Annotated in this window: 44 protein-coding genes and 1 pseudogene; 27 read left to right on the top strand and 18 right to left on the bottom strand. The window is 49.5% G+C overall.

Annotated elements, in window-relative coordinates:
* Positions 1 to 157: 157 nt before the first annotated feature.
* From ACXIT9_RS14180 to ACXIT9_RS14150, 7 genes and pseudogenes are all read right to left on the bottom strand, one after another.
* Positions 158 to 1,099 carry a DUF5655 domain-containing protein gene (locus tag ACXIT9_RS14180; protein ID WP_458056901.1) on the bottom strand — a complete coding sequence of 314 codons (942 nt, stop codon included), beginning with the start codon at positions 1,097 to 1,099 and terminating at the stop codon, positions 158 to 160.
* 181 nt (positions 1,100 to 1,280) lie between these two features.
* A complete protein-coding gene (locus ACXIT9_RS14175; RefSeq protein ID WP_458056900.1) occupies positions 1,281 to 1,745 on the bottom strand; it encodes a DUF3368 domain-containing protein in 465 nt (154 codons plus the stop codon).
* Positions 1,729 to 1,956: a UPF0175 family protein gene (locus ACXIT9_RS14170; protein ID WP_458056899.1), complete on the bottom strand. Its 228-nt coding sequence runs from the start codon at positions 1,954 to 1,956 to the stop codon at positions 1,729 to 1,731. Before ACXIT9_RS14170 ends, ACXIT9_RS14175 begins: the two co-directional genes overlap by 17 nt.
* A 638-nt stretch (positions 1,957 to 2,594) precedes the next feature.
* A complete protein-coding gene (locus tag ACXIT9_RS14165) occupies positions 2,595 to 3,008 on the bottom strand; it encodes a hypothetical protein (protein WP_458056898.1) in 414 nt (137 codons plus the stop codon).
* Positions 3,009 to 3,096: 88 nt separating this feature from the next.
* Complete coding sequence (locus tag ACXIT9_RS14160; RefSeq protein WP_458056897.1) at positions 3,097 to 3,441, bottom strand: helix-turn-helix domain-containing protein; 345 nt, start codon at positions 3,439 to 3,441, stop codon at positions 3,097 to 3,099.
* Positions 3,438 to 3,629 (bottom strand): annotated as a pseudogene (locus ACXIT9_RS14155) (type II toxin-antitoxin system RelE/ParE family toxin); the annotation flags it as partial. The gene ACXIT9_RS14160 and the pseudogene ACXIT9_RS14155, both read right to left, overlap by 4 nt.
* A gap of 21 nt (positions 3,630 to 3,650) precedes the next feature.
* Positions 3,651 to 3,803: a hypothetical protein gene (locus ACXIT9_RS14150; protein WP_458056896.1), complete on the bottom strand. Its 153-nt coding sequence runs from the start codon at positions 3,801 to 3,803 to the stop codon at positions 3,651 to 3,653.
* Between the two features lie 884 nt (positions 3,804 to 4,687).
* Here ACXIT9_RS14150 and ACXIT9_RS14145 point away from each other — a divergent pair.
* Both ACXIT9_RS14145 and ACXIT9_RS14140 read left to right on the top strand, forming a co-directional pair.
* Complete coding sequence (locus tag ACXIT9_RS14145; RefSeq protein ID WP_458056895.1) at positions 4,688 to 5,935, top strand: MFS transporter; 1,248 nt, start codon at positions 4,688 to 4,690, stop codon at positions 5,933 to 5,935.
* Complete coding sequence (locus tag ACXIT9_RS14140) at positions 5,925 to 7,502, top strand: trehalase family glycosidase (protein WP_458056894.1); 1,578 nt, start codon at positions 5,925 to 5,927, stop codon at positions 7,500 to 7,502. Before ACXIT9_RS14145 ends, ACXIT9_RS14140 begins: the two co-directional genes overlap by 11 nt.
* A 65-nt stretch (positions 7,503 to 7,567) precedes the next feature.
* Here ACXIT9_RS14140 and ACXIT9_RS14135 read toward each other — a convergent pair whose 3' ends face one another.
* Positions 7,568 to 8,686 carry an App1 family protein gene (locus tag ACXIT9_RS14135; RefSeq protein WP_458056893.1) on the bottom strand — a complete coding sequence of 373 codons (1,119 nt, stop codon included), beginning with the start codon at positions 8,684 to 8,686 and terminating at the stop codon, positions 7,568 to 7,570.
* Positions 8,687 to 8,825: 139 nt separating this feature from the next.
* Here ACXIT9_RS14135 and rlmN point away from each other — a divergent pair, with 139 nt between their 5' ends.
* Entirely contained in the window at positions 8,826 to 9,896 is a 1,071-nt protein-coding gene (gene rlmN, locus ACXIT9_RS14130) for a 23S rRNA (adenine(2503)-C(2))-methyltransferase RlmN (protein WP_458056892.1), read from the top strand.
* Entirely contained in the window at positions 9,893 to 10,372 is a 480-nt protein-coding gene (locus tag ACXIT9_RS14125) for a hypothetical protein (protein ID WP_458056891.1), read from the top strand. The genes rlmN and ACXIT9_RS14125 overlap by 4 nt, the downstream gene beginning before the upstream one ends.
* A 146-nt stretch (positions 10,373 to 10,518) precedes the next feature.
* Here ACXIT9_RS14125 and ACXIT9_RS14120 read toward each other — a convergent pair whose 3' ends face one another.
* The 4 genes from ACXIT9_RS14120 to ACXIT9_RS14105 are packed head-to-tail and all read right to left on the bottom strand — an operon-like array spanning position 10,519 to position 14,650.
* Positions 10,519 to 11,490: a rhomboid family intramembrane serine protease gene (locus ACXIT9_RS14120; protein ID WP_458056890.1), complete on the bottom strand. Its 972-nt coding sequence runs from the start codon at positions 11,488 to 11,490 to the stop codon at positions 10,519 to 10,521.
* Positions 11,491 to 11,507: 17 nt separating this feature from the next.
* Positions 11,508 to 12,305, bottom strand: a complete 798-nt coding sequence (locus tag ACXIT9_RS14115) for a rhomboid family intramembrane serine protease (RefSeq protein ID WP_458056889.1) — start codon at positions 12,303 to 12,305, stop codon at positions 11,508 to 11,510.
* 6 nt (positions 12,306 to 12,311) lie between these two features.
* Positions 12,312 to 14,243 (bottom strand): DNA mismatch repair endonuclease MutL, encoded by a 1,932-nt coding sequence (mutL, locus tag ACXIT9_RS14110; protein WP_458056888.1) that lies wholly within the window; start codon positions 14,241 to 14,243, stop codon positions 12,312 to 12,314.
* Entirely contained in the window at positions 14,240 to 14,650 is a 411-nt protein-coding gene (locus tag ACXIT9_RS14105; RefSeq protein WP_458056887.1) for a hypothetical protein, read from the bottom strand. The genes mutL and ACXIT9_RS14105 overlap by 4 nt, the downstream gene beginning before the upstream one ends.
* 156 nt (positions 14,651 to 14,806) lie before the next feature.
* Here ACXIT9_RS14105 and ACXIT9_RS14100 point away from each other — a divergent pair, with 156 nt between their 5' ends.
* From ACXIT9_RS14100 to ACXIT9_RS14085, 4 genes are all read left to right on the top strand, one after another.
* Complete coding sequence (locus ACXIT9_RS14100; RefSeq protein ID WP_458056886.1) at positions 14,807 to 17,770, top strand: glycoside hydrolase family 3 N-terminal domain-containing protein; 2,964 nt, start codon at positions 14,807 to 14,809, stop codon at positions 17,768 to 17,770.
* A 93-nt stretch (positions 17,771 to 17,863) separates the two neighbouring features.
* Positions 17,864 to 19,003 carry an N-acetyl-alpha-D-glucosaminyl L-malate synthase BshA gene (gene bshA / locus ACXIT9_RS14095; protein WP_458056885.1) on the top strand — a complete coding sequence of 380 codons (1,140 nt, stop codon included), beginning with the start codon at positions 17,864 to 17,866 and terminating at the stop codon, positions 19,001 to 19,003.
* Between the two features lie 138 nt (positions 19,004 to 19,141).
* Positions 19,142 to 19,765 carry a sterol desaturase family protein gene (locus tag ACXIT9_RS14090; RefSeq protein WP_458056902.1) on the top strand — a complete coding sequence of 208 codons (624 nt, stop codon included), beginning with the start codon at positions 19,142 to 19,144 and terminating at the stop codon, positions 19,763 to 19,765.
* A gap of 116 nt (positions 19,766 to 19,881) precedes the next feature.
* A complete protein-coding gene (locus ACXIT9_RS14085) occupies positions 19,882 to 20,694 on the top strand; it encodes an NAD-dependent epimerase/dehydratase family protein (RefSeq protein WP_458056884.1) in 813 nt (270 codons plus the stop codon).
* Positions 20,695 to 20,857: 163 nt separating this feature from the next.
* On the opposite strand, the gene ACXIT9_RS14080 is transcribed toward ACXIT9_RS14085, so the two are convergent.
* From ACXIT9_RS14080 to ACXIT9_RS14070, 3 genes are all read right to left on the bottom strand, one after another.
* A complete protein-coding gene (locus ACXIT9_RS14080) occupies positions 20,858 to 22,195 on the bottom strand; it encodes a RagB/SusD family nutrient uptake outer membrane protein (RefSeq protein WP_458056883.1) in 1,338 nt (445 codons plus the stop codon).
* 11 nt (positions 22,196 to 22,206) lie between these two features.
* Entirely contained in the window at positions 22,207 to 25,263 is a 3,057-nt protein-coding gene (locus ACXIT9_RS14075) for a SusC/RagA family TonB-linked outer membrane protein (RefSeq protein ID WP_458056882.1), read from the bottom strand.
* A 278-nt stretch (positions 25,264 to 25,541) separates the two neighbouring features.
* Entirely contained in the window at positions 25,542 to 26,708 is a 1,167-nt protein-coding gene (locus ACXIT9_RS14070) for a PQQ-dependent sugar dehydrogenase (protein ID WP_458056881.1), read from the bottom strand.
* Positions 26,709 to 26,847: 139 nt separating this feature from the next.
* Between ACXIT9_RS14070 and ACXIT9_RS14065 the strand changes: the two genes are divergently transcribed.
* The 4 genes from ACXIT9_RS14065 to ACXIT9_RS14050 all read left to right on the top strand — a co-directional run bounded on the left by ACXIT9_RS14065 (position 26,848) and on the right by ACXIT9_RS14050 (position 30,015).
* Positions 26,848 to 27,966 carry a sugar phosphate isomerase/epimerase family protein gene (locus ACXIT9_RS14065; RefSeq protein ID WP_458056880.1) on the top strand — a complete coding sequence of 373 codons (1,119 nt, stop codon included), beginning with the start codon at positions 26,848 to 26,850 and terminating at the stop codon, positions 27,964 to 27,966.
* Positions 27,967 to 28,069: 103 nt separating this feature from the next.
* Positions 28,070 to 28,837: an NRDE family protein gene (locus ACXIT9_RS14060; protein WP_458056879.1), complete on the top strand. Its 768-nt coding sequence runs from the start codon at positions 28,070 to 28,072 to the stop codon at positions 28,835 to 28,837.
* Positions 28,838 to 28,872: 35 nt separating this feature from the next.
* Complete coding sequence (locus tag ACXIT9_RS14055; RefSeq protein WP_458056878.1) at positions 28,873 to 29,865, top strand: YpdA family putative bacillithiol disulfide reductase; 993 nt, start codon at positions 28,873 to 28,875, stop codon at positions 29,863 to 29,865.
* On the top strand, positions 29,866 to 30,015 hold the full coding sequence (locus ACXIT9_RS14050; protein ID WP_458056877.1) for a hypothetical protein: 150 nt from the start codon (positions 29,866 to 29,868) through the stop codon (positions 30,013 to 30,015).
* A gap of 27 nt (positions 30,016 to 30,042) precedes the next feature.
* Here the strand turns inward: ACXIT9_RS14050 and ACXIT9_RS14045 are convergent, their stop codons facing one another.
* Positions 30,043 to 31,101, bottom strand: coding sequence for an NAD(P)H-dependent glycerol-3-phosphate dehydrogenase (locus ACXIT9_RS14045; protein ID WP_458056876.1), 1,059 nt, complete (start codon positions 31,099 to 31,101; stop codon positions 30,043 to 30,045).
* Positions 31,079 to 32,779 (bottom strand): 1-acyl-sn-glycerol-3-phosphate acyltransferase, encoded by a 1,701-nt coding sequence (locus ACXIT9_RS14040; protein WP_458056875.1) that lies wholly within the window; start codon positions 32,777 to 32,779, stop codon positions 31,079 to 31,081. Before ACXIT9_RS14040 ends, ACXIT9_RS14045 begins: the two co-directional genes overlap by 23 nt.
* A gap of 182 nt (positions 32,780 to 32,961) precedes the next feature.
* Here ACXIT9_RS14040 and ACXIT9_RS14035 point away from each other — a divergent pair, with 182 nt between their 5' ends.
* Positions 32,962 to 33,936, top strand: coding sequence for a polyprenyl synthetase family protein (locus ACXIT9_RS14035; protein ID WP_458056874.1), 975 nt, complete (start codon positions 32,962 to 32,964; stop codon positions 33,934 to 33,936).
* Between the two features lie 132 nt (positions 33,937 to 34,068).
* On the opposite strand, the gene ACXIT9_RS14030 is transcribed toward ACXIT9_RS14035, so the two are convergent.
* The gene (locus ACXIT9_RS14030) at positions 34,069 to 35,316 is read right to left on the bottom strand and encodes a TlpA disulfide reductase family protein (protein WP_458056873.1); all 1,248 of its coding nucleotides are present in this window, start codon (positions 35,314 to 35,316) and stop codon (positions 34,069 to 34,071) included.
* A gap of 373 nt (positions 35,317 to 35,689) precedes the next feature.
* Between ACXIT9_RS14030 and mraZ the strand changes: the two genes are divergently transcribed.
* The 14 genes from mraZ to ACXIT9_RS13960 all read left to right on the top strand — a co-directional run.
* On the top strand, positions 35,690 to 36,124 hold the full coding sequence (gene mraZ / locus ACXIT9_RS14025) for a division/cell wall cluster transcriptional repressor MraZ (protein ID WP_458056872.1): 435 nt from the start codon (positions 35,690 to 35,692) through the stop codon (positions 36,122 to 36,124).
* Between the two features lie 3 nt (positions 36,125 to 36,127).
* The gene (gene rsmH / locus ACXIT9_RS14020; RefSeq protein WP_458056871.1) at positions 36,128 to 37,042 is read left to right on the top strand and encodes a 16S rRNA (cytosine(1402)-N(4))-methyltransferase RsmH; all 915 of its coding nucleotides are present in this window, start codon (positions 36,128 to 36,130) and stop codon (positions 37,040 to 37,042) included.
* Positions 37,035 to 37,436 (top strand): FtsL-like putative cell division protein, encoded by a 402-nt coding sequence (locus ACXIT9_RS14015; protein WP_458056870.1) that lies wholly within the window; start codon positions 37,035 to 37,037, stop codon positions 37,434 to 37,436. Before rsmH ends, ACXIT9_RS14015 begins: the two co-directional genes overlap by 8 nt.
* Complete coding sequence (locus ACXIT9_RS14010) at positions 37,436 to 39,535, top strand: penicillin-binding protein (protein ID WP_458056869.1); 2,100 nt, start codon at positions 37,436 to 37,438, stop codon at positions 39,533 to 39,535. The genes ACXIT9_RS14015 and ACXIT9_RS14010 overlap by 1 nt, the downstream gene beginning before the upstream one ends.
* A gap of 1 nt (position 39,536) precedes the next feature.
* Entirely contained in the window at positions 39,537 to 41,000 is a 1,464-nt protein-coding gene (locus tag ACXIT9_RS14005; protein ID WP_458056868.1) for a UDP-N-acetylmuramoyl-L-alanyl-D-glutamate--2,6-diaminopimelate ligase, read from the top strand.
* Positions 41,000 to 42,211 carry a phospho-N-acetylmuramoyl-pentapeptide-transferase gene (gene mraY / locus ACXIT9_RS14000; RefSeq protein WP_458056867.1) on the top strand — a complete coding sequence of 404 codons (1,212 nt, stop codon included), beginning with the start codon at positions 41,000 to 41,002 and terminating at the stop codon, positions 42,209 to 42,211. The genes ACXIT9_RS14005 and mraY overlap by 1 nt, the downstream gene beginning before the upstream one ends.
* A gap of 5 nt (positions 42,212 to 42,216) precedes the next feature.
* Positions 42,217 to 43,578 carry a UDP-N-acetylmuramoyl-L-alanine--D-glutamate ligase gene (murD, locus tag ACXIT9_RS13995; RefSeq protein ID WP_458056866.1) on the top strand — a complete coding sequence of 454 codons (1,362 nt, stop codon included), beginning with the start codon at positions 42,217 to 42,219 and terminating at the stop codon, positions 43,576 to 43,578.
* The gene (locus ACXIT9_RS13990; protein WP_458056865.1) at positions 43,565 to 44,749 is read left to right on the top strand and encodes an FtsW/RodA/SpoVE family cell cycle protein; all 1,185 of its coding nucleotides are present in this window, start codon (positions 43,565 to 43,567) and stop codon (positions 44,747 to 44,749) included. Before murD ends, ACXIT9_RS13990 begins: the two co-directional genes overlap by 14 nt.
* Complete coding sequence (gene murG, locus ACXIT9_RS13985) at positions 44,746 to 45,861, top strand: undecaprenyldiphospho-muramoylpentapeptide beta-N-acetylglucosaminyltransferase (RefSeq protein WP_458056864.1); 1,116 nt, start codon at positions 44,746 to 44,748, stop codon at positions 45,859 to 45,861. Before ACXIT9_RS13990 ends, murG begins: the two co-directional genes overlap by 4 nt.
* A complete protein-coding gene (gene murC, locus ACXIT9_RS13980; protein ID WP_458056863.1) occupies positions 45,851 to 47,266 on the top strand; it encodes a UDP-N-acetylmuramate--L-alanine ligase in 1,416 nt (471 codons plus the stop codon). Before murG ends, murC begins: the two co-directional genes overlap by 11 nt.
* Positions 47,259 to 48,002, top strand: coding sequence for a cell division protein FtsQ/DivIB (locus ACXIT9_RS13975; RefSeq protein WP_458056862.1), 744 nt, complete (start codon positions 47,259 to 47,261; stop codon positions 48,000 to 48,002). The genes murC and ACXIT9_RS13975 overlap by 8 nt, the downstream gene beginning before the upstream one ends.
* A 9-nt stretch (positions 48,003 to 48,011) precedes the next feature.
* The gene (gene ftsA, locus ACXIT9_RS13970; protein WP_458056861.1) at positions 48,012 to 49,346 is read left to right on the top strand and encodes a cell division protein FtsA; all 1,335 of its coding nucleotides are present in this window, start codon (positions 48,012 to 48,014) and stop codon (positions 49,344 to 49,346) included.
* A gap of 56 nt (positions 49,347 to 49,402) precedes the next feature.
* A complete protein-coding gene (ftsZ, locus tag ACXIT9_RS13965; RefSeq protein WP_458056860.1) occupies positions 49,403 to 51,190 on the top strand; it encodes a cell division protein FtsZ in 1,788 nt (595 codons plus the stop codon).
* A gap of 981 nt (positions 51,191 to 52,171) precedes the next feature.
* The coding region (locus tag ACXIT9_RS13960; RefSeq protein ID WP_458056859.1) for a hypothetical protein at positions 52,172 to 53,313 on the top strand (1,142 nt) is incomplete at its 3' end.

Raw genomic sequence — 53,313 nt, 5'->3', positions numbered from 1 at the left:
CCCTCAAATCAGCCTACTATTCCACCTAGCAAACCCTTCACCCTGCAGATGTCAGTCAACAGCCACTAGCAAAAAGCCCTGATAGATTTTTTCTCCTATCAGGGCTTTTTTATGGGCTTTTCTCTAGTGGGCTAAATGTTATGGCTCGTTTTTCTTGTCATCCGCCTATATTTTTGTATGCTTCGTTTATTAAATATTTCGTTTCTTCAAAGTCTTTCAAGTCTTTAATTGTCAACTCAAAGTCACCCGTTCCAAAGTGTCCTATCTCTCTAACGTCTCGTCCTTGACTGGGCATTGGTTTCACTTCGTCTGGATTTAGTTTCAGATATAAAGTCAATTTTTTTCTATATGTCTGTAAACAAGCAAAATTCTGACTTGTCTTGTAAGCGATATAATTTTTCTTAGGTGTTTCTTCGATTGAACTGTCAATAGTTACTATGAAGTCACGAACAGCGTTAAACAATTCGAGAATATTGTCTTCAAGATTTTCAAAGTGTTCTTCAAGCGAGTAGGTCGCAGTTTTTCTAGTCAATGCTGCTTTTTTGCCTGCTTCAACCATTACTGGATTTTTACCAACAAGTTCTTCTGTGTCTTGATTGGAAGTTGAAGTTGTCCGCTTGTAAACTTCTTCTATGTTTAAAATTCCGTTCTCGTAAGTCTTGTATTGCCAAAGTTCAATGTTTGCTCCCATTACTTGAACTGCGTGTAAGTCGTATTTTTTGTATTCAGGGGCCAAACAAATTACTCTTATGTCTGACCAATCAACGTCAACATTTTTTCCAAAAGCCTTATTTGCTGCAATTTGAAAGTCGCCTTTGTGGTCTTTAATCCAATGCAAATAGTAAAGACTTTGGTTTATGAGGTCAGACGAAGCAACTTTTTTGTATTCAATTATTACTGGGTTGTTGTCTTCTGAAAGTGCTAACGTGTCAATTCGTCCCGAGTGAATGTTACCTGTCGAGAACTCTGTCGCAATAAAACGGCAATTAAAAATTGTTTCCAAGTTGTCTTCAACAAGTTTTTGTAAGTCCTTTTCGAGTTTAAAATCACTCAGTCGAACTCGTTTTGCTTTTCCTTTATCTATTTCAAAAATTGCCATTGTTTTCTATTGTGTCGTGTCGTTTTAAAATGAGCCATAACGTGATTTAGCTTGGAGACGGTGAGCATTCGGAGCCGTTCTCTTCCAGCCTACTCCTAACTTCTTAAAGATACTAAACTTTTAATTTACTCTGAACCGCCCGCTGTATCCAAGGTGATGTTAGGCTCTGGCATTCTTTGGGTTATTCCCCAGCTTGTTCCAACACCTTTTCAAAAAGCTTATCATTAAACCTAAAATTGGTTAACTTTATCTTTTCAAGAATAGGTTTTACCCTTTCTAAAATTCCGATTTGTTTGGCTCTAAGAATTAAACCAAATGTACCCGAATACCTTAAATTAAGCTTTTCTGCTACTTTTCTTCCCTTAAGTTCATCAAGCATAAGAATTGAGCCTTCCATTTCTAAAAATAATGCGATAGCACTTGCCTCACCTTCATCTAAATCCATTTCCAAGATCTGTTGATAATAAGAATTTTCAGGCGAAGCAACCAAAATCCAATCAGGTAGCGTTTTCCCAAACTCCTTTAAAATTATCGGAGTCACAAACACCTTCTTCCCCATCTTCCTTAATAACTCAAGCTCATCAATTTTGTCCAAAATAATTAAACAGCTGGTATCTGAAATAATGATGTTAGAATCTTGCTGCATCTTTTATGATATCCGATGGTGGATAGTTGATTAAGGAAACATCATAATCTGCCAGAATCTCTGAAAATGCTACTTTTGACAAACCAGCTAATTCAGCAGCTTGTCCGAGTGAAAGTTTCCCTGATTCATACATTTTTGCCGCAAGGAATCGTTTTGTATCCTTCTCATCTAATTCAAGATGATCTGGTATCGTTAAAGTTAGATGCTTCATATTCAAAATTTTAATTAACAATTGCTTTTGAAGGTTCTTTTGCTGGAGCCTAACATTTCTCTTCACGCCATTATGGCGCAAAGTATTCTGATTCGGCCTGATAGACGCCATAGTGGCGGCTATTTCCCAATTACAGAAAGGTACAACTACCCCCTTAAATTTCCAAGTTGTCTAACGGACTTTTTAATTGTTCAAAACCACTTGGAGCCTTCCCCTTCTTTGAACAACTTTAAATTAGACAATCGATGTCCAATTTGTACAAAACAATTCAGAAATTTAATATGGATCTATCGAAAGGGTATCCTCTTCAAGAAGCACTTTATTAGTAGGTGCGTCTTGGCCCGACTGATAAATTACAATTTCAATTTCTGGCTTCATGAACTAAACTTTGATTGCTGGTCTTCACGATACTTAATTTTGGCCTTTTTGAGTTCCTGAATCTCTTCATATTCCAAATTTAATCCTAGGTAAGTAGAAGAGAGATCCATACGGTCATGAAAAAAAAGCAAGCGCATCATTCTCCTTAGCTCAACTTTGTGTGAAGGACTTTCCAATTGGAAAAAGACTTTAACTTTCTCGCCATCAAATTTGAATTCTATGAAACTGTCTACTCCTTGAGAATAAGCTGGGCCTCCGTACTATCTAGCAATTGTATAAGTATCAGACCACAACTTTTCCCCAAGTATTGCATAAACTCCAAATTTTACTTGATCAATTTGATTCCAGGAGTAATTAGAATTATTTACATCTATCGAATCTAAACTGATTCTCAGCTCACCTTCTATCTTCCCAAATTTCTTTTCATTTTCATGGGTACCCCAATAGCTTGCAAAGAGAATTAATCCCAATAATGAAAAAAGTATGGTTCGAATTAAATAATCTACGGGTAGACTTAACTTAAACTGACTAGCAATAGAGGCAATTGTTATTAGCAGAATAAAACCCCCATACATCAGCTTAGAAGAATTTATCCTCCAATCCATTCCTTTTAAGGAAATAAAAATTTTTGCTTTGAATAAAGGAGGATTCATTTGATTCTCAGAATTGTCCATAACGTGATTCAGCTTGTAAACAGCGGACCTTCGGAGCCGTTCTCTTCCAACCTACTCCTGAGTTCTTAAAGATACTGAATTTTCCTATTTACCTTGGACCGCCCGCTGTATCCAAGGTGATGTTAGGGTGCGTATTCCCTTTTTCAAAGTTCAATCGAAATCTTGACCTTACCCCCAATCCTTTTTCTACTATTTCAAAAAGCGTTTTAAGTGTAAGGTTGCTACCATTATTCTCCACCCTTGAAATATAGGCCCTCTTTTTATCCACCAATTCCGCCAATTGCTCCTGGGTAAGATTCTTATTCTCTCTGGCTTTCTTTAAAAGCAATCCAATTTTGAATGACTCAAAACCCCTTTCCAATTCATCCCTGCGTTCGGTTCCTTTGATCCCGTATACTTCGTCTTTGATTTCTTTCCAACTCTTAGTATTCATTCCCTTTTTTTTCCTTTTTGAACTTCCTTTTCAGCGTAATATTCATCCCTCAGCTTCGACGCCTTTTGTATTTCTTTGATTGGGGTTTTTTGAGTTTTCTTTTGGCAGCCATTGAGAAGTATCACTAGCTTTCCTTCATCGAAAAAACAAAACACTCTCCAAATATTAGATGCCAACTGAACCCTTGCTTTATATAACCTTTTCTTTGTTTAGATAGGTTTCAGGTAAGTCTCCGGAACTCTTTCAAAGGTTTCAATAGCCTCGATGACCTTAAAAATCTTGTTTTGAACTTTTTCTGTTTGAGCTTTTAAAAAGTTCTCAAAATGGTCCTGATAAGCAATGACTTCTCTTACTTTTCCCATAACGTAAATGTAAACCTTAAGTTACTATTTTCAAAAATGAAAAAACTATTCGTTTCACCTTGAAGGTTCTTAATATGCACTCTAACTTATACTATCTGTCTGGAAAAACCAGTCCTAACTATCCAATGGTAGGTAATCTGTCTGGTTTTTACCAAATCTAAGCATTTCCCATCAAAAATCTAGGCTCAGATCATGGTGTTCTTAGGTTTTGTAGAATGTTAAAAATCTGTGTCTTCTGTCGTAAACCTATCGGCTGAGCTACTCTGACAATATTTTCTTGAAAGGATGGTGGTAGTGGCATGTGGAGGGTAAAGTGAAAGGTAAACGCTGGAAAAGATCAGCCGTGCCTTACCTTCGGTGTAGGAAGCCGGAGGCCGAAAGACCCAAGCACCGCTAACATAAAGAAAAACCAAGACACAGTTTAATGATCTATCCCGTGAGCACAAGCGATTTTAGGAAAATCCTAAAGCAAACGAAAGGAGCTCAGGAAAAATCGAAAGCAAACGAAAGCAAACGAAAGGGGTTTTAGTGAAAATCGAAAGCAAACGAAAGCAAACGAAAGGGATTTTGGTGAAAATCGAAAGCAAACGAAAGCAAACGAAAGGGGCTTAGGGAAAATCGAAAGCAAATGAAAGTATTTGTTTGGATCAAATGGGGGCTTCCGCCGAGACGTGTATTGGAGGTGTTCTTCCTTTCAGCGAGAGGTTGCCAAGTCTATTTTATAAAAAATAGAAAAAAATACGCATCTATCCTCAATCGGTTTAGATTTTTTGCTAAGGGCTATTTTAGCATCTACGACGGCGTAGAGCAGTTTTTCCTGTGGCAAGACGGCTTTTTTTCTTGTAAAATTTTCGCAAACTTAAAGCTCCATTATCAAGAAGCCCATGAAACCAAATGTACTTATTCGTGCAGCGCTGATCGTAAATTATATGGTCTTCGCAGTGCTACTCAACTCTGTCGGCGCGGTCATTTTACAGGTGCAGCGTAGTTTCGACGTCTCCAAGGCAGATGCTTCCGTCCTCGAAGGGTTTAAAGACCTGCCCATTGCCATTTTTTCTTTTTTAGTGGCCTCCTTTCTGCCTAAGCTGGGCATTAAAAGGGGGATGCTACTTGCCCTCCTGGCGGTCGGCAGTCTCTGCTTGCTGATACCGCTGGCGGCAGACTCCTTTTGGTATTTTAAGTTGCTCTTCGCCGTAGTAGGTCTTTCATTCGCGCTTATTAAGGTAAGTGTTTTCGCTACGATCGGCCTGATCACCAGCGATACCCAACAGCATTCCAGCCTGATGGCCACGATTGAGGGTTTTTTTATGGTGGGGGTGCTGCTGGGCAATGTCTTTTTTTCGCTTTTCGTGAACGATGCTGACCCAAGCTCGCGCGAATGGCTGCAGGTATATGGCTACCTCGGAGCTTTATGTTTTTTGGCCGCAGGCCTGCTGGCCTACGCCACCCTAGAGGAGGGGGAAGCCAAGCAAGAAAACAGCTCTGCTCGGGAGGATTTTCTGGGCATGCTGCGGCTGTCCGTGCAGCCTTTGGTGCTGGTGTTTGCGGGCTCCGCCTTCCTTTTTGTGCTCATAGAGCAGTCTTTTATGACCTGGACGCCAACCTTTTATCAGGAGGTTTTACGCGTGCCTGCTAGTATGAGCATACAGGCGGGTGCCGTGCTTGCGGGTGCTTTGGCCCTAGGCCGCCTACTGGCCGGCATCGTCCTGCGCTACGTACACTGGCTGACCTTTACGCTATGCTGTACGGTGCTGGTGGGGGCTTGCATTCTGCTGACCCTGCCGCTCAGTGCCCAGGGTGCCGATGCGGTTCTGGAGATCAGCTGGCTGCGTGCGCCTTTCGTGGTGTACCTCTTTCCGCTGCTTGGTGTTTTTCTGGCGCCTATCTATCCCACTATCAATTCGGTGGTGCTGAGCGCACTGCCTCGCTATAAGCAAAGCGCCATGTCGGGGCTTATCGTCGTCTTTAGTGCGCTAGGAGGAACGACGGGCTCCATTCTTACGGGCCATATTTTCGAGGCCTATGGTGGTGTTCAGGCCTTTTATTTTGCCTTAATTCCCGTAGTGGCACTTTGTCTGGTGCTCTACCTACTGCATGTACAAGTAAAAAAACGTGATCAACATGCCTCATAAACCCATTCATTTTCCCGAGAGTTTCCCGGGATTATTTGAGGAAGTGCAGACCTCTTCCTTGTTTGCAGATTCCAAAACTTTCGTAGACCTGATTCCACAGGCAGATGCTGAGGTGGTGATGGCCGCTTACACACAGGCCTGCCAAGCCCCTGATTGGGATTTAGCCGCCTTCGTCACTACTTTTTTTCATCCGGAGCCCGTGCTGGAGCCCGCCTTATTAAAGGAGCAAGAGCAGGAAAAGAAACCACAAGCTGAAGAGGGTGCTGGGGGGAGGGTAGCAGAAACCCCTGATGCTCTCCTTTCGAGTGGGGCCGAAGCGAAACAGGTACACTCCCTGGAAACGCACCTGCATGCGCACTGGAAGGTGCTGCGTCGTGCAGCAGATGAGCACCGGCCACCTAGCTCCCTGCTGCCGCTCCCTTACGCTTATGTGGTGCCGGGTGGGCGCTTTGGGGAGATTTATTATTGGGACAGCTATTTTACGATGCTGGGCTTGGCAGAAAGTGGTGAAAATGACCTGCTGGAGGCGATGTTAAGGAACTTTGCTTCGCTAATCGACACCATAGGCTTTATTCCGAATGGAAATCGTAGTTACTTCCTCAGTCGCTCACAGCCACCGTTTTTTGCCTTGATGCTGGAATTGGCCGTGGAGAAGTTGGGCCGACAGGCTCTTTATACGGAGTTTTATACGCAACTGGAGCGGGAGTGGGCCTTTTGGGAGGCGCATCGACGGGTGGACCTTTCGGAGGGGCAGTACCTTTTTCGCTATGATGATGCCGCGCATAGTCCACGGCCGGAGTCTTTTCGCGAGGATGTGCATTTAGCGCGGGAAGTTGCAGACCCGCAAGCTCTTTACCGGCATCTGCGTGCGGCCTGTGAGTCAGGTTGGGATTTTAGCTCCCGCTGGCTGGCGGACCCGCAGCAGTTGAGCAGCATCCGGACAGCGGCACTTTGTCCGGTGGACTTAAACAGTTTGTTGTATCAGCATGCCCGCATAGCGGCCACTGCGGCAGGCCTTTCGGGCCGAGAGGTGGAGCAGCGCATCTGGAGAGAGCGGCAGGAGCAGTTGCGGAGTGCTGTGCTGCACTACTGTCGCGATGCGGAGACAGGAGTTTTTTTAGATTACGATGTGGAGCAAGGTAGGTGTACCGAGGTTCCTTCTGCGGCCATGGCCTTCCCGATCTGGGCGGGTCTGGCAGAGGGCCACATTACGTCCGCAAGTTTGGATTTTCTGGAACGAGAGCTTTTAAAACCCGGCGGCATCGTATGTACGCCAGTGTATAGCGGGCAGCAGTGGGATGCTCCGAACGGCTGGGCACCCCTGCAGTGGATCGCCTATCAGGCATTTCAGCTTTCGGGGCGGCAGGCACAGGCTCGCCTGCTGGCAGAGCGCTGGTGTTCCTTAAACGAGGCGGTCTTTCAGCGTACGGGCAAGATGATGGAAAAGTACCATGTGGAAGATCTCAGCCTGGAAGCTGGGGGCGGAGAGTACCCCGTCCAAGATGGTTTTGGGTGGACGAATGGGGTGTACTTAGCCCTGCGTGCGGCGCTGCGCAAAGAAGCCTAGCCCTTCCCCGGAAGGCGGAAGTTACCAGTGCCTACTGGAAGAGTTTCGGTCTCCGTCTGGGCAGGCTAGGCCCGGCCGTCTCGGCAGGTTTGGCTGATTTCTGCGAGAGCTGCAGGGTCTATCCATCCTGCTTCGGCCGCATGGCGGGCGGCTGCTTCGGTGGTTTCGCTGAGCAAAAAGGGGATGCCGAGCCCTTCAAAGCGCTGCCGGAATGTTTCCATTTCTGCTGTCTTGGCTGCTTTCACGTGCCGGATGTAAACGGCTTTGATGCGTTTGGGGTCCCTTTGCGCCACGCGCCAATAGATCTCCGCGTCCTTCTGGCCGGAGTCTCCGATGAGTAAAAAGTCCAGCTCACGGTGCAGCGAAAAGATATGGTCGATCTGCTGCAACTTATGAGCCTCATGGCTGCCAGCGATAAACTGCTCGCGGGAAATTCCCAGGTCCCGGAGCATTAGGGGGCCAAGCGGCAGGCGATGAGCCTCTAGAAATTCTGTCAAAAAATCGTAGAGGTTCCAAGGGGAGCTGGAGACATAGAAAAAGGGATGCTGCGGCTCTTGGGCATGCCCCCGGCTGAGGGCCCGGTAGAAGGGGGCGACCCCTCCGAATGGTAGCCGCGTGTGGGCGTTTCCCAGAAAGGTTGTTTTAAGCATTTCCCACAGGCGTGTGGCTCCGGTCGGCACGATGGTGTCATCGATATCGGAGATGATTCCGAAGCGGCTTTCGGTGCCGGGGATGTAGCAGTAGGCGGTGGCGCTAACCTCTGGCTGGCTGGGCAGAAGCTTGTCTTCCAGCTGCACGCGCAGGCTGAGCACATGGGGGTAGGGGCTGGGGGACTGGGCATAAGGGACTCTAAAGGCGAAATAGCCTTCCTCATCGCAGCGGGTCCGGTGGGTCTTCCCTCCGATGTGGGCACTGACCGTGCCAAAGGGGATTTCCCAGCTCATGAAGCGCTTGTACATTTTTCGGAAATTTCGGAAGCGGCTGTCTTCGATAGTAGAGAGGCCGATGCCGCGATCGCGCAGGACACGGCCCATGAAATAAAGTTCTTCCGTATTTCCGAAACCCTTGTAGGGCATGACCATTAGACTTCGAATGAGTCCAAAACGTAGGCCTAGCTGCAGCTTAACTGTGGAGAATCCGCGTTTTAGTGGATAGAGCAGCTGGAGGAAAATTGTTTTCAGCATGAGAAAATGGCTTCAGGGGTGCGTTTTTATTCCGCCGCGCTAAGTCTCCGGGGGAGTTTGGCTATCGGTAGCAGCATTTCCAGAATGTCTGACTATCCTGAAGGAGGCGGAAACCACTGATAATTATTATCTTTGTACCATGCAAGTATCCACCAAAACCGATATCCGTCAGCTGTCACTGGCTGAACTGGAGGCTTTTTTCATCGCTCAAGGTGATAAAAAATTCCGCGCCAAGCAAGTGTATGACTGGTTATGGAACAAGTCCCTAAAGAATTTCGACGATATGACGAACATTTCCCTCAGCACGCGGGAGATGCTGAAGGTGCATTTTGTGATCAATCATGTGCGGGTGGATGTCATGCAGCATTCGGTGGATGGGACGATTAAGAATGCGGTGAAACTGCATGACGATAAGATCGTGGAGTCGGTCCTCATTCCTACGGAAAAGCGCATTACGGCCTGTGTCTCCTCCCAGGTGGGCTGTAGTTTGGACTGTAATTTTTGCGCGACAGCGCGCCTGAAGCGGATGCGCAACTTACAGCCGGATGAGATTTACGATCAGGTAGTGGCCATTAAGGAGGAGGCGGAGCAGTTTTTTCAGCGTCCGCTGACCAATATCGTGTTTATGGGCATGGGGGAGCCGCTGCTAAACTATGCGAACGTGCTGGCAGCCATCGAAAAGATTACTTCTCCCGATGGTTTAGGCATGGCGCCGCGCCGGATTACGCTTTCTACGGTGGGGATTCCGAAGATGATTCGGCGCATGGCAGATGAGGAGGTCAAGTTTAACCTGGCGGTTTCGCTGCATAGTGCGATTAATGAGACGCGGAGCCAGCTGATGCCGATAAACGATAAAAGCCCACTGGAGGAGTTGGCAGAGGCTCTGGTGTATTGGTATCAGAAGACCCAGCGCCGGGTCACGTATGAGTACGTGATTTGGCAGGGGATTAATGATGACGAGCGGCATGCCCGTGCACTGGTCAAATTCTGCCGCCACATTCCGTCGAAGGTAAATATTATTCAGTATAATCCTATCGACGAGGGGGATTTCCGACAGGCAGCGCAGGAGGCGGTGGACATGTATGTGCGCATTTTGGAGGAGAATGGGATCGTGGCGAAGGTGCGCCGCTCACGAGGACAAGATATCGATGCGGCCTGTGGGCAGCTGGCAAATAAAAATGAGGTGGCCACTTTAGTAGAAAAGAAATGAGAAGAGAGATTGGATTGGGCATGCTATTTTTCCTTTTTGGCTGGGGCGCTTTCGCGCAAGAAATGGGGGATGTTCGCCTCCAAGGTGGGGGTGACTACCGCATCGGTTTTATCCAAAAAGCAGGAACGCATGTAGGTGCGGAGTATTTTTTCGCGGACATGTTTTCGATAGCACCCACGTTTACGGTGTGGTTTCCAGAGGTGGGGAACTCTACGAATGTGAATGTGGACCTGCGCTACTATTTGACCAGAGGGGTTACACAGGTGTATATCATGGGGGGGTATAATAATTATTGGATCAATTTACAACCGGGAGATCCGGGGCTTCGGCAGACGCGTCCCGGGGCAAACTTTGGGCTGGGCGCTTTTATTCGGGCGACGGAACAGTTTGGTTTTACTACCCAGTTTTCTTTGCAGAGCCAAAATCAGCGTGCGCAGTACTTGCGGGTAGGTGTAGTTTACCAGTTTTCTTTGTGATTTATTAGTAGCTTTTTATTAAAAAACCCCCAATAAGTGTCTAACTTTTTGGGGGCACATTAGGGTGTAGACAGGCTTTTTCTCAGTAGAGTCTGAGGAGTTTTGATGTTTCTTTAATGCAACACTCCTTAGCATCAGCACTGCATTTAACTTTTCTTACTGAACTCAAATAGCTTGCGTTTCTCGTCTTTGCTTAGAGAGTCGTAGCCTTTTTCAGCGATTTTATCGAGGATGGCATCGATTTCCTCTTGGGTCGTTAGCGTACTTCTGCTGGAAGCGCTGCTTTTGTTGCCGAATTTTTTGCTCGTTTCTTTCTCTTTCGGGCTACCTCCTACTGTAAAGCTGGGCGATTTATCTGGGGACTCTCCCTTTTTGCGGTAGGTTACCCGGATGGCAGGTCGAGATTTGAATAGCTTTTCGAAGAACTGCCCTACCGTCTGTACGATTCTTCCCAGGTCATTCCCTTTTTTCAGTTGGAGGATATAGAAAAAGCCCATGGCTGCCCCTCCGAGGTGGGCCAGTTCGCCACCTGCATTTGCTCCTGCGCTGTTTGCAAAGGCGATGATGACATAAAAAATGGCGATATATTTAATTTTAACGGGGCCTAAGAGGAGTAGTTGGAAGGTTCTGTTCGGATCTAGGGTAGCCGCGCCGACTACCACGGCATATACTCCGGCGCTGGCTCCTAGCATGCGTGAGCTGGACACTGCCTCGGAGAACATCGGGGATATGTTGTAAATAAGCAAGTAGAGACCAGCACCTGCTAGTCCGCCGAGCACGTAAATATTCGCTAATTTTCTACTGCCGAGGTATTCATTTACCACAAGCCCGAACCAGTAGAGGAAGAGCATGTTAAACAGGATGTGGAAGATGCCTTCATGTAAAAACATGTAGGTAAAGAGCGTCCAAGGTTGAAAGAGCAGCTGCCCGAGGTCAGCGGGAAGCATGAGAAAGCCGACTAATTTGCTGTAGGCAGCACCTGCTCCACCGATGGCCATGACGACCCGAAAGAAGAGCATCACGAAGAAGACGATTAAATTGATCGCCAGCAGTTTATACAAGCTGTTATTGCTGTATTTAAATGCATTTTTTAAGTTATCCCAAAATCCACCGTACATCTTTTACTTCTTATTTTTTAGTAGCGTAAGCCGCTGTTTCTTTTCCAATATAGAATCATTATGGCTCCTATGAGGAGTCCTGCTAGGTGGGCGAAATGCGCCACGTTATCGTATGGGTTTCTGTTTAATAGGTTATAAATGGTGTATAAGCTATAAAACAACACGAGATATTTCGCACGTACTGGCATGGGAGGGATGAGCAGGAAGAGCTGCAGGTTAGGGAAGAGCATCGCGAAAGCGATCAATATCCCGAACAGGGCTCCCGAAGCCCCCACCATGGGGACGTTTACTTGATTATTTCGTGCTCCCTGCATGTCGCGAACGGCTTGCCTTTCTAGATTTTTACGTTGTTCTCCCGAAGCGCGTTCGTAGTCATCGATAAAATCATACACCGTACTTCGGTACAAGTGAGGGTAGTCGCGCACGAACGCCACGAGGCGATCTGGATCGGGATCGGCCGCGAAGGCTTCGATCTTTTGATCCATGCGATGCACTTTAAAGGAAGTATAACCGGAATAGAGTAATCCTGACCCGACGCCACATACCATCCACAATGTCAGTAACCGTTTAGGCCCCAAAGATTGTTCCAATAAGGGGCCAAAAACGAATAATCCCAGCATATTCGAAAATAAATGCCAGCCATCGGCATGCATGAACATGTAGCTGATGTACTGGGTGGGGATAAAGCGGGGGCTTTGGATGTAATAAAGTGCGAGTATGGCCTGTAGTTCGGGCAGTACAAAGCTTACCACGAGGAAAGAACCTATGGTGATCAGCAGGAGGGCTTTTACAGTGGGCGTCAGGTTGTTTAACATGCTTCGTTAGCTAAAGAAGGAGCGAAGACGGTCCGGTCCTAATTTGATAAAGGTTTTATTTCCGGCCAGGCCGTAGTTCGGTTGTTCACAAGCGAAGAGCTGTCCTACCAGCGTCTCCATTTCTAATTTATCCAGTTGCGCGCCTTTTTTCTTAGCGGCGCGTTTAGCGAGCGCGCGTGCGAGGTTTTCTCTGGTACCTAAAGATAGTTTATCCTTAAAGTGTTTAAACTGTTCGAGGAGTCCTTCGAAGAGTACTTTACCGTCACTGACAGGCACATCTGCCGGAATCCCTTGGATGAGTATGGTATCCTGTCCGAAAACATTTAGCTCGAAGCCTAGGCGTCGCAGGTCCTCCATGATGTCGATCACGAGGGCGAAGTCGGCAGGATGCAGGCTAAGGTGCTGGGGAAACAGGCACTGCTGGCTGGCTCCTTGTTGCTTTTCGTACTGGCGCATGTAACGTTCGTACAGGACGCGCTCATGTGCGGCCTGCTGGTCGATGATGACCAGGCTTCCGGAGAGCTGAGCGACGATGTAGCTGCCATCGATTTGGAACGTCATGCCGGCCTGTTCTTTTTCGAGTGGCCCACGTTTCGGAGCGGTGGCTCCTAGATGTTCCTCTTCATTTGCCCGAGAGGCAAAGGTCATTGTTTCTTCCTCTCGACTTAGCTGTCTGGGGTCTGGAGCTTGCTGGCCAGCAGGTTTTGGCGCTGGCGCCCCCCCTTCTGCTCCTGCTTCGAAGAGCTGCTCCCAGCCCCGTGCGGATGGGCGCTGAAAGCCAGGGCGAAAGTCCATGCGGTTCGTGGTGCTTGCGCTTTTATCTGGATAAAGGGTACGCTCATCCACTTCAATACGATGTTCTTCGTCTAGCGTTTCTTGCTGGCGGGCATTTTTCTGGAAATTATCAGTGAAGTTCACGTCCATATCGAAATCGATCGTGGGGACGACCAGGTGACCTCCAAGCGCCTGACGTAGGGCTGTCTTCACGACGCCGTAGATGGTGCGTTCATCGTCAAATTTTATCTCTGTTTTCGTCGGGTGGACATTAATGTCGATGTGTTTCGGGTCGATTTCCAGGAAGAGCACGTAGAAGGGGTGCAGGTCAGATGCGATAAGCCCTTCATAGGCCGTACAGACGGCATGATGCAGATAGGGGCTGCGGATGTAGCGATGGTTCACGAAGAGGTACTGTTCACCTTTTGTTTTCCGTGCGAGTTCGGGTTTACCTACAAACCCGCTAATGGTTAGGAAAGGGTTTTCCTCCTGAGTGGCGATGAGCTGGCCGCGGTACTGCTTGCCCATCAGCGCCACGATGCGCTGCTGCAGCGAGCTCACGGGCAGCTGGTAGAGCTCCATGTCCTGCTGATGGAAGCTCATTTTAATTTCGGGATGCGCCAAGGCTACGCGTTGGAATTCCTCTACGAGATGCCGCATTTCCACGGCGTTTGACTTGAGGAAATTACGCCGCGCGGGCACATTAAAGAAAAGGTTTTTCACTGCGATGGCGGTACCGTCGGGGAGGGCGTCGGGCTTCTGTTCTTTCACCTCTGAGCCTTCTATGAGCAGGCGTGTTCCCAGTTCATCACTGGCGCGCTTGGTTTTCATTTCCACCTGCGCTACTGCCGCTATGGAGGCCAGGGCCTCTCCCCGGAAGCCGAAGGTTTTAATGGCGAAAAGATCTTCTGAGGCCCGGATTTTCGAGGTAGCATGGCGCTCGAAGCTCATGCGCGCATCGGTGCCGCTCATCCCCTTTCCATTATCGATAACTTGGATGAGCTGCTTGCCGGCTTCTTTGATATGTACTTGGATGTGGGTAGCCCCTGCATCTACGGCATTTTCTAAGAGCTCCTTTAGCGCCGAAGCGGGGCGCTGAACGACTTCTCCGGCGGCTATTTGGTTAGCGATAGCGTCTGGAAGAAGTTGGATAATATCACTCATCTAGTTCGTCCCTTTCTTAAGCGATTTAAAAAGAAGAGGCCCGCGATGGAAACACCGCCATAGCCCAGTACATATAGCATAATAGGTCCAAGGTACACATAACCGAAAAAACTTCCTACTAAGAAGATAAGGATTAGCAGGCGTAAAATACCTGTCTGGCTAGCGGCACTACTTTTTCTGCCGCCGATGCTGCCTCCTTGGGCGAAGGCACCACGGATCCCACTGCCATAATCGCCCTGCAGCCGCTGCCGTTCGGAGTCCTCACTAGCGATTCTACCATCTGCCTGTAGTTCTCGGCGAATGCGCTCGGTGCGCTGCTCTATTTCCTCACGCACGGGATCGTAATAGCGTGGTTTGATATCGAAACGCATCGGCTTGGCCGTTCTAAAGATGGATGGAAATTTCATGGGCTACACTCTTCAATTTTTACTCTATTTCCTTCGTTACTGGATTGAATTTGTTACATTCGATCTGTTAGACAAATAAAATCAAGTAGCTTTGTAACGAACTGTCACTTTTACAAAGTTATCCTAATTTTCAGGTTTTTAAAATTAAACAGCGCCATGACCCGAAAAGTTTACCTCATTTACTTCGCTACTTTTTTGCTTTTTTGGCCCTTACGGGCCCAAAATAAGGATCCGCTCCTAACGCGCGATTTTGCGGAGCAGATGGCTTGGGTGGAGGCGCAGTTTCAGGCCATGAGCTTGGAAGAGCGTATCGGGCAGCTTTTTATGGTGGCGGCCTATTCGAATAAGGGGGCAGCGCATGAAGCGGCGATCGCGCGCTTGGTCGAGCAGGAAGGAGTAGGTGGATTAATCTTTTTTCAGGGTGGCCCTGGACGGCAGGCTTCGCTGACGAACCGGTATCAGGAGCTGGCTAAGGTGCCATTATTTTTAGCGATGGACGCGGAGTGGGGCATGCAGATGCGGCTGGACTCGCTCCCTGCTTTTCCGCGTGCCATGACCTTAGGTGCGCATACCCGTCCGGATCTGATCCGCACCATGGGGAATGAGATCGGCCGGCAGTTCCGTGAGATCGGCATGCATATCAATTTCGCTCCGGTGGTGGATGTGAATGCGAATCCGCGTAATCCGGTGATTGGGAATCGTTCTTTCGGCGAGGATCCTGTGCGAGTGGGTCAGCTCGCTACCGCCTACATGAAGGGGCTGCAGGAGCAAAAAGTTTTGGCGAACGCCAAGCATTTTCCCGGTCATGGAGACACGGAGGCGGATTCCCATCATACGCTGCCGATCATCCGTAATAGTCGGGCGCATCTGGAGGAGGTGGATTTAGTGCCTTTCCGCATGCTGTTTCAGGAGGGCCTTACCAGCGTGATGGTGGCACACTTGCACATTCCTGCACTAGATGCTACCCCGAATCTGGCCACTACGCTTTCTCCGAAGGTGGTGCAGGGTCTGCTTCAGGAGGAAATGGGCTTTCAGGGGCTGGCTTTTACGGATGCCCTGAACATGAAGGGGGTAAGTAATTTCAATACACCTGGCGAGGTGGACCTAAAGGCACTGCTGGCGGGGAATGATGTCTTGCTTTTTGCCGAAGATGTACCGAAAGCGAAGCGGCTTATTCTAGAGGCGCTGCGCAAAGGGGAGCTCGATGAGCGCGTCCTGAATGCGAAGGTAGTGAAGATTTTAAAGGCGAAATACTGGGCGGGCTTACATCGGCAGGGGCCTGTTTTTACGGCAGGACTTACCGAGCGCCTGCATACCCCGGCCACCGATGCGCTGCTGAAGGAGCTGTATGCGGCCTCGCTCACGGTACTGGATAATGAGGATGGGTTTTTGCCCATGAAATTTTTAGACTTGAACCGCATCGCCACGCTGACCATAGGCGGAGATGGGAGCGTTTTCCAAGAAAAATTCGATCGGTTTGCCGAGGCCAAGCATTTCAGTATCTCAAAAGGGGAGACGAGCCGTGCGCTCCGGGATAAGTTGGCGGAATTTGATGTGGTGGTCGTCAATTTGATGGGTGTAAGCGGTGGTGCTGGCAGTAATTATGGATTGAACCGGATGGATATGGTTTGGCTGAAGGACTTGGCCAAGGGGAAGACGGTGGTACCTGTGCTGTATGGCTCTCCTTATGCGCTGGCCGCGCTCAGCGGTTTAGGGAATGTGGTGGTCGCCTATGAAAACAATCGTTACGTACAAGATGTAGTGCCAGAATTGCTCTTTGGTGCCCGCGGCACCGAAGCCCGATTACCTGTTACGGCTTCTTTTAGCTGGAGAGTAGGAAGTGGTGAGGATGTCCTGCCCTCGGGGCGCCTGGGTTTTTCAACACCCTTTCAGCAGGGGATGAATCCGGATGCCTTGGCGGAAATCGATCAGATTATGGAAGAAGGCATGCGACGACGGGCTTTTCCGGGCGGCGTGGTGCTGGTGGCCAAGTCGGGGAAGGTAGTTTTCGAGCGGGCTTATGGTGGCCACATGTACGAAGGGGGCACACCGACGACTCCCCAATCCATTTATGACTTGGCTTCTCTTACGAAGGTACTGGCCACGACACAAGCGGTTATGTTCCTCGCAGACAGGGGTTTATTGGATGTGGAGCAGCCACTCGAACGCTACTTGCCTGAGCTACGCCAAACGAATAAGGGGAGGCTCAAGCTGCGCGATGTGCTGCTGCATGAGGCAGGCTTAAAGGCATATCTTCCCTACTATTCAGAGACTTTAGAAAAGCGGGCATGGAAGTCCGTTTACTATCAGCCGAAGCAGCAGGAAGGGTTTTCGCGTCCTGTCGCGGCCGGCATGTATGCGATGGATCACTTGCGTGACAGTATATGGCACTGGACGATTCAGTCAGAGCTAAACCCTCCTAAGGCTGGTGGGCGTGCGGGATATGTATATTCGGATCTTACCATGTACCTACTTCAGGAGGTGGTAGAGCGTCTGGTTCAGGAACCTTTAGACCGCTTTTTAACCCGGACGGTGTATGCGCCGATGGGGCTGCGGACGCTGGTCTTTAACCCTTTGGAAAAACTCCCTTTGGAGCGTATCGCCCCCACGGAGTATGATGTGCTCCTACGAAAAACGCTGGTGCATGGCTATGTGCACGATCCTGGGGCAGCCATGTTCGGGGGGGTAGCGGGGCATGCCGGGCTCTTTGGTCAGGCCTACGACGTGGCAGCGGTGCTGCAAATGGCCCTGAATGGAGGTTTTTATGGAGACTTAGCGCTTTATGGACCCGAAACCATCGCCACATTTACAGACTACCAGTCTTCCATCAGCAGGAGGGGCTTCGGATGGGACAAGCCAGAAAAAGAGTTGGATAAGGGCGGAAGTGCGGGCAAGTTGGCCCCTAAATCCACCTTCGGGCATACGGGCTTTACCGGGACCTGCGCCTGGGCGGATCCCGATAATGAGTTGATCTATGTGTTTCTGTCGAATAGGGTGCATCCGAATGCGGAAAACAATCTTCTGATCAAAGAAAGCTATCGGCAGCGTATCCATGATGTCATCTACAAGTCGATGCAGATAGAATTATTTCAGGAACGTTTATTAGATGCCGAGGATTAGCGGATTGATTTTTGCTTCGTAACGATAGTCACCGAATTTAATGAACATTTTCCCCCTACTTTGCTGTTTATACAGCATTAAATACAGAAGCGCATGAAAATAGGCATTGTTTGTTATCCCACCTTTGGCGGCAGTGGTGTAGTGGCTACGGAGCTAGGTAAGGCACTTGCTAAGGTGGGGCACAAGGTGCATTTTATTACGTATAGACAGCCCACCCGTTTAGATTTTTTTAGTGAAAACCTCTTTTATCATGAGGTAGATATTAAAAGCTATCCGCTCTTCGAGCATGCGCCTTATGAGCTGGCGCTGGCCAGCAAGATGGTGAATGTGGTCAAGTACGAGCAGCTGGATCTGCTTCACGTGCATTATGCGATTCCCCATGCTTCTGCAGCTTTTATGGCCAAGCAGATTTTACGCGTACAGGGCATCGAGATTCCAGTGGTTACTACGCTACATGGAACAGATATTACGCTGGTGGGGAAAGATCCGAGCTACGAACCGGTGGTGACGTTCAGCATCAATCAGTCAGATGGGGTAACGGCAGTCTCGGAAGACCTACGTCAAGCGACCTTCGCGCATTTCGATGTGCAACGTGACATTCGTGTCATTCCGAATTTTATCGACTTAGACCGTTTTAAGAAGCAGAAAAAGGAACATTTCAAGCGGGCGATTTGTCCGCATGACGAAAAACTTTTAGTACATACCTCTAACTTTCGCAAAGTAAAACGCGTAGAGGATGTTATCCGTGTCTTTTATGAGCTGCGAAAGCGTATTCCTGCCAAACTTCTTTTGGTAGGGGATGGTCCCGAAAGAGATCGTATGGAGCGGCTCTGTAGAGATTTAGGCACCTGTGACGATGTGCGGTTTCTTGGCAAGTTAGAGGCTGTGGAAGAAGTGTTGTCAGTCGCTGACTTGTTTATCATGCCTTCCGAAAAGGAGAGTTTCGGATTGGCCGCCTTAGAAGCCATGGCCTGTGAGGTTCCTGTACTTACCTCAAATGCTGGTGGAATTCCTGAGTTGAATATCGATGGTGTCACAGGCTTCGCTTGTCATGTCGGCGACGTCGCCACTATGACAGAAAAAGCAGCCTACATGCTGGCTGCCGAAAATTTACCACGCTTTAAAGAAAATGCCTTAAAGCGTGCTAAAGAATTCGATGTCAGCAATATACGCCCCATCTACGAGGCCTACTACGAAGAGACGATCGCGAAAGCCCATCGGGTTCTGACCTAAATTAGCTTATTTCCTTATAAACTTTTGGTTACAGAGGCAGTTCTATAACCGATTCGCATGCATTTTTGCATGCTTTTTGAGTACGCGTTCTTTAAAGTATTAATCAACCAACTATTTTAATAGGATATGAGTAGCACAATAAAAAAAATTGGGAGGTTGGACAGGCCTGATAATTCCGGTTCTGCTCAAATGTTCAAAAACCCGACCTTAGAGAAGTTGTCCCGGACACATATCAGCATTCCGATTGTGTTGTTTTTGGGCATCAGTTCGGTTTCCTTCTATTATGCGGTCAGCAGTACAGCCATTGCTTTACCGGTAGGTATTGGCGTCTTTCTGCTGGGAATCCTGGCCTTTACTTTTGTAGAGTACATGATGCACAAGCATTTTTTTCATATGCTTCCCGATACGAAATTTAAGGATAAGCTGCAGTACTCCATTCACGGGGTGCATCATGATTATCCTAAGGATAAGGACAGATTGGCCATGCCGCCCTTTGTGAGTGCAGCTTATGCGGCCATATTCTATGGGGTGTTTACCTTGCTTATGCAGGATTATGCACTATACTTCTTGCCTGGTTTCTTAGTGGGCTATGCGGCTTACTTGGCGGTCCACTATGCAGTACATGCCTTTCAGCCGCCGAAAAATTTCTTGAAGGTGCTTTGGGTGAACCATGCAGTGCATCATTATAAGGATCCTGATGCCGCCTTCGGGGTGAGTTCACCTCTTTGGGATTACTTGCTGGGCACGATGCCCAAGAAATAGATTACTTTATTTAGCAGCTTTCGAGCTGCTTTTTTTTGCCCGAGGGGCAAAGGCTTATCCTCAGAACCCTGCGGCTGCAGCTGCGTTAATGGAAAAAAAGTAGCTGGAAAGAAGACATGAAAAAAATAGGAATTATTGGTTTTGGCTGGCTGGGGGAGCCTCTCGGGCATCAGCTGAAGGAGGCGGGCTATATCGTGGTGGGCTCCTGCACCTCGGAGACGAAAAAGGAGCGGCTTTGGGCGGATGGCTTGCATGCTGTCAATTTTAAGTTAAGCCCTTATCCGGAGGGGGTAGCCTATCAGGCACTCTTTCAGGTGGATGTGTTAGTGGTAAATGTGCCACCGCGAAGTCGCAGCATGCCGGGGGATTTTTATCCTGAACAGATGCGTTACCTACGTGAGATGATCGAACAAGCGGGGATAAAGCATGTAATCTTCGCTTCTTCTACTTCTGTTTACCCGAATGAGCGGCAGCTTGCACGGGAGTCAGATGCCCTCCTGTTAGAAACGTCAGAGAGTCCAGGTATTTTAGCTGCTGAATACCATATGCAAGGGGGGGATTTTAACTGCACTGTCTTGCGCTTCGGTGGCTTGCTCGGGGTGAACCGAGTACCGGGAAGCTATTTTTCAGGTAAAGAGGGTGTAGCCGGGAATCCTCCTGTCAACTATATCCATCAAGAAGATGCGATCCGTTTAATTCAATGGGTGATAGAAGAAGGGAAGTGGAATGAAGTGTACAATGCGGTGAGTCCACTGCACCCCTGTCGTCGTGAGGTGTATGAAGAAAATGCGCGTCGTATGGGATTTGCACCGCCAGCTTCCTATGCGGAAACGGCTGCATGGAAAACGATAAGCGCCGATAAATTAGTGGAACATGGCTTTGAATTCGTTTTTCAGGATCCGATGAAGTTTTGGTATCAGAAGGTATAAGGTCCTCGCTTTTCTCCTGGGTAGTCGGCTGAAGTATGCAGCCAAGGTTGTTCTCACAGGCTTAGAGGGAAAGATAAAAAAAAGCTATCGGGTTACCCGATAGCTTTTCGTTTTTATTCGGCATGTCGCTTGTAATGCCTGTTATTTCTACTTAGCAACTTTATTAAAGTGTTTCATAACCCGGGTTCTGAACGAGTGCACTGGACACCTGCAACTCATCACGCGGAATCGGGAAGACCCTTCTGAAGGCAGGCATGCCCAATACAGTTCCTATTTGATTAAAGCGAACTAGGTCGAAGAATCGGTGACCTTCATAGTTGAGTTCGGCTCTACGTTCACGAAGTAAGGCGTCACGAAAATCATCTAGTGAACTAACGGTTTCCAGTGGTGCTAAACCCGCTCTTTCGCGCACTTGGTTTAAGTCCTCCAGGCCGTCAGCTGGATTTCCAGAGCCATAGGCTAAGGCTTCTGCTCGAATCAGCAAAAGTTCAGCGAAGCGAAATACCTTCGCGTTATTCGAGTTGGTATTATCTGGATACTTGTTGCTCCGGTTCGCATTACGCAAAAAGACGAATAGCTCTCCACGTGCGTCACCTTCCTCAAAGGAGTTTAAAAGAGAGGGATCCACATTATACTCATCACGACGGATGATGAAGGTATTAAAGCCACTTTGATCCTGATCGTTAAACTCCACTTCGAAGATAGACTCTGCTGTCGGCTCAGTGGCTTCATAAATGGCATTCACATCAGCTAAGAGGCTGAAATTTCCGGAATTGATTACCTCGCTCGCGTCGGTTGCTGCTGCCGCGTAGTTCTTGCGGTAGAGCTGTACGCGTGCGCGCAGGGAAAGCGCCGCCCAGAAATTAAAGCGTCCTCTGTCGTTAAAGCCTTGTAAATTAGCGATAGCTACATCTAGATCTGCTAAAATTTGATTGTACACCTCCTGAACGCTGCTACGCGCTAAATTAGGAATCAGGTTAAAATCATTATTTTCGATCGGAGCCAGTAATAGGGGTACACCGAATGCGGAACTTTCGTCATAAAATTCCCCATACACGCGTAATAAGTCGAAATAAGCCAAAGCCCGCACGCCATGTGCTTCGCCAAGCACACGATCCCTATTGCCAAAAGTCTCGTCTTCTAGTGTAGGAATACCCGTGATAAGCAAGTTGGTGATATTGACGACACGGTAAATATTTGGCCAAGCCTGGGTCACCCAAAGGTTGGTAAATGGGACAGCACGCTGATCGATTTCTAGCTGACTATCGAAGAAACCTTGGAAGGTCGCATTATCAGCGATCAGGTCATTATTCAGTACGAATTCCACTCCATAGTAAGGGTCTACCTGCATGCGGGAATAAGCTCCCAGCATGATTGCATTCGCAGAAGCGCCATCACGAAGCGCGGTATTTGCATCTAAATTCGCGAAGGGTTCGGGATTCAAAATATCACAGCCTGCGATGAAGGCCATGGAAAGACATATAGCGAGTATTTTTTTCATAGTAGGCTGCATTAAAGTCCGATATTAACACCTAAGGATAAACTTCTCGTTTGCGGGAAGGTACCGAAGTCGGAACCTGCCACTCGAGGATCACGTGCGTTTTGGCTTACCTCAGGATCGAAGCCGGTGTAACGAGTGAAGGTCAACAGGTTTTGGCCTTGTAAGAACACACGTAAAGAACGAGCTCCTACGCGCTGAACGATCTCAGGTCTAAAGTTGTAGCCTAGGGTCAGCATACGTAAGCGTAGGAAAGACCCATCTTCCAGCCAGCGGCTGCTGTACTCTCTCCAGTTGTCATTCTCTAAGGAAGCTCTTGGGATATCGGTTATGTCGCCAGGATTTCTCCATCTGTTTTCAGCTAAAGTGTGGTTGTTTCCGTCAGGTAGAGGGAAACCGGTACCAATTCTGCTCCATCCTAAATTTTCATATACCGCGCGGGAGTGATTGAAAATTTGGTTTCCTACCGTAAACTGGAAGAAGACGTTTAAGTCAAATCCTTTGTAGGAGAAGTTGTTATCAAAGCCTCCAAAGAAGTCTGGCTGAGCATTTCCTACGATTCGTCTGTCAGCGGAGTTAATCGCACCGTCACCGTTTTCATCGATCCAGCGCATATTACCTGTCTCGGGATCCACTCCTTCGTGGTCGATAAGGAAGAAGGTTCCGATAGGGTGTCCTACCGACAAAATATGGGAGTCGCTGATGATCTGATCGTTCGTCTCTAATGCTAAGATCTCATTACGGATCCAGGAGATGTTAAAGGCCGAGCTCCACTGGAACTGCGCATTGTTCACGATAGCACCTCGGATACCTAATTCCAGACCACGGTTTCGCACACTACCGATATTTTCTGTTACTGTTCGGAAGCCTGAAATACCTGGGATCAATCGGTTCAGCAAAAGATCATTCGTGGTCTTGATAAAGTAATCTGCTGTTAAGGTAATACGGTCGTTCATGACACCGAAGTCTATCCCCCAGTTCCACTGTGCTGTCGTTTCCCAGGTCAAGTTATCATTCGCTAGCTGGACGGGTAGTAAAGAAGGCACCTGACGGTACGCATTTATACCGAATAGGCCTCGGGAGGCAAAGTTTCCGATACCATCCTGATTTCCTACCACTCCATAGGAAGCACGAATTTTTAGGTCAGAAATAAAGTTTTGTTCCTGTAAAAAGGCTTCTTCTGATAGGCGATATGCTACAGAACCGGAAGGGAAGTAGCCAAAGCGGAAATTTCTACCAAAACGAGAGGAACCATCTGCACGGACCGTAAAGGTGGCCAAGAATTTATCGGCATAGCTGTAGTTTGTTCTAAAGAAATAGGAAGCGATCCCCCAGTCGGTACGGTTAGTAGACGCGCTGGTAATATTTGCTGCCGCCGCTAAAACCACGAAGTCGTCACTAGGGAATTCCTGACCGATGATGCTAGAAAAGGCTCTTCGGGAGGCTTGGAAGGAAGTACCTAAAACGGCATTCAAGTAAGACTTACCACCACCGAAATCTTCATCGTATGTCAGGTAGTTTTCCGTAATCCAAGTAAAATCCTGCGTGGAGCCGAAAGTCCCCTGTCCATTTAGCTCAGCATTTACAGACTCACGGGAAATGATGGGCGTGTAAGATTCGTCTTCCAAATAAGTAAAGTCGATGCCCGCAGAGCTTCTAAACTTCAACTTTTTGTTGATCGTCGCCTCCGCATAGGTATTCGCGATACCACGGGTAGTACGCGTAAAGCGATGGTACTCATTCGCGATAAGTACGGGGTTATCCAGCATCCACCAGCCGAAATAGTCAAATGGATCCGCGTAGCTGCCGTCTGCCTCGAAAACAGGCATTAGAGGATCGCCCGCAAGAGAGTTAATCACCACACCGTAAAGGGAGTTGTCATTAATCGTTCTATCTTGGATGGTCCGGCTTACATTAATGCTGGTTCCTACTTTTAACCAGTCACGCGCCTTGGTGTCCACATTTAAACGTGCTGAAACGCGCTCGAAGCCTGTTCCTAGCTGAACCCCTTCTTGATTAAAATAAGACAAAGAGGTGTAGTACGTGGTCTTATCATTACCGCCAGAGACAGCCACATCATGACTTTGGATCGGGGCATCGCGGAAGATTTCGTCGAACCAACGTGTATTCCTTAACTCTAAATCTGGGTCTGTGAGGTCGAAGCCCCATAAGTTAGATACAAAGCGCTCTGGGTAATTTCGGCCCAGGAAGCGATTGTCTTGCATGGCTGCCTCATCCATCAATTCTAGAAACTGGCGCGAGTCCATCATGTCGATTTTATTCGTCACACGCTGAAAACCGTAAAAAGAGTTGATGTCTATTTTAGCATCGCCAGATTTTCCTCTCTTCGTGGTAATCAAAACAACACCATTCGCGCCTCGAGAACCGTAAATGGCTGCTGCAGATGCATCCTTGAGAATTTCGATCGACTCGATATCCGCCGGATTAATATCTGCAAGCGAGTTTGTCGCCTGGCCCCCAGAGAATAGCCCCGAAAGGTCTTCTGAAATCATCGGAATACCATCGATTACATATAGAGGTTCCGAGCTTGCGGAAAGAGAAGTGTTACCTCGGATCTGCATGCTGATGCCGGCTCCTGGAGTTCCCGATGGGCTCTGCACGAAAACACCAGCTGCACGCCCTTGCATGGCTGCATCTAAACTGGCTACGGGCATACGGTTAATATCCTCTCCAGTAACACTACCCACTGAGCCCGTTAAGTCGCGGCGCGACTGAGTACCGTACCCGACCACGACGACTTCGCTTAACTGCCGCTCGTTGGTTTGTAAGCGCACATCGATCACCGACTGATTTCCGATCGTCACTTCCGTGTTATTATATCCGATAAAGGAAAAAACGAGTACCTGCTCGCTATTATCTACCCGTATGGTGTACTTTCCGTCAATATCTGTGACGGCTCCTAAGTTCGTTCCCTTCACCCGAATGTTCACCCCGGGTATAGGGTCGTTATCGTCCGCCGAAACGACCGTCCCGGTGACGACTTTTTCCTGTGCCCACGCTGCCGCTAAAAAAGCGAAGATGAACATCATACTCAGTAATTGTTTCTTCATATAAGGTTTGTTTTGATTGGTATAAAACAAGTTGTTTTAAAATTAAATGTAAGGAATAATAAGGGATCATTCCAAATTTTTCTTCACATTTAAAAATTAGGGGAATAATTAAATGCTTAAAAGCTCGGAGGTTTTATTAAATTTTGTCTTATTCCTAATAAAAACAGGCTTATTTGGGTTTATCTAAAAATCAACCGTGGGCACAATTGGGAAAACGGTCATAAAAAAAGCTGGCTTCAGAAAGCCAGCTCAAATTTAAACCAATTTTTTCTAAAAAATCAAATTTCTACAGGAAGTAGCTTGATTAATAGCCCGGTACCTTCTACTAGAGCGTACAAATAGCCATCTGGGCTCTGTGCCACCTGGCGCACCCGACCGATACCGTCTAAAAGCTTCTCTTCCCCCACATAGTCGGTTCCATTCAGCTCCACACGTGCCACCTGCATGCCGGCTAAGCCTGCTACCAGCATATTCCCTTTCCATGCAGGATAGCGGTCAGAAGTGACCATGGCCATGCCGCAGGTCGCGATGGAAGGCACCCAGTAGGTTACTGGCTGCTCCATGCCTTCACGCTCGGTTTCTTCTGTGAGAATGGTGCCGTCATAATTAATGCCGTACGAAATGGTCGGCCAACCGTAATTTTTCCCTTTTTCGATCAGGTTTAGCTCATCGCCACCTTTTGGACCATGCTCCACCGCCCAGAGACGCCGCGTTTCGCGATCGTAGACCATGCCCTGTGGATTTCGGTTTCCGTAGCTCCAGATCGAGGCTACCGCACCCTCTTGGCCCACGAAAGGATTATCCTCTGGAATACGGCCATCATCGTGGATACGATGGATTTTCCCATGGGCATTATCCAGCTCTTGCGCATTTTCTGGACGTGAGCCTTTGTCGCCATTTGCGAAATACAAGTAATTCTCTTCATCGAAGACGATGCGGCTTCCAAAGTGGCGCCCCCCTTTCCATGCGGGATAATTGACATAAATTTCTTCTAGATCCACCAAGTTCAGGCCGTCCAGCTTGGCACGAGAAATGACCAGTACACCGCCGTCTTCCTCATCACGAGCATAGGCCAGGTATACCCAGCCGTTCGTTTCGAAATCGGGATGCAGCGTGATGTCTAACAGGCCGGCCTGATTTACATGGTGTACGGCAGGCACACCACCGAGCTTTTGGCCCGTGTAGCTGTCATTTTCGAAAACCAAGATATCTCCCCTGCGTTCCGTCACTAACATTTTGCCGTCAGGCAACCAGGTCACTCCCCAGGGATGCTCGAAATCCTGATACAGCGTATCTACTTTAAACGTCATTTTATCCGATACCGTCGCGAAAGCCAGTTGTTCCGTACTTCCCTGTCCCTCCGCCTGAGGCTCTCCCGTACAGGCTGCTCCGAAAAAAATCAGTCCAGCGAGCAAGAGATTGAGGTGGTGTTTGTTTGTTTTCATGCGTTTCGTTTTATTTTTAAAAGATATTCTCGACCTTAAAGGTTTATCCGTTCACGTAATACTTGTGTTGCGCCTAGGCGCAAAGTTCGGGCCATAGCCCGCTTTCTATTTCATGTATGTACAAACAAATATAACAAAAATGAATCAAATCTGGCTCATGACCTCTGCCTTCGACCGCCTCAGCCTGCAGGAGCTCTTGCCACTGGCACAGGAAATCGGGGTGCAAGGCTTGGACTTATGTGTTTTCCGTCGAGATGGGACGCGGGATGATTTCGTGGCCACGCATCTGGACTATGGGGACTTCGGACCCGAGGAGGCAGCACGACTTATCGAGCAGTTTAATGCCCATCGGCTTCGTTTATCTTTAGGGGCTTTCGATAACCTCATCGGTGGACCGGAAGAAACGCAGCGGGCCAACCAAAACCATCTTCTTCGCCTGATTCGCCTGGCGCACCTGTTGGGAGGCGATGAGAATGATGTAAAGGTGGGCACCTTCGTCGGGTATAATCATGCGCTCGGGAATACGGAAGGAGGCTTCGAAAAGAACCTGCTCGCCTACCAGCGCATCTTCACGCCGATCATTCGCTATGCCGAGGATCTGGGCGTGACCATCCTTTATGAAAACTGCCCGATGGAGGGTTGGCGTAGTGCAGGACAGGCGCATACGTTTAATAACTTATCAGGTGTTTTGGCGGCACGCCAGCTGATGTACTACCTGATCGATAGCCCGAACCATGGGGAAATTTATGATCCCAGCCATGATGTCTGGCAGCATACAGACCCCTGCGCAGTCATTCAGGCCACAGACCCTGCGCGGCTGCATCGTATTCATGTGAAGTCGACCCGCAAGCAGTCGGACCCTTTTTGGGGTAATATGTACCCGCGTCATGCCATCCCTGCTGACTGGATCCGTGCGCTGGGATTACCAGACAGCACGAATCCCTGGGACCGTCATCATTATGAGGCTACCCTTCCCGGCTTCGGCTTAGGAGATGATATGGACTGGCGAAGTTTTCTTCAAGTGCTTCAGCAAAAAGGATTTAGCGGTCCTTTCGAAATCGAAAACGAAGCTAAGTTGTCCAAGCAGACCGGGGTTCATGCCGCCATCGTGCAGGGCTGTAAAGCCACTGTTCAGAATTTAGCCCCCTTGCTGTACCCTCTTGGTGAGGCTGGCTATCAGTATCCTGCGGAGGCCGTGGCACCTTTGCGCCAGCTGAAGCGAAAAAACATTCCGGTAGTTCAGATGAAAGACCTTTAAGCATTAGGGCCTGTTTTCCTCGAAAGGGAGGCGTGCTTTAACGAATTTTACATGTGGAAATGCTGAAAATGTCGTACTTTACGGTCGTTCTATCACTCTACCCATGTGTTTAATCGGATTTAAGTGGCGAAATCACCCGGGCCACTCCCTTGTGCTTGTAGGAAATCGGGATGAATTTTTCGATCGGCCCACGCAGGCGCTGCACCGCTGGCCTTCTGGAATGTATGCGGGTAAAGACCTGAAAGCAGGTGGAACCTGGATGGGTTTCCACCCGAATGGGCGTTTCGGTTTTTTAACGAATTACCGGGATCTGAGGCGCCCGGTTCAGGATGCGCTGACGCGCGGCGACTTGGTACGTGATTTCGTAGAAGGAACCTTAGCCCCGGAAGCCTATTTACAGCGCATCGCTCAGCGGCAGGAGCGCTATGAAGGGTTCAACTTGATCGTCGGCACACCCGAGGGGCTGTATTATTTTTCGAACTATGGCAGCGAGATTCAGCGCCTCGCTCCTGGAACCTATGGCTTGAGTAATGGGCTGTTAAACAACAGCTGGTCGAAGGTCACGCAGCTTCAACAAGACTTGGAGGCGCTCCCTGAAGAGGTTTATTTGGAAGACCTCTTGCAGCTGGCAGGGGGCCAAAACTTGGATCCCGACGCTTTACTCCCGGACACAGGGGCCAGTTTACACCAAGAGCGTCAGCTTTCGGCACAGTTTATCCGCCTCGATGATTATTATGGCACCGTGAGCACCACCGCGCTTTTATGGCGGCAGGATGGCCAGGTGGAGCTCGTAGAGCGTGCTTTTTTAGCGCAGCAGACCCGTATTCAGGAGGTTAGTATTCGCTTTCAGGTGGAGAAAAGCCCTTCTTGATCGGAACTTAGTACGCGAAAAGCTGTTGCTAAATTATGGAAAAAACCTTTGTTGAAGTCCTCATCATCGGGGGAGGGCCGATCGGGCTCGCTTGTGGAATCGCCTGTGAAGAGCATCAGCTGGAGTACCTCATACTCGAAAAAGGGGTGCTGACGAACTCTCTTTACAACTACCCGCTGAACATGACTTTTTTTTCTACCTCAGAGAAGCTGGAGATGGGCGGGGTGCCTTTTATGTCTGTCAGCCATAAGCCTACGCGTACGGAGGCGCTGGAGTATTATCGTCGTGTAACAGAAAAGTGGCGGCTGCGGGTGCGCTGCTATGAGGAGGTTTTGCGCCTGAGGCGCAATGAGACCGAAACTTTCACCGTATCCACCTCCAAAGGGGTCTATGAGGCTCGAAATCTTATTTTGGCCACGGGATTTTACGATCTCCCGAACCTGATGGAGGTCCCGGGGGAGGACTTGCCGAAAGTGACACATTATTATAAGGAGCCCTGGCCCTACATAGGGCAGCGCGTGCTCGTGGTGGGTGCAGGAAATTCTGCCGTGGATGCTGCACTGGAAACCTACCGCAAGGGGGCGCAGGTTAGCATCGTTCTCCCGGGAGAGGGCATCGATGAAAACGTGAAGTACTGGGTCAAGCCCGACATCGAAAACCGAATTAAAGAGGGGTCGATCCAGGCCTATACCCAAAGCCGCGTGAAGGAGATCCATGCCGAGGAGGTCGTGCTCAGCACCCCGGAGGGAGAGGTACGGGTGCCAAATGATTTTGTGCTGGCCATGACAGGGTATCGCCCTAATTTCGCCCTGCTGGATCAGTTAGGGGTAGAACTCTCTTTAGATGAAAAGCGTCAGCCCTGCTTCGATCCGGATAATCAGGAATCGAATGTCCCCGGAGTATATCTCGCAGGCGTGGTCTGCGGTGGCCTGGTGACACGGACGTATTTTATCGAGAATTCCATCGTGCACGCCAGCCAGATCGTGCAGCATATTCTACAGAAAAAGGGGAAAAGTGCTGCGGGCTAAATGTCACGTGTAAACGGGCAATGCCGCTTCCTACGAAAGACTCCAGGGGTGGTGAACTCTCATTCTTGCAGCATTAGGGGCTATATGGCGCTAGCGGGTTTCGTCGTGGAGGGCTTTAGAACCCGGAAGGTGGTGGTGGCTGCTCTTTAAAGCGCTAGGAGTCTTCACACAAAGAGTTTACAGGAAGTCTACATCTACGCTGAAGGGATACTTCATCAGGTACTGCAGGGCATCTTCTATGGGGAGCTCCTCGAAGAGCACTTTATAGAGGTTTTCGGTGATGGGTGCGCGCAAGCCATTCCCTTGAAGAAAAGCCTTGATGAGCCGTATCGTATTGATGCCCTCCGCCACTTCCTCCATGCTGGCGATGATGTCCGGCAGTTTTTCGCCCTTCGCTAGACGATAGCCTACCGTGTAATTTCTGGAGAGGTTCGAGCTGCAGGTTGCCACGAGATCGCCGATGCCGGCCAGCCCCATAAACGGTTTTACCCCTCCGCCGAGCGCATTTCCGAGGTAGATGAGCTCCACCATGCCTCTGGAAATTAGGAGGCCACGCGCATTTTCGCCCAGCCCCATTCCCTCTAAGGCGCCAGCCGCGATGGCGATGATATTTTTAAGCACCCCACTCAGCTCTACTCCGATGATGTCAGCATTTCCGTAGACCTGAAACTTATCGGAACGGAGCAGGCGCTGCCCCTCTAGTATGACCTCATTGTATTTACTGGCGATTACGGTGGCGGCGGGCTTTCCTGCCATCAGCTCACGCGCGAGATTAGGGCCGGCGAGGCAACCCACCCGGATCACGACGGTTTCTTCTAGGATAACCTCACTCATGGTGCGCATCTGATTGCGGCTGATTTTAGCGATTTCTTTTAAGGTTTGCCCGGGGGGCAAGTTTAATGCCAGCCCTTTTGTGCCATGGATGATGCGATGATAGGGGTGCAGAAAAGGCGCAAATGACCGTGTCACCTCTGTGAAAGCAGCTGAGGGAATCATAAAAAAAAGCGTCTCGCAGCGCTGGCAGATGGCCTCGATGTCTTGTGTGGCCCTCACCTCTGGATGAACCGGCAGGGAACCATTTAGCTGCTGGGAATTGATCTGCTCCACCACCTCGGGGCGGCGCACATAGGCGAGCACCTCCGTTCTTTCGGCTAGATTATTGGCGATAGCCGTTCCGAAACTACCCATACCGATAACGCCGATGGGTTTAGATTTAGAAGAGCTTGTGGAGTTCATATCCCTGAAGTCTGTTGTGGTAGAAATAAAGTAAAGAAAGGTCTTCGGTAACAATTTGACCGGCAGCATCTCGGATCAGTGGACGCTTAGCGTGGTACATGCCCACATTATCGAGGCCATGTGCGATGATGGCATCTAGTTCTCTGTTCAGGTGCGGAGCCATGTGGATTTTCCCTGCTGCCTTTAGCTGTTTTATTTGCGCCAGCACACGTCCCACTGCTTCTTTAAAGGCCGCATAATCGAGGCTGATGTCTTCTTCTGGCAGGCGCAGGACGCTGTAGAGGTCCATTTTTTTATTTGCTTTTCGGATCAATTGGAAAGCGGTAAACGCCACGATGTGGGAGCTGAAGACGCGATTGTTAATATGGAATTCTTCCACGATGCGGCGGCCTAGGTGGTAGGTATATTCCTCTTCTCGCTGTTCGTCTCGGTTCACCTTTCCATTCGCCATGAAGTAGTCGGAGGTTTCGATTTCCCTGCCGGTGCGGTCCAGGCTTTTGCCCTCGGCGGTCACATAATTCCCCAAGACATCCATGGCGCGGCCTACCGAGACAGAGATGTCCGACCCCTTGGTGAAGAATTTTACTAAGAACTTCGAAATCTTATAGGAGGTGCTAAACTCGTCAGCCTCTTCATAGTAGCGTTCCTGTCCGGTTCTGGAAAGGTGTTCTTTTATCAAAGAGGGTGCTTCCAGCACAAAGTGGTAGTTAATCGTGACGGGCACGATAAAAATTTTCCCGCCTACGTCGGTCTTCCCCCGTTCATAGTTGATACGCTGTGCTTCAATGGCTGTGCCCAGAAGGCCGAGCTTGAGTTTCGACTCGATTTCTCCACTTCGGGAGCGTGTACCGCCGGGGAAAAATAGGCTGTGGACGCCCTGCTGCATGGCCATCGAGGAGTAGCTTTTAAGCGTCTCGATGTAAGGTTGATTTTTTTTCCTGCGGTCTACCTTATAGGCCCCGAGCGCATTCATAAAGTAGGCGAAAATCTGAATGTTAAAGAGGTTGAGCCCTGCTCCGTAGATAAAGGGGGGCAGCCCGAGGACAGAGATGATCCAGCCGATTAAGATGCTGTCTAGGTTCGAAAAGTGTGTGGGCACCATGACGATGGTTCCTTTCCGGGCCAGCTGTCGAAGCTGGTCGGTTTCTCCGATGATTTGAATTTTATCCTGTAGCGTAAACTGATTACTGAAAAGCGAGCGGATTCCTTTAACTCGCGCCGCGTTTAGCAGTCGGGCAAAGCCGAAGGTGACGATCCGGCGTGTCAGCTTATAATGCGTATGTTTAAAGTTGGACGCTATTTCCTCGGCATAGCGCATGGTGATTTCCTCGAGGATGCTCGTACAGCGCGCCATTCTATCGGCACGGCTGAGGCTGGCACTTTCCGCGGTGAGCTGTACCAAGCGTGACTTTACCCCATTCCAGAACGCATAATCGTCCTCAGGGTCGACGACCCAGGGGTTTTGCTTGATGCGCATTTTTTCTCTGTAGAGCGTCGTTTCTAATTCTTCCTTTAATAGATCGGGATTGTTACCGGTCAGCTGGAGGAGTGCATTTTTGCTGGCTTGGGCGACAGCTAAGACAAAAGCTTTACGCTCTTTACTAAGTTTGACGACGGGCCATTCGTCTTTTTCGGGTAGAATCGGCTCGTAGCGGTGTTTGATGTACGCGTCTGTCAAGGCGGTTCGAGGTTTAAAAACAAATATAGGGAAATTTTTGTGTCCTTTTGGCAGGTACTGCCGCCCAATTCTACCAGAAAAACAAAACGATTTAGGCTAAGGGGCGTTATGCATAAGAATTAAACGATGAATGGTTTTGTCTAAGGTGGAAACCGTAGTATTATTGCAGCTGAATTACCCATATGAAACCCGACCTTAAACAAATACAAGCGCCTATCGCTGTGGAAATGGCGGAATTTGAAAAAAAATTCCGTGACTTTATGAAAAGTAAGGTCAAGCTGTTAGACCACATCACGAATTATATCGTGAAGCGGAAAGGCAAGCAGATGCGGCCCATGTTCGTATTTTTGACGGCAGGTACCAGTGGGCAGATTTCAGATGCGAGCTTTCGCGGTGCGGCGCTTATAGAGCTTTTGCATACCGCGACGCTCGTGCATGATGATGTGGTGGACGACGCGAACTACCGCAGAGGTTTTTTTTCGATAAATGCCTTATGGAAGAATAAGATAGCGGTCTTAGTGGGCGATTATTTACTTTCCAGGGGCCTTCTTCTGAGTGTAGAAAATAAAGATTTCGGTCTTTTAGAAATCGTCAGCACGGCGGTGCGTGAGATGTCGGAAGGTGAGCTCCTGCAGATCGCAAAAGCACGAAAATTAGATATCACCGAAGACGTTTATTACACGATTATTCGCCAGAAGACGGCGAGTTTGATCGCGGCTTGCTGTGCCGTGGGGGCTCAAACCTCCGGAGCCTCAGAAGAGGAGGTGGAGCGGATGCGGCATTTCGGTGAGAAAATCGGGATGGCCTTTCAGATTAAGGACGATCTTTTCGACTATGGGGACGATGAAATCGGTAAGCCGGTAGGAATTGATATTAAAGAAAAGAAAATGACGCTACCGCTAATTTATGCTTTGCAGCAGGCATCGTGGTTAGAGCGTAAAAAGATTATCCACCTCATCCGCCATCGAAATGAAGATAAGAAAGCGATTAATGAGGTGATCGGTTTTGTGAAAAATTCGGGGGGCTTGCGCTATGCCACTGAGGTGATGAATCGCTTTTATGAAGAGGCGATGGAGATGCTAAAAAGTTATCCTGAGTCTAGTTATAAGACCTCCTTAGCGGGACTGGTGGACTACACTATTTCGAGGAAAAAATAAAGGAGAAGGTCCCTTTTCCGTTGGTTTTGGCCGGCAGGCCAAAGGCGACAGCGGGTCCATCTAAAAAAAAAGAGAAGAAGCAATAGCCCCTTCAGGTGCCTATGATAGGTCTGAGGGGGCTTTTTTTATTTTTTACTCTGCGAGCAGTCGCTGTACGAAGGCCTCATGCTGCTGGGTCCATGCGGTGTAAAGCTCGCCTGTTCCCGGTCCGCTGAAGCCGGTGTGGATTTTGCGCACGCGGTGCTCCCGGTCCAGGTAAATAAGGGTGGGAAAGGCGATCACGGCGGAGAGCTGCGGCAGTTTTTCGGCTGCTTTTTGCTTGTTCGATTCCCCGGCGATCAGGAAGGGGAAGTCGGCTTGAAAACGTTCTTTACTTTTTTTCACACGTGCTGCCGCATAGTCGAAATCATCCTTTCGTTCGAAGGCTAGGGCGATAACGGCCACATCCTTTTCCTCTTGTGTTTTCAGCCAGGAGGCGAGGTAGGCAGTTTCATCCATGCAGTTTGGGCACCAAGAGCCAAAGAGAGTGACGAGCACGACCTTATTCGCAAATTCAGGGTCGGAGAGAGAGACAGGGTTCCCTTCCAGATCTGGAAACGTAAATTGCAGTTGCTCCTCACCTTCCCGAAGCTGGGTGAGGGAGTCTGCATCCGGGAGCTGGAAATCTGCATCGCGTGTGGCGGAGTAGGTTTCTTTATAAGTAGGTCCTGAGCGAAAAGTTCCGGTGAAGCTCTGGCTGTCGCGGAAATTTCCTTCGAAGTAAAACAGGTGGCTTCCATTAAAGGTGCTCAGGCGGAAGGCATCTCCTTCTACGCGTCCTTCCAAGAAGCGGTAATCGCCTAGGGCGGTCAGGAAGGTGCCGGTGAGCAAGCTGCCTTTTTGGTCCAAGAGGGCGATGGCCTCGTAGCTGCTGCCGTTTTCATGGCGAAAGGTGACTCGGTAGCGTCCGGAGAAATCGACAGAGGGGCTAAAGTTTACAGGAAAGCGTGTGTCCGCTTCCTGCTTGGCTCGAGCACGGAATGGCCAGCTGTATCCGGGGACGTCGTATTTTGTGAAGCGTCCGCGCAGCGTACCGTCAGCCTGTGGGGCCAGGTGGATGCCGGCATCGAAGACTCCCATGGTGATGACTAAGCTATCTCCTTGCTGTTCAAGGCGATCTAGGAGAAGTCTTTCCTCCGCATTGTGGGCGTACACAAGGGTGCCGTCCGCTGTGGTTTCGAATTCCAGTTCGAAGGGTAGGCTATGTTCGGGCATATCGATATGAGCCAGCCAGTGGCCAGCTAGGGATGCAGTGGCCTCCTCTTCCGTTTGATGTCCCATGGGGGAGCAGCTGAAGAGAAGGACAAAAGATCCTAAGAGTAGTGTCCAGATTTTTTTCATGTGGTTAGGAATTAGTGGGGTAAAAGTACGACAAAATTTTTTTCTAGATTTCAGACTTTTTTTTTGAGGAAAGATCCTTCTGCTAAAGGGGTGAAAATCAGGGGAGAGGTCCGGTGAAGTCTGCGGTGTGAGCGGGAAATAAGCGGGATTTGCCAAATTTTATATAGGTATTTTTAAAACGTAAAAGGTAAGTTGCTGTAAACCAAAGACCCATGATCGGGTAGAGCCCGATGTTTTCGGGGTGAAGTGTTGTAAACATTTATGAAAATGCCTACTTTTAATAAAAAGTGGAGACTTATGGCGAAGTGTGGTGGTAAGTGTCGAGGCTTTTTGTAATTTTGTAGACAGGATTCAGTTTTGATTTTAGATGGGGATGTTTAACAGCCAGTATGATTGTAAGATCGACGCGAAAGGGCGCATGGCATTGCCGGCCAAGATACGGTCGGCGATACCGGAGTCGAATGGCGCCGAGTTGTTCTTGCGTTGTGCGGTAGATGGTTGTTTGACACTTCTGACACAGCTGGAGTATAAGAAGCTCCAGAATCAAGTAAATGCGCTTTCGGATCATCATCCGGAGACGCGCAAGATTAAGCGGAGTTTTTTCGCGAATGTAAGTGAGGTGGAAATGGATTCTGCGGGACGGATTTTAGTTCCGAGGGGATTTTTAAGTTTCGCTGGACTGGAGAAAGACGCGGTGGTCGTCGGGGTGGGCAGTTATGTGGAAATTTGGAACCCTGAGCGATACAGGGAGCTAGTTTTTGAGGACCCGGCGGACTTATCTGAATTGATGCAAAAATACCTTTCATAGGCGATGAGTACATACGATTATCATGTTCCAGTAATGCTTCAGGCATGTATGGAGGGCTTGGCTATACGCCCTAGTGGCCTTTATGTGGACGTCACCTTCGGCGGCGGCGGACATTCCCGTGCCCTTTTGGAGCGCTTAGACGGAGGTCATCTGTATGCCTTCGATCAGGATCCTGATGCGGTAAAAAATAGTCCTGAGGATGGGCGCTTCACGCTAATCGAAGCGAACTTTAGAGACATTAAGAAATACTTGCGTCTATACGGTGTACGTCAGGTGGATGGCTTGCTGGCGGATTTAGGGATCTCTTCGCACCAGATCGATGAGCCGGAGCGTGGGTTTTCGACTCGCTTCGAGGGGCCGCTGGATATGCGCATGAGTCAGCAGGGCACGCTCACGGCCGCCCAGGTGCTAAATACGTATGAGGAAGGGCAGCTGCATCGCCTTTTTGGTATTTATGGAGAGGTGAAGAATGCTAAGACACTTGCCCAGGCGATCGTGGCACGGCGTGCGGATCGGCCTTTTGGAGATAGTGCTGCTTTTAAGGAATTCTTAGAGCGCTTTGCCCCCCGGGGCAAACAATTTAAATATTACGCCCAAGTGTACCAGGCGCTGCGGATAGAGGTGAACGATGAGATGGGAGCGCTAGAGGAGCTTCTGCTGGCCTGTGTGGATCTGATCAAGCCTGGGGGACGTCTCGTCGTGATGAGCTACCACTCGCTGGAAGACCGCCTGGTGAAGCACTTTATGGCAAAAGGTAAATTTCATGGAGAGGTGGAAAAGGATTTTTACGGAAATCTGCAGCGGCCTTTCGATCCGGTGCTACGTAAGGCGCAGACAGCCGATGCGGCGGAGTTAGCGGTGAATAACCGAGCACGCAGCGCCAAGCTGCGGGTAGCAGAAAGGAGGGCAGATGGCTAACACCTTTCGAAAGCCGATCCCGACGAAGTCCCAAGGGGGAAGCCAAAAGCCGAAAAAGCCGGGCAAAAGCTTATTTGGCTGGCTGGAGTCTACCTTTAATGTACGCCCGCTTTTTGGGGAAGGTATCCCGGCGGGCTTGGTAGTCCCCTTCTTGTTTTTTGCGCTGCTGGCATTCCTGTATATCTACACGAATTACCGGGCAGAAAATTTAGTGCGCGAGATCGCCCGCTTGCAGACGCAGGTGGATAATCTCCGGGTGGACGTGACCACAGAGGAGGCGAATTATCTGCTTCATCTGAAACAGTCCGAATTAGCGAAAAGGCTGGAACCGCTGGGTTTAGTAGAGATTAGTCAGCCGCCGATAAAATTAGAACGAAAACCAAAAGCCAACTAGTGAATATCAAACAAAATATCGTCATCCGTGTCCGCATCGCCTTTACGCTTATCGCCCTTGTGGCGCTGGTGGTGGTGTATGCCATGGTGAAGTTGGCGGTATTCGATGCTGAGCAGTGGGAGGAGGCGTCCATCTATCGGCAGATTCAGGAGCGTGAAATCAAGGCTACCCGCGGAAACATTTACGATGCGCAGGGGGCTCTTTTGGCTACTAGCCTACCTTTTTATCGACTGGCCATAGATCCAGTGCAGGCTTCGGATGCGCGTTTTTATGCCTCCATAGATTCCCTTTCGTTCCTGCTGGCCCGCCGCTTCGGAGACAGATCGGCACTGGGCTATAAGCAGCTCATGGAGCAGGCACGCACGAAAGGGAACCGCTTTTTATACCTCAGCTCGAAAGAAATCAGTCATCATGAGCTGCAGACCATTAAAACATGGCCCCTTTTCCGTGATGGCAAATATGGTGGGGGCTTTATTCCTACTAAGGAGGAGCGGAGGTATAAGCCCTTCGGGCAATTGGCTTCGCGCACCATCGGCAATGTTAGTGAGTCCGGTCATAGTGTCGGCCTGGAGGCCAGTTTCGATACCTTTTTAGCAGGGGTGAACGGGAAAGGCTTCTTCCAAGCGCTATCCGGCGGCGTGCTGCGCCCGGTATCCCATGCGAATGAAGTCAAGCCGGAGGATGGCTATGATATTTTCACCACCTTAGATGTGAACATTCAGGATGTGGCGGAGGCGAGTCTGCTTCGCCAGTTGAAAGACCGTAATGCACGCTTCGGGTCGGTCATCGTAATGGAGGTGCAGACGGGACATATTAAGGCGCTTGTGAATTATGAGCGCAAGTCACCGGGAGTGTATGTGGAGTCTTATAACTATGCTGTCGGCGATCAAGGGCTCACGGAGCCAGGCAGTACCTTTAAGCTTTTTTCGATGCTGGCGCTGCTAGAGGAGAAAAAGGTCTCGCTGCAGGACAAAGTGGAGACAGGAAATGGGACGCATCGCTTTTATGACCGCACGATGCGGGATGTAAAAGTGGGTGGATATGGCGAAATTACGGTTCAGGAGGCATTCGAAAAGTCTTCGAATGTAGCCATTTCGAAATTGGTGGATCAGCACTTTGGGCATCAGCCCAAACGCTTCACCGGCTACCTGGAAAAATTAGGCCTGGACCAGCCGATCGGGTTTCAAATGCAAGGGGAAGGGGTCCCTTATGTGAAGACACCTGGAACGAAAAACTGGTATGGTACCACGCTCCCTTGGATGTCGATCGGGTATGAGCTGCGCTGGAATCCGCTGCATACACTGATGCTTTATAATGCAGTGGCGAATCAGGGTGTGATGGTGAAGCCGATGATCGTGCGAGCTGTGGGGCGTGGAAATGAATTTGAAGAAATTTTCCCTACGGAGGTTTATCGTAAACGAATCGCTTCGGATAAGACGATCAGAGACTTACAAGTTCTTCTGGAGGGGGTGGTCGAAAATGGTACGGCACGGAACATCCGGCACGCGAGCTATAAAATTGCTGGAAAGACGGGAACGGCACAAATCTTGGAAAACGGGAGCTACACGCGGAAATATTACGCCTCCTTCGCGGGCTACTTTCCTGCTGATCAGCCGCGCTACAGCGCCATCGTGGTAATCGACAGTCCGGAAGGACTGCATGCCTATGGAGGAGATGTTTCTGCACCTGTTTTTAAAGATATCGCAGATAAAATTATGTCGCAGGATCTAGAGTTGAACACACGCCGCTTTCAAGGAGCCCTGGCAAATGTTGGGGATTTCCCTGTAATTCAGGGAGGCGCTTATCAGGGGATTCGCGAGGTGACGGAGCGCCTAGCCCTTCCGGCAAGACCGTTAACGGAGGAAGTGGATTTCGTACATACTGCCCTGGCGGGCAATCAGATCGTCTATCGCCGAGGTGATGACAACCTTTCCGACCTGATACCGGATGTGATAGGCTTCCCTCTCCGGGATGCCTTGTATGTATTAGAAAATAGAGGGCTTTCCGTGCAGTATACAGGTAGTGGTCGTGTAAAACGGCAGTCTATCCCTGCAGGGACTTCTTGTGCAGGGCAGACGATACAATTAATTCTAGAGTAGTATGCGGAAACTGAAGGACATATTATATAAAGTAGCCTTACGCTCCACGCAGGGAGACATGGAACTGGGCGTGACGGGGATCTACTTCGATAGTCGTCAGGTGCGTCAGGATGGGCTCTTCGTTGCGGTGCCCGGAACACAGGTCGATGGGCATGCTTTCATCGCGAAGGCCATCGAACTAGGGGCTCGTGTGATCGTGTGTGAGGTGCTTCCAGCAGAAACGCGTGCCCACGTTACCTATGTGCAGGTGGCCTCTGCGGCGGTGGCCCTAGGAGAAATGGCAGCCAATTTTTACGGAAATCCCTCTGAAAAGCTCAAGCTAGTGGGCATCACCGGCACGAATGGCAAGACCTCCACAGCCACCCTGCTCCACCGTTTGTTTCTTTCGCTAGGCTATCAGGTCGGCTTAATCAGCACGGTAGAGAATAAAATTAATGAGGAGGTGCTTCCGGCTACGCATACCACTCCCGATGCGGTGCAGCTGCAGGCCCTTTTGCAGCGGATGCTGCAAGCAGGCTGTACGCATGTCTTTATGGAGGCCAGCTCGCATGCTATCGTTCAAGAGCGTATGGCGGGTACACATGTGACAGGCGCTGTGTTCACGAATATCAGCCACGATCATCTGGATTACCACGGTGATTTTAACTCCTACATCAAGGCCAAAAAGAAGCTGTTCGACGGCCTGCCAAAAACAGCTTTTGCGCTGACGAATGCCGATGATAAGCGCGGTGCTGTCATGGTCCAAAATACGGCGGCGCAGATTCATACCTATGGCCTGAAAACCGATGCCGACTTTAAGGCAAAGGTGCTAAGCAATACCCTGGAGGGCCTGGAGCTTTCCATTCAGCAGCATGCGGTATGGTTCGGGCTCATCGGCCGCTTTAACGCCTATAACCTTTTGGCCGTGCTGGCCACCGCCCTGCTCCTCGGTGAGGAGGAGGAGGAAGTGCTGCTGCAGCTTTCCCGTCTGAAAAGTGCCACGGGTCGTTTCGAAACGGTACAAGCCCATGGGCTGACCGTAGTCATCGACTATGCGCATACACCAGATGCTCTGGAAAATGTGCTGGCTACACTAGAAGAAATCAATGATGGACGAGCCCATATCTATACCGTGGTCGGCTGTGGCGGAAATCGCGACACCGCCAAACGTCCGCTGATGGCTAAAATCGCCGCCGCTAAGAGCACGAAAGCCTATTTTACCTCAGATAATCCTCGGGACGAGGACCCTGAGCAGATTCTGGCGGATATGCAGCAGGGACTTTCTCCTGTAGATCTCCGTAAAGTGCTGAGCATCGCCGACCGTCGCTCGGCTATAAAGGCGGCCATTTTAGGGGCCCAAGAAGGCGATATGATTTTGGTGGCCGGAAAGGGGCATGAAACCTATCAGGAAATTAAAGGGGTAAAGTATCCCTTCGACGATAAAGAAGAAGTAAAGAAAATTTTAGCGCTGTTAAACCAAAAGTAATGTTGTATTCGCTTTTCGACTATTTAGATAAGGTACTGGATTTCCCGGGAGCGGGGGTGTTCCGCTACATCTCCTTTCGCGCGGGGATGGCGGCCTTACTCTCTTTAGTTATCACCATCACTTTTGGGCATCATATTATCCACTGGATTCGTCGACAGCAAATCGGAGAAACCGTGCGGGACTTAGGCCTAGCCGGCCAAACTGAAAAGAAGGGAACGCCTACGATGGGGGGCTTGATGATGATCGCTGCCATCTTGCTTCCGACCTTGCTGTTTGCGAACGTGAAGAACATCTACATCATTTTGCTGCTCATCACCACGGTTTGGTTAGGAGCCATCGGGTTTATCGATGACTATATTAAAGTCTTCCGAAAAAATAAGGAGGGCTTGGCGGGCCGCTTTAAAATCGTCGGGCAGGTAGGTATCGGCATCATCGTGGGGGCTACCCTGTTCTTCCATGAGGGGGTAGTGGTGCGGCAGTTTTCGAATCCTGTCTCTGTAGAAGAAGGGGTCGTGGATGCGCCCGCCTACCGGGATGTGAAGGTGGCAAAAACCACCATTCCTTTCTTGAAAAATAATGAGTTGAACTACGAAGAGGTGCTCGGCTTTTTAGGGGATGCGATGACGCCTTTCTTGTACATTTTCTTGGTGATCTTCATCATCACAGCCGTTTCGAATGGGGCGAACATCACCGATGGCATCGATGGGCTGGCCGCGGGCACCTCTGCGATCATCGGGCTGACGATCGCGATCTTCGCCTATCTGAGCGGAAACGTGATTTTCAGTCAGTATTTGAATATCATGTACATCCCGAATTCTGGGGAGCTGGTAATTTTCTGCGCCGCTTTCGTGGGGGCCTGTGTCGGGTTTCTCTGGTATAATGCCTACCCAGCCCAGGTGTTTATGGGCGATACGGGCAGCCTGATGTTGGGTGGTGTGATCGCTGTGTTAAGCTTGGCGCTGCGCAAAGAGCTGCTCCTGCCTGTTGTCTGCGGGATTTTTTTAGTGGAGAATTTATCGGTCATCATTCAGGTCACTTATTTTAAATATACAAAAAAGAAATACGGTGAGGGCAAAAGGGTCTTTCTTATGGCACCGCTGCATCATCACTATCAAAAGAAACAAATTCCCGAGGCGAAAATCGTCACGCGCTTTTGGATTGTCGGCATCTTGCTGGCGATCATCACATTAGCCACGCTAAAATTACGCTAGGTAAGATGGAAGCAGGAATCGGCATCATAGGAGGAGGAGAGAGCGGCGTAGGGGCAGCCTTACTGGCGGCACGCGCTGGACTTCAGGTATTTTTATCTGAGGGGGGCACGCTTTTGCCTGCGCGCAAGCAGGCGCTTTTAGCAGCTGCCATCTCTTTTGAGGAGGGCGGCCATGATCAGGAGCGCCTGCTGTCTCTTCCCCTGTGGGTGAAAAGCCCGGGAATTCCCTTTACCCATCCGCTGATGCAGGCGGGACTGGACAGGGGAATAGAAATTATCGATGAGCTGGAGCTGGCCTTCCGTTTTGCGACGCAGGAGCGCGCGCCACATATCATCGCCATCACCGGTACGAATGGTAAGACCACGACGGCTCTCCTTACACACCACCTCCTCGTGCAGGCAGGCGTGGCGGCAGGTCTGGCCGGAAATGTGGGCCAAAGCTGGGCGGGGCAGCTCGCGGCTGGGGCATCTCCAGCAGTATGGGTGCTAGAGGTCAGTAGCTTTCAGTGTGAGGGCTTGCGTCAATTTAAAGCGGACACATCCATATTGACTTCCCTAAGTCCAGATCATCTGGATCGCTATGCGGGAGAAGGCAGCACTTATGCTGCCGCTAAAGGTTGGCTGCTGGCCAATACCCGTCCTTCCGGGCGTGTACTGGTGACTGCTTCAGACGCTTGGGCCTGTAAGACGGCGGAGGCTTTCTCTTCAGCGCCTCTCCATTATGTGGGTCGCGAGGGAGATAACTGGCGGTCAGGGGAAACAGCCTACTTCCGTAGGGAAGGTGGCCAGCAAGAGGTTTCCATGGCGGGATTTCCGCTGGCAGGGTCGCATAATACCAGCAATGCACTCCATGCTTTGGCGGCGGCACTGGCAGCTGGTGCTCGGGAGGAACTTTTGGCCGAAGGCCTGGTAAGCTTTCAAAATGCCCCCCATCGTCTACAGTTTTCGGGCGAGCTGGAGGGGGTACGTTTTGTAAATGACAGCAAAGCCACTAATGTAGAGGCAGCCTTGCAAGCGGTCAAAAGTTGTACAGGAGGCATCGTCTGGATCGCTGGCGGGATTGATAAAGGGAATGATTATAGTCAGTTCGATGCTTATGTATCGAACATTAAGGCTTTAGTTGTGCTAGGGGTAGATGCAGGCAAGTTTCAAGCGGCTTTTCAGGGAAAAGTTCCACAGCTGCATCACACGCAGGATGTTTCGGAAGCAGTGGCGCTGGGTTTTCAGGCGGCGGCACCGGGGGATACCGTGCTCCTAGCCCCTGCCTGCGCGAGTTTTGATTTGTTTCGGAATTACGAAGACAGGGGTGAGCAGTTTATGCAAGCCGTTCAGGCATTTATAGAAAGGAGGAGACATGCATTCGGTTAAGGAGTTTTTAGATCGGCACTTGAAGGGGGATCCCTACATTTGGACAGTGGTGCTGCTGATGGCGGCCTTTAGCTTGATCGTGGTCTATTCGGCCACGGGTACGCTGGCGCAAAAGACCAGTGGTGGAAACACGGAGCGCTTTCTGCTTAGCCATGGCCAAAATGTGGTCTTAGGCTTAATCGCCATGTATTTTGTGCATCGCATGCCCTATCAGCTTTTGAAGGGACTGGCTATTCCGCTATACCTACTCAGTATCGGGCTGCTCATCTATGTGACCTTAAAGGGGAGCACGGTGAATGAGGCTAGCCGCTGGGTGACGCTTCCTGGCTTGGGGCAGTCTTTCCAGCCTTCTGATCTGGCCAAGCTGGCTGTGATCCTGTTACTGGCGAAGCGGCTGGCGCTGAACCAGCTAAAAGTGAAGGAGTCCGGGGCGCTTTCTATGGCCCTGGTGATCAAAGCGGGCATAGTGGTTGGCTTAATTGCTTTTGCGAATATTTCTACGGGTTTGATATTAATGAGTTCAGCGCTGCTACTGATGGTGATCGGCAGGGTGCCTATCCTGCGTTTAGCGGCTTACACCTTCTTTTTCGTGGGCTGTATCGGGGTGGCCTATCTTTTCGGGCAGCGGGGAGAAACGGCCATGAACCGCCTTTCGAATGCTTACGGCACGGAGGAGGTGAGCTTTCAGCGCCACCATTCGAATGTGGCGATCGCCTCGGGAGGGGTCTTCGGTAAAGGGCCTGGGAATTCGGAACAGCGTAATATTCTGCCGCATCCTTACTCAGATTTTATTTATTCTTTGATTATAGAGGAATATGGTCTTATAGGAGGAATCGGCGTATTGGTGGGCTACCTCGTGCTGCTCTACCGCGCCACGCGTGTGGTGGCGGCTTCGACCAAGCCTTTCGGAGGGCTGGTGGCAGCGGGTCTTAGCTTTTCACTGATCATACAGGCGATGGTGAATATGCTGGTTGCTGTAGGGGTGGTGCCGATTACGGGTCAGCCCCTTCCGCTGCTCAGCATGGGGGGGACTTCGTACATTTTCACCTGTATCTCGATCGGAGTGATTTTAAGTGTGAGTCGTCAGGATCACATGGAGACAGAGAAGCAGAGGATGAGTGTGGAGCCGACTTCTTTTGGAAATCGTAAACGAACTGCTCTTGCCTCATGAAGCAGCGAAAAGAACCCTATCGACTCATTGTAAGCGGTGGTGGCACCGGTGGGCATATTTATCCGGCCTTGGCGGTGGCGAAAGCTTGGATGGCACGTCATCCGAACAGTCGTGTGCTATTTGTGGGTGCGGAGGGCAAAATGGAAATGGAGCAGGTTCCGAAGGCGGGCTTTGAAATCATCGGCCTACCGGTGATGGGCATCCCGCGCACCCTAACGTGGAAGCATGTACTGCTGCCAGGAAAGCTTTGGAAAAGCCTTAGCCGTGCCCGCGCCCTTATCCGTCAGGAGCGCCCAGATGTGGTTTTGGGCTTTGGGGGATATGCGAGCGGTCCGGTTTTATTTGCTGCGCAAAACAAGGGCATTCCCACACTGGTGCAGGAACAAAACGCTTATGCGGGCCTTACAAATAAACTGTTGGCCAAGCGTGCGCACAGGATTTGTGTGGCCTATCCGGAGATGGAGCGCTTCTTTCCTCAGGGGAAGCTTGTGGTTACGGGGAATCCTGTACGCCGTGAAATTGTGGAGGGCCGCTACAGTCAGGAGGAGGCTCGGCAGCTTATGGGGCTTTCTGAGCGCCCGACCTTATTGGTTTTAGGGGGCAGCTTAGGTGCCAAGGCGCTGAATGAGGCGGTGCTGGAGCATCTTCCACGTCTGGAGGATGCCGGCATACAGGTGATTTGGCAGTGTGGTGCGCTTTATGAGGCGCGCTTACAGGCTGCTTTAGAGGCTCGCGCGTTTTCGCATGTACAGCTGCGTCCCTTTATTGCCGATATGGCGCAGGCCTATGCAGCGGCAGATGTGATCGTGAGCCGAGCGGGAGCACTTTCGGTGTCTGAATTATGTGTGGTAGGCAAGGCGGTGGTCTTTGTACCCTCGCCGAATGTAGCGGAGGACCATCAGACGAAAAACGCTGCGGCACTGTTACGGGCTCACGCGGCCCGTGCTTTAGCAGATGCAGCATTAAAGGAGCGCTTCGGAGATACGGTGCTGGACCTTTTCCAGGATGCAGCAGCCCGGCAGCAGTTGGGAGAAGCGATTAGAGCCCTTGCATTGCCGCAGGCCACAGAGACGATCATTAATGAAATAGAGCAACTTATAGATGCAGACTGATCAGCTACGCTATGTGTATTTCCTCGGGATCGGGGGTATCGGGATGAGTGCTTTAGCGCGCTGGTTCCACCGGAAGGGGCTACCTGTTAGCGGCTATGACCGTACGCCTTCCTTGCTGACGGAGCAGCTGCAGCAGGAGGGTATTCCGGTGTATTTCGACGACAGCGTGCAGACACTCTCCGAGGAGCTACTTGCCTTGCCTGTGGAGCAGGTTTTGGTGGTGTGGACGCCGGCGGTGCCTGCGGTTTCTCAGCTGCTAACATACTTTCGAGAGTCAGGCTATCGCCTGCTGAAACGGGCGGAGGTGCTGGGGCTGTTAAGTGCTGGGTCTAGCTGTCTGGCTGTAGCGGGGACACATGGAAAGACGACCACCTCGGTGCTGTTAGCGCATCTTATGCATAGCCAGGGGCTTCCGGTGTCCGCATTTTTAGGGGGCATCGCGAAAAATGTGGCGAGTAACTTGATCCAGCCCCCGCATGGAGAGGAGGCGAAGGCTACGATGGTGGTGGAGGCGGACGAGTTTGATCGTTCGTTTTTACACCTGCATCCGACAGGGGCGGTGATTACCTCGGTGGATGCAGATCATTTGGATATTTATAAGGATGCGGAGCAGCTGCTGGAGGCATTTCGGCTTTTTGCTGGGCGCATCCGTAAGAAAGGAATTTTACTGCTGCAGCATACGGCTGCGGAAAAGCTGGGGACACTGCCACTAGCGAAAAAAGTACGTGTGCTCACCTACGGATTAAAAGGAGGCGAGGTGCGTGCTGAAGCGATTCGGGCGCATGCGGACCGTTTTGTTTTCGACTATTATGGTCCAGATAAAGTTATTCAGGACTTGATTTTACCGATGCCCGGGTACCATAATGTGGAAAATGCTTTGCCTGCCATCACGCTGGCGCTGTCGGCTGGGCTGTCGGTGGTGCAGGTGCGTGCGGCTTTGCAGTCCTTTGCAGGTGTGAAGCGGCGTTTTGAGCGCTGTGTGCAGACAGAAGCACACGTTTACATCGATGATTATGCCCACCATCCTGAGGAAATTCGCGCGACCTTAAGCTCGGTGTTAGCGATGTATCCTGGAAAAACGCTCACCGTGGTTTTTCAGCCGCATCTTTTTACACGTACGCGCGATTTTGCGGCAGGATTTTCAGAAAGCTTATCCCTGGCGGATCGTGTGTGGCTGCTGGATATCTATCCTGCTCGCGAGGAGCCGATCGTGGGGGTCACGGCTGAGATGCTTTTAGCAGCTATACAAGCAGGAGAGAAGCGTAAGGTAGAAAAAGAAGAGCTACTCCCCCTTATTCGAAAGGAGCAGCCGGAGTTGTTGGTCACCTTGGGTGCGGGCGACATTGACCGCTTTGTAGCACCGATTACAGCATTACTTACAGCGAAAGGAGGTCTGGATGCTTAAGGTTATCACACCCCTGCTGGCAGGCTTGGTGCTGGTAGGCACGATGGCTTTCTCTTGGGTTCGGTCGCAGGAACAGGTCTTAACGCGTGTTTCCGCAGAGGTAGAAGTGCTGCCAGAGGTATATTTTCTAGATGCAGAGGCAGTGCTCGCCCATGTAGGGGCCGTGCTGCCGCTGGTTTCTGGCAAGACGAAGGCGAAGGAAATCGATCTGCATCTGTTAGAGCAACACTTACTGGCGCATGATCATGTGAAGGCCGCTCGTGTGACGCTAAACCCGGCAGGAGAGCTGCATCTATGGGTGCGGCAGCACCAGCCGGTGGCTCGTATCGTGCGTAGCCGGGCAGCAGATGCATATCTGACAGATGAGGGCGTACTGATTCCTGTTTCCACTCGTTTTTCTGCGCGCGTACTCACCTTATCAGGGCCAGGCGCTGAGGCACTGGTGAATCATGATGTAAGTGAAGAGCAGGTGCAGCCGCTGGCTGAGTTTTTAAAGTATGTGTATCAAGATAGCTTCTGGTTTTCTCAGCTCATTCATGCGCATGTAGATGAGCAGCTGGAGCTAGCGCTCTACCAGCAGGTAGGGAAGCAAGTTATCGCATTCGGGACGGCGGAGCTCTTTGAGCAAAAGCTGGAAAAGGTGATTGTTTTTTATGAGGAGATCGCGCCCAAGAAGGGATGGAACGCTTACGAGCGTGTAAATGTAAAGTTTAGTAATCAAATAATATGTGAATAGGGAAACGCTATGGAAAATGAGAAGCTGATAGTAGGTCTAGACATCGGGACGACGAAGATTTGTGCTGTAGTGGGGCGCAAGAATGAGTACGGTAAATTAGAAGTTTTGGGGGTAGGTAAAGCTGTTTCTGATGGGGTAAAGCGCGGGATGGTAGCTAATATCGACAAAACGGTGACAGCTATCGAGAAGGCTGTACGCGATGCTAGCGACATGGCACAGGCGGACATCGGCGAAGTGCTGGTGGGCATCGCTGGACAGCATATTCGTTCTTCTGTTCACCACGGCTCTTTGGTGCGTAGCCAAGGGCAGGAGGAAATTAGCGTGGAAGATATTCGAAAAATGTCGAATGACATGCATAATATCGTGGTTCCAGCAGGGAACCGTATTATTCATGTGATGCCACAAGACTACACCGTGGACTATGAAGATGGAATAAAAGATCCCGTCGGCATGTCAGGAAATCGTCTGGAAGCTGATTTTCATATCATCACGGCACAAATCGGGGCGATCCAAAACATCAACCGCTGCGTTTCCCGCGCGAACCTGGTCGCTTCTGAACTGATTTTGGAGCCCATCGCTAGCTCATTGGCTGTATTAAGCGACATCGATAAGGAGGCGGGCGTTTGCTTGGTAGATATCGGGGGTGGGACCACGGATATCGCCGTTTTTTACGATAATATTATTCGCCATACGGCTGTCATTCCACTCGGGGGAGAGATCGTCACCTCGGACATTCGCATGGGCTGTAATGTGCTGGCGCATCAGGCGGAGCTGCTGAAGACCCGCTTCGGAAAGGCTATCGCCGAGGAGGCCAGCGAAAATGAAATCGTTTCTATACCGGGCATCCGGAACAGACCAGCGAAGGAAATCTCTATGAAAAATTTAGCCGCCATCATTCAAGCACGCATGGAGGAGATAATCGAGTTCGTCTACAGTGAGTTGATCCAGAGTGGCTATGAGAAGCAGCTGGCAGGAGGTATCGTACTGACTGGGGGCGGGGCACTTATGCCGCACCTCACACAGCTGTTCGAGTACTGCACAGGCATCGATACGCGCATTGGCTACCCGAATGAGCACTTGGGCAAGTGCCCCGATGAGGAATTAAAAAGCCCCATGTATGCGACCAGCATTGGATTAGTGCTGGCAGGGTTTATGTCTATCGATAATAGGGAAGAAAGGTACCGGACAGAGTATGCTCAGGGTGTGGTACAAAATTCAGGTTTGCGCCATAGCGCGCCTGAAGAAGCACCGAAAGAGAGTAAAACACGTGGTTTCGGATTTCTGCAGACGATAAGTGAGACCTTAAAACGAACCATGAAGGATTCAGGAGACGATACGTATTAGGAAATTTTCAAGTTAATTTTTTATAACGACCAGCAGCAATTTAAAAGAAAAAAGATATGTCAGATAACGCGAGAGAATATATGTTTGATCTCCCTAAGAACCATAAATCCATCATCAAGGTGGTCGGCGTGGGAGGTGGTGGCTCGAATGCGGTCAACCACATGTACAATCAGGGCATTAAAGATGTGGAGTTCGTGGTAATGAACACGGATGCGCAGGCTTTACAAAGCAGCCCCGTCCCGAATAAGCTTCAGATCGGCACGCACCTAACGGAGGGACTTGGAGCGGGAGCCAATCCAGAGCGTGGAAAAGAGGCGGCTGTAGAGAGTAAGGAAGAAATTCGGGATATTTTCGGTACCGGTACCAAAATGGTGTTTATCACTGCCGGAATGGGTGGTGGAACGGGCACCGGTGCTGCGCCTGTCATCGCTAAAATCGCGCGTGACATGGATATTTTGACCGTAGGTATCGTGACAGCGCCCTTTGCTTTTGAAGGGAGAAAGAAAATTTTGGCCGCACAGGCCGGAATAGAAGAGCTGAAAAACAGTTGTGATACGGTACTGGTCATCCTAAACGATAAACTTCGGGAGGTGTATGGCAACTTAGGCATCCGGTCGGCTTTTGCGAAGGCAGATAATGTGCTGACCACGGCGGCGAAGTCTATAGCAGAAATTATTACGGTGCATCAGGATATTAATGTTGATTTCGAAGATGTCAAGACGGTGATGAAGAATGCCGGTGCGGCCGTGATGGGCTCTGCCTTAGAAGAAGGCGAAAATCGAGCGCTTCTCGCTGCTGAGCGCGCCATCGCCTCTCCGCTACTGAATAATGTTGACATCAAGGGTGCGAAAAAAATCTTACTTTCCGTTACTTCCGGAGAGGAGGATGAGCTGTCTATGGATGAGTTGACTGAAATTACGGACTATATTAACGGTTGTGCGGGTAGTGACTTAGAGCTTATCTTCGGACAGGGCATCGATCCTAGCCTAGGCAAGGCTGTACGCGTGACGGTAATCGCCACGGGCTTCCTAACAGAGACACTTCCTCTAGTAAATGCTCCTGGCGAGAATAAGGCCTCAGGCGCCGCCACTCAGGAGCAGAGCGCTCAGCCAAGAGACGCTGATCAGCAAGTGGTGGCTCCAGCTGCACCGTCCACTCCTGCTCCGATGGTGGAACGTCCGGAAGCTGCAGCCCCTACGCCTCCAAGTCCGCAGGCGGCGCCTGAAGATGCTACCCCTCCGCGTGTCGTGCATTTAGACTCTGGCAAACGTGTGGAGGAGGACCATCTCAGCTCGGGAAAGACCTTTACCTTTAACATCCCTCATCAGCAAGCTCCGTTAAAGAAACAGGAGGAAGCCCACCAGGAGGAGCCACGTATCCGGCAGCAGCCTTTTCGTCCAATCGGCGGGAATAACCTGATTCAAAAGTCCCCGCAGCCGGCACAGCGTCTAGCTGGTCCAGATGAGGTGAAGCCCGCCAAGCAGGAGCCTTCAGCGAACACCTATAGTGATGCCGAGGGCTTTCGCATCATCCATAAAAGCCCGTCGAACGAGACGCCAGAGACGAATTCCTATCGTTCTAACCATGAAAAACAGTATCAGGAAACCTCTTTCATCGTAGACAAACGACTCGGTGAACGTGGAAATAAGTTGAAAGCACTGCGCGAAAAGTTAAATAACCCGGAGAGCCTTAAAGAACTGGAGAAGCCCGCCTACATTCGGCATGATATCAAGCTGCAGCCCGTGCCTTCGAGTGCTGAAGTGCGTACCTCTCAGCTGAGCCTGAACGATACCGAGGGTCTCGTGCGTGGCGGAAATCGTTTCTTGGATAAGAACGTGGACTAATCGCGCCGCATCGTGTGCGGTCCTCCTACAGAGGTCCGCAGCTTGCTTACCGCTTGTGATCTTTATGCAGGGCGCCGTGTTTGCCGCTTGATTAGTTGAAAATCAACAACTAGGTAGTAAAAAATAAAATACCTAAACCCCGGATTTGGCTGTTATCAGCTTTTTTCGGGGTTTTCTTTTTTTATATATTAATGGTGTAGGATACAATTCGCGACTGGCTAGCTGTCCTGCAGATTATCCTGACAGCTGGAAATAAAGAGGAAAACGAGCAGGTGAGAAGAGTGCTATTAGAAAAGTATACGTCATCCAGGTCCGAACTTTCCCCTCCAAGCAGAAATACATCGATGAATTTGCTGCTTATCTGTCACAAACGTCTAACCCGTTAAAAGGCGGGATAAGTTTTTTTTGTATGGGAATGTCTTGAGGTATGTTGCTGATTATGGGGTAGTTAGCTTAGAGATATATTTTTATCCTCTGAAAATCAACAACTTATTAAAAAGTGCTAAAAAAAATTCAAACTACACTTGCATTTATAGTTTTGGGGGGGGTATTTTTAGTACAGAAAGATAAAGATTGGCGCCGAAAAATTATTTTTCTTGGGCAGTCAAGGGTTGACTGCTGTCAAGTTTTCAATCAAAGTATCGTTTCAAATGAAAAAACTAACATTTCTTATCGTCTTGGGAGTATTCTTTACCGCGTCCCTTCCAAGTCAGTAAGTTCAAGCTGATCCTAATCCATTGAGTGATGCCATATCACTCGCTAAAGTGATTGCAGAGGGTATTGACAAAGGTTGTGACAATCTTCGAGAATCAGGTGCTCTGCAGAAACGTTGTAAAAACCTTGACTGTATAACAGTTGCATGTATTTCATTTAGAAAAGCATGCAATGGTCCATCAGATTGTGAGAAATAAATTAAAAAAAATCTAAATTATGGATCAGTGAGGGTGATACTCACCTTCACTGATTAAATTATTAGTCAGTATGAGAAAAATATTCATTAATAGCATAGCGTTTCTGTTCTTATATGGATGTGCTAAAAAAGAGAACACAGTTTTAGTCACAGATGTTGATGATAAATTTTCGGTAAAGTTGGATACGGTTTTAATCCAACCTTCAAGAAGTTCGCAAGTAGGCAGATTTGAATGGACAGGCAGTGAAGTCTTATATATTGACCATTTGTACGGGTTTATAGAATCCTATTCTCCTGATGGCAATTTTATCAAGCGTGAACTGAGAATCCTTCAAGGGCCTGAAGAATTGGCTAGTGTCAGTTCGGTTAGTGCCCATGAATATGGTTTTACAGTCAAAGGAGAGGATTGGACATTTTATGAGTATGATAAAGAGTGGAAGTTTCAGAGAAAGTATACCGTCTATACGGATGCAGCCTATGAAGTAGATCAATTAATTCAAAATCCTGTAGCCAGTTCCACTATGATGTATGAACTGCAGCATTACAATGACCATTTTCCTGTGTCGGGAGACTATTTTTATGCCAAGGTGGACTGTGAACACCCTACTTTCAATGCATTTATCAATCCATCATTTTATAAAGAGGCATTTTTAGTAGCCAAAATCAGTCGAAGAGATGGTAAAATGGAGGAATTGCTGTATCATTTTCCAGAAACCTATCAGCAATACCGATTTGTGCCCTTCCATATATTTTTTGATTTCCATGTAGGAAGTTCTGGAAAGCATTGGTTGACCTTTGAGATAGATCCTACCATTTATGTTTATGATGCATCAAAAAGTCTAGTTGGTACCTTTGGAGTCCCAGGAGTAAATATGCGTACATCCTATCCAGAGACCAGGACCTTGGATGTGGCATTTGATACTGACCTGTATAGACAATCCCGGTTTAAGGACGGCTTTTACAAAGATATTTTTGTGGATGAAGAGGCAAATCTCGTATTCCGCACGTATAGAACAGGAACCAACAATCAGACAATTGGTGAAGAATCGGAAAATCCCCTTCGATTACAGATTTATAAGTCAGAGCAGTTGGTTTCGGATATAGCTGTTCCTGGCAAATTTAGATTGATTGGTAAAGTTGCAGACAGACGTTACATAGCAGATGGATTTTATGATGAAACAGCCGAAAAGCAAGGGTTTTATGTATTATCGTT

This window comes from Nitritalea sp. (genome assembly GCF_054166705.1).
This window is presented reverse-complemented; position numbering and strand designations above follow the sequence as displayed.

What these genes read in the sequence shown, in the direction of transcription:
- ACXIT9_RS14180 (WP_458056901.1), bottom strand. Translation starts at nt 1,099, where the DNA reads ATGGCAATTTTTGAAATAGATAAAGGAAAAGCAAAACGAGTTCGACTG.
- ACXIT9_RS14175 (WP_458056900.1), bottom strand. Translation starts at nt 1,745, where the DNA reads ATGCAGCAAGATTCTAACATCATTATTTCAGATACCAGCTGTTTAATT.
- ACXIT9_RS14170 (WP_458056899.1), bottom strand. Translation starts at nt 1,956, where the DNA reads ATGAAGCATCTAACTTTAACGATACCAGATCATCTTGAATTAGATGAG.
- ACXIT9_RS14165 (WP_458056898.1), bottom strand. Translation starts at nt 3,008, where the DNA reads ATGGACAATTCTGAGAATCAAATGAATCCTCCTTTATTCAAAGCAAAA.
- ACXIT9_RS14160 (WP_458056897.1), bottom strand. Translation starts at nt 3,441, where the DNA reads ATGAATACTAAGAGTTGGAAAGAAATCAAAGACGAAGTATACGGGATC.
- ACXIT9_RS14150 (WP_458056896.1), bottom strand. Translation starts at nt 3,803, where the DNA reads ATGGGAAAAGTAAGAGAAGTCATTGCTTATCAGGACCATTTTGAGAAC.
- ACXIT9_RS14145 (WP_458056895.1), top strand. Translation starts at nt 4,688, where the DNA reads ATGAAACCAAATGTACTTATTCGTGCAGCGCTGATCGTAAATTATATG.
- ACXIT9_RS14140 (WP_458056894.1), top strand. Translation starts at nt 5,925, where the DNA reads ATGCCTCATAAACCCATTCATTTTCCCGAGAGTTTCCCGGGATTATTT.
- ACXIT9_RS14135 (WP_458056893.1), bottom strand. Translation starts at nt 8,686, where the DNA reads ATGCTGAAAACAATTTTCCTCCAGCTGCTCTATCCACTAAAACGCGGA.
- rlmN (WP_458056892.1), top strand. Translation starts at nt 8,826, where the DNA reads ATGCAAGTATCCACCAAAACCGATATCCGTCAGCTGTCACTGGCTGAA.
- ACXIT9_RS14125 (WP_458056891.1), top strand. Translation starts at nt 9,893, where the DNA reads ATGAGAAGAGAGATTGGATTGGGCATGCTATTTTTCCTTTTTGGCTGG.
- ACXIT9_RS14120 (WP_458056890.1), bottom strand. Translation starts at nt 11,490, where the DNA reads ATGTACGGTGGATTTTGGGATAACTTAAAAAATGCATTTAAATACAGC.
- ACXIT9_RS14115 (WP_458056889.1), bottom strand. Translation starts at nt 12,305, where the DNA reads ATGTTAAACAACCTGACGCCCACTGTAAAAGCCCTCCTGCTGATCACC.
- mutL (WP_458056888.1), bottom strand. Translation starts at nt 14,243, where the DNA reads ATGAGTGATATTATCCAACTTCTTCCAGACGCTATCGCTAACCAAATA.
- ACXIT9_RS14105 (WP_458056887.1), bottom strand. Translation starts at nt 14,650, where the DNA reads ATGAAATTTCCATCCATCTTTAGAACGGCCAAGCCGATGCGTTTCGAT.
- ACXIT9_RS14100 (WP_458056886.1), top strand. Translation starts at nt 14,807, where the DNA reads ATGACCCGAAAAGTTTACCTCATTTACTTCGCTACTTTTTTGCTTTTT.
- bshA (WP_458056885.1), top strand. Translation starts at nt 17,864, where the DNA reads ATGAAAATAGGCATTGTTTGTTATCCCACCTTTGGCGGCAGTGGTGTA.
- ACXIT9_RS14085 (WP_458056884.1), top strand. Translation starts at nt 19,882, where the DNA reads ATGAAAAAAATAGGAATTATTGGTTTTGGCTGGCTGGGGGAGCCTCTC.
- ACXIT9_RS14080 (WP_458056883.1), bottom strand. Translation starts at nt 22,195, where the DNA reads ATGAAAAAAATACTCGCTATATGTCTTTCCATGGCCTTCATCGCAGGC.
- ACXIT9_RS14075 (WP_458056882.1), bottom strand. Translation starts at nt 25,263, where the DNA reads ATGAAGAAACAATTACTGAGTATGATGTTCATCTTCGCTTTTTTAGCG.
- ACXIT9_RS14070 (WP_458056881.1), bottom strand. Translation starts at nt 26,708, where the DNA reads ATGAAAACAAACAAACACCACCTCAATCTCTTGCTCGCTGGACTGATT.
- ACXIT9_RS14065 (WP_458056880.1), top strand. Translation starts at nt 26,848, where the DNA reads ATGAATCAAATCTGGCTCATGACCTCTGCCTTCGACCGCCTCAGCCTG.
- ACXIT9_RS14060 (WP_458056879.1), top strand. Translation starts at nt 28,070, where the DNA reads ATGTGTTTAATCGGATTTAAGTGGCGAAATCACCCGGGCCACTCCCTT.
- ACXIT9_RS14055 (WP_458056878.1), top strand. Translation starts at nt 28,873, where the DNA reads ATGGAAAAAACCTTTGTTGAAGTCCTCATCATCGGGGGAGGGCCGATC.
- ACXIT9_RS14050 (WP_458056877.1), top strand. Translation starts at nt 29,866, where the DNA reads ATGTCACGTGTAAACGGGCAATGCCGCTTCCTACGAAAGACTCCAGGG.
- ACXIT9_RS14045 (WP_458056876.1), bottom strand. Translation starts at nt 31,101, where the DNA reads ATGAACTCCACAAGCTCTTCTAAATCTAAACCCATCGGCGTTATCGGT.
- ACXIT9_RS14035 (WP_458056874.1), top strand. Translation starts at nt 32,962, where the DNA reads ATGAAACCCGACCTTAAACAAATACAAGCGCCTATCGCTGTGGAAATG.
- ACXIT9_RS14030 (WP_458056873.1), bottom strand. Translation starts at nt 35,316, where the DNA reads ATGAAAAAAATCTGGACACTACTCTTAGGATCTTTTGTCCTTCTCTTC.
- mraZ (WP_458056872.1), top strand. Translation starts at nt 35,690, where the DNA reads ATGTTTAACAGCCAGTATGATTGTAAGATCGACGCGAAAGGGCGCATG.
- rsmH (WP_458056871.1), top strand. Translation starts at nt 36,128, where the DNA reads ATGAGTACATACGATTATCATGTTCCAGTAATGCTTCAGGCATGTATG.
- ACXIT9_RS14015 (WP_458056870.1), top strand. Translation starts at nt 37,035, where the DNA reads ATGGCTAACACCTTTCGAAAGCCGATCCCGACGAAGTCCCAAGGGGGA.
- ACXIT9_RS14005 (WP_458056868.1), top strand. Translation starts at nt 39,537, where the DNA reads ATGCGGAAACTGAAGGACATATTATATAAAGTAGCCTTACGCTCCACG.
- mraY (WP_458056867.1), top strand. Translation starts at nt 41,000, where the DNA reads ATGTTGTATTCGCTTTTCGACTATTTAGATAAGGTACTGGATTTCCCG.
- murD (WP_458056866.1), top strand. Translation starts at nt 42,217, where the DNA reads ATGGAAGCAGGAATCGGCATCATAGGAGGAGGAGAGAGCGGCGTAGGG.
- ACXIT9_RS13990 (WP_458056865.1), top strand. Translation starts at nt 43,565, where the DNA reads ATGCATTCGGTTAAGGAGTTTTTAGATCGGCACTTGAAGGGGGATCCC.
- murG (WP_458056864.1), top strand. Translation starts at nt 44,746, where the DNA reads ATGAAGCAGCGAAAAGAACCCTATCGACTCATTGTAAGCGGTGGTGGC.
- murC (WP_458056863.1), top strand. Translation starts at nt 45,851, where the DNA reads ATGCAGACTGATCAGCTACGCTATGTGTATTTCCTCGGGATCGGGGGT.
- ACXIT9_RS13975 (WP_458056862.1), top strand. Translation starts at nt 47,259, where the DNA reads ATGCTTAAGGTTATCACACCCCTGCTGGCAGGCTTGGTGCTGGTAGGC.
- ftsA (WP_458056861.1), top strand. Translation starts at nt 48,012, where the DNA reads ATGGAAAATGAGAAGCTGATAGTAGGTCTAGACATCGGGACGACGAAG.
- ftsZ (WP_458056860.1), top strand. Translation starts at nt 49,403, where the DNA reads ATGTCAGATAACGCGAGAGAATATATGTTTGATCTCCCTAAGAACCAT.